This is a genomic window from Bradyrhizobium sp. SZCCHNRI3052, from assembly GCF_032484895.1.
GTDB lineage: Bacteria > Pseudomonadota > Alphaproteobacteria > Rhizobiales > Xanthobacteraceae > Bradyrhizobium.
Genome location: NZ_JAUETW010000012.1, coordinates 113,368 through 171,038, shown reverse-complemented (window position 1 = coordinate 171,038; position 57,671 = coordinate 113,368). Strand labels below are relative to the sequence as shown.

The following is a 57,671-nucleotide window of genomic DNA, read 5'->3' as shown; positions in this document are numbered from 1 at the left end:
GTCGGCGGTCGCCAGCGCCAGCTCGATCTCGGGCGTCATCTTGCCCTGCGCCTTGATGCTCTCGATGATCGCGGTGCGCCGTGCATCCATCTCGCGCAGATATCGCAGCCGTTCCTCCAGCGTACGCAACTGCGTGTCGTCCAGCATGCCGGTCGCCTCCTTGCGATAGCGCGCGATGAACGGCACGGTCGCGCCGCCGTCGAGCAGGTCGATCGCGGCCTGGACCTGGGCATCCTTGACTGAGAGCTCAGCAGCGATGATGGAGGCAAAATTCGACACGGTGTTCTTCCGAGATTCGTGACGGGGCTGATTGGATAGGAGTGCACGCGCGCCAGCGCAAGCGGCTGGCAGACGCTCTGTGGGCAACCGTGACAAAAAAGACCGGTTGCGAATCATGTAAAACGCTGCCGCGACCGGGCCATCGCGTTGCACATGCGGCGCAAATCACTGATTCTTGCAGGCTGAGGGACGATTCGTGCAGGCCACGGCTGCGACATATCTCGACGATCTCAATCCGGAGCAGCGCCGCGCCGTCGAGCATGGCGGTGCCTGCGCCGCGCCCGGCCCGCCGCTGCTGATCATTGCCGGCGCGGGCTCGGGCAAGACCAACACGCTCGCGCATCGCGTCGCACATCTGCTCGTCAATGGCGCCGATCCGCGCCGGATCCTGTTGATGACGTTCTCGCGCCGCGCGGCGAGCGAGATGAGCCGCAGGGTCGAGCGCATCGCCCGCAAGGTGCTGGGCGGCAAGGCCGAGCCGATCACGGCCGCGCTCACCTGGGCCGGCACGTTTCATGGCCTGGGCGCGCGGATGCTGCGCGACTACGCCGAGCGCGTCGGCCTCGACCCTGTGTTCACGATCCACGATCGCGAGGATTCCGCCGACCTGATGAATTTGGTGCGGCACGAACGCGGCCTGTCCAACACGCAGCGACGCTTTCCGACCAAGGGTACCTGCCTTGCGATCTATTCGCGCTGCGTCAACGCCGACATGCCGCTCGACGAGGCACTGGTGCGGCATTTTCCGTGGTGCGCGGAATGGGCCGGCGAGCTGAAGGGCCTGTTCGCCGCCTATGTCGAAGCCAAGCAGGCCAATGCCGTGCTCGACTACGACGACCTGCTGCTGTACTGGGCGCAGATGATGGCGGACGAAACCATCGCGCGCGAGATCGGCGATCGCTTCGACCACGTGCTGGTCGACGAATATCAGGACACGAACCGGCTGCAGTCGCAGATCCTGCTCGGCTTGAAGCCCGACGGCGCGGGACTGACGGTGGTCGGCGACGACGCGCAGTCGATCTACGCCTTCCGCGCCGCCACCGTGCGCAACATCCTGGAATTTCCCGATCAGTTCAGTCCGCGCGCCGACATCATCACGCTGGACCGCAACTACCGCTCGACGCAGCCGATCCTCACGGCGGCCAACGGCGTGATCGGGCTGGCGCGGGAGCGCTTCACCAAGAATCTGTGGACCGACCGCACGAGTTCGCGCAAGCCGCAGCTCGTGACCGTCAGCGACGAGACCGATCAGGCGCGCTACATCGTCGAGCAGGTGCTGGCGAAGCGCGAGGAAGGCATCGTGCTGAAGCAACAGGCCGTGCTGTTCCGCACGTCGTCGCACAGCGGTCCCTTGGAATTCGAGCTCACGCGCCGCAACATCCCGTTCGTGAAGTTCGGCGGGCTGAAGTTCCTCGATGCCGCCCACGTGAAGGACGTGCTGGCCTGCTTGCGCTTCGTGGCCAATCCGCGCGACCGCATCGCCGGCTTCCGCGTGCTGCATCTGATCCCGGGCATCGGCCCGGCGTCGGCGCAGCGTCTGCTCGATGCCATCAGCGCCAGTGCCGATCCGATCGCGCGCCTGTGCGAGCAGTCCGCACCGGCGCGCGCCGGCGATGACTGGACCGCGTTCGTGCGCACATTGGAGCAGCTGCGCGTCTCGGAATGGCCCGGAGATATCGAGCGTATCAGGCACTGGTATCAGCCGCATCTCGAGCGCGTTCATGAGGATGCGGAGGTGCGAACCGCCGACCTGCTGCAGCTCGAGCAGATCGCGAGCGGCTATCCGTCGCGCGAGCGTTTCCTCACCGAGCTGACGCTCGACCCGCCCGACGCCACCTCCGATCAGTCCGGCGTGCCTTTGCTCGACGAGGACTATCTGATCCTCTCCACCATCCATTCCGCCAAGGGCATGGAGTGGAATTCCGTGCACGTCCTCAACGTCGTCGACGGCTGCATGCCGTCCGATCTCGGCGCCGGCTCCAGCGCCGAATTGGAGGAAGAACGGCGGCTGCTCTATGTCGCAATGACCCGCGCCAAGGACGATCTGCATCTCCTGGTGCCGCAGCGGTTCTTCGTCCACGGCCAGCCGGTGCGCGGCGATCGTCACGTCTATGCCTCGCGCACGCGGTTCATTCCGGAGGCGCTGGTGCCGCTGTTCGAACGCACGAGCTGGCCGCGGGCGCAGCCGGGGTCGGCATATGCGCGCTCCGGGCCGCGCATCGATCTCGGCGCGCGGATGCGCGAGCGATGGCGGTGAGCCAGCGTCGCTGCGACCATATCAACACGACGCCAATCACTGCACTTCTCCCACAAGGGGCGTGCCGGGAGGACGCGCACCGGTCGGGCACGATGGCTTGCTGACATCCCTGGCGACGTGGTCGGTCTGCGCCTCCCCCGCTTGCGGGGGAGGTCGCATCGCATCGAGAGATGCGATGCGGGTGGGGGATGCTCTGGAAAGACTGCCGTTGTGGCGCCCCCACCCCAGCCCTCCCCCGCAAGCGGGAGAGGGAGCGCACCGGCCGAGCGGCGATAACTCGGATCCAAACTCATCATGGATGAGACTTCGTTTCCTTCCACTGCGCGCGAAACCACGCCCAGGTCTGCCGCGTCACGGCGACGTATCCCTGCCCGCGATATTTGATCTCGCCGTCGACGATCGCGTGCAGCTTCGGCAGCGCATGGAACGGCACCGCCGGATAGGCATGGTGCTCGACGTGATACGGCATGTTCCAGGCCAGCCAATGCACAAACCGCGTGGTGAGGGTGGTCCGCGTGTTCTGGAAGGCGCTCCTCGCATGATCGCAGCCGGTGTGCTCGGCGTAGAGATAGGGCCGCAGGATGAGTTGTCCGACGAGCAGCGGCAGCACCCAGACCCACAGCAGCAGCGCGCTGTGCAGCACCAGCGAGGCGATGAGCAGCAGTGCATAGCCCGCGACATAGGCGCGCGCCTCCCGCACGACGATCGCCCGGCGGCCCGCGGGGACCCACGGAACCGTCACCTCGCCGGTCACCGCATGCTTCAGCAGCAGCCTGAGACGGCCGGCCACCTGGACCAGGCCGGAATAGGCAATCGCGAGTTGCGTCTCGGAGCGCGGCTTGGGACCGACGATCAGCTCCGGATCGCGCAGGGGATCCTGGGTGTGGCGGTGATGCTCCCAATGGAACAGGCAGTAATATTCATAAGGCAGTCCGATCAGGAAGCCGGAGAGATAGCCGACCGCGAGGTTGAGCCTGCGGCTGTCGAAGGCGGTCTTGTGTGCGGTCTCGTGCACCGCCATGAACAGGAACGCGATGAGCACGCCCTGCACCGGCAGCAAGGACAGCGCCCAGAGCACACCATGCGTCGATGCGATCGCTCCGATCAGCGCACCCACGCCGATGATCGCGCCGTAATGGCTGAGCGTGCGTAGCACGCCCTGCATGTTGGAGCGCGTGCAGAGCTGCTGCAGCACCGGCGGTGTCAGCCGCTTCGGACGGGGCGCGAATTCGTCGGTGGGCACGTCGGTCATGTCGAGCTCGGGTGTCAGCTCTGGAGAAGGGCGGAGACGTTGGCGTTGATGAAGTCGCGATCGGCCGGGATGCGGACGGGATTGCCGGCCCGGTGGCCGTGGATCGACGGAATCGGCCGCAGCACGGCGGAGCGCGCGTTGACCAGCCCGGGCAGTTCGCGCTCATTGTCGCGCCAGTCGAAATAGCGGTCGGTCCGGCCCGGCATCAGCAGCATATGCGCGGCGATTGCCGACAGCGCCCGATCGAGATCGCCGCCGAACGCCGCGCAATTGCTGATGTCGCCGCCCTGCCAGATCGCGATCTGCGCCAGCAGATTATCGGCGTCGCGATGCGCGAAGGCGGTGTCCCAGGTCGCGGCGAGATAGTCCTCCTGCGAGCCAAAACCCTGCTCGCGCCAGACCTCGTCGCGGTAGAACTCATAGGACATCGCCCAGCCGGCATAGATGCGGCCCATGGCGCGCAGGCCGGCGACCGGCTTCTCGACGAAGCGGCCGTTGCGGAACGCGGGATCGGCCGTCAGCGCCGCCTTCACGGCATCCAGGAACAGATGGTTATACGGCGAGCAGCGCGCGCTGCCGCACACCACCGCCGCACGCTCCACCATGTCCGGATGGAGCGCGGCCCAGTGATAGGCCTGCATGCCGCCCATCGACCAGCCATAGACCAGCGCGATCCGGCTGATCCCGAACTGTTCCTCCACGAGCCGGCGCTGCACCGCGACCGCGTCGTGATAGCTGATCGACGGGAACGGCGCGTCGCCGAACAGTTCGCGCGTATTCGAGGGCGACGACGACAGGCCATTGCCGAACAGGTTCGGAATGATGATGAAGTAGCTGCTCGGATCGAGCGCGCCGCCGGGCGCGACCAGCCACTCGGTGTCGACGTGCTGGGCGCCGAACGAGGTCGGATAGAAGATGACGTTGTCCTTGGCCGCGTTCAGCGTGCCATAGGTCTTGTAGGCGAGCCGCAGTGACGGGAACGTCACGCCCGATTGCAGCACGACGTCGCCTGCCTCGAAGATCTGATAGTCGCTGCCGGTCGCCATGTGCGTGTGTCCGGGTGAGAGGTGCCTTGAGCCTACGTGATGCGTCACCGGCTCACACGCCCATTTTTTGGCATGGCATGACCGCGCAAGAGGCGCAGGCGGCAATCGCATCAGCCGAGGCCATGGGTTCGTACCCTCGCGGCCGCTCAAGCCCGAGCTTTGTCCGGATCGCGTGCCCTCTGAAACGTGAGGGCGCAGGGAAGACCGGGAGCTCGCCGCCCCCATGGCCCGCCTGCGAAAAAAATGCAGGCGGCAGGAACCACAGGTTCGGCTGGGACATCCCGGCCTTCCCTGCGCGATGGTCTTAACAGCTGCTTCGCGCTCTCCCTGGGGACCGGCTGTGTTGCCCCCATCGTCGGCGTGATGCGCTTCCGCACCATCATCCGGCTTGACCTCAGCATCGGGAGGCCAGGACCACGCGACTTGACTGTCCGCATCGGATCGTTCGTCGGCGCGACACCGCGCTGCGACCCGCTACGGCCACCGCATCCCTGCCTCGCGTCTCGTGACGACCGCGCGTACGCCCCTCATCGATGAGGCAGGATGGGCGCAGTAGAGCACACTTTCTGGAAAAACGAAAGAAAAATTTTTGCCGGTCGTCCGGACCGTCTGATCCGCCCGGTATCACGACCACCGTCATTCCGGGGCAAGGCCGAGAGGCCTTGAACCCGGAATCTCGATATTGTCTTGCGTCCATTCTGAACGACTTCGAGATTCCGGGTTCAATCGTCAACACGCAGCCGCTCCGCGCCTGCGCATCGACGATTGCCCCGGAATGACGGAGAATGGCGACGGCCCAACCTTCTCGTGATGCGCTCAAGCTCACGGAAACCTTGTGTTTCGCTTTCCTCCGCTTGCAATCCGGTGCGGCCCCTTCCAGCTGACGAGCAGAGGCCGTATGACGGCCCGACGCAACGGAATGAGACATGAGCACAGCGATCGAATTCGGCCTGGACACGTTCGGCGACGTCACCCGCAACGCGGAGGGCGCGATGGCCGCCCATGCCCAGGTGATCCGCGACGTTGTCGCGGAGGCGGTGCTCGCCGACCAGCTCGGGCTCGATTTCATCGGGCTCGGCGAGCACCATCGCGGCGATTTCGCGATCTCGGCGCCCGAGGTGGCGTTGGCGGCGATCGCCGCGCGCACCACGAAGATCAAGCTCGGCTCGGCGGTGACGGTGCTGAGCTCGGATGACCCGATCCGCGTGTTCCAGCGCTTCTCGACGCTCGACGCGGTGTCGAACAGCCGCGCCGAGGTCATCCTCGGCCGCGGCTCGTTCACCGAGTCCTTCCCGCTGTTCGGCTTCGATCTCAAGGACTACGAGGCGCTGTTCGAGGAGAAGCTCGATCTGTTCGTCAGCCTGCTGTCGCAGCAGCCACTGACCTGGCAGGGCCAGTTGCGCCCGCCGCTCAGGGATCAACTGGTCTATCCGCCGGTCGAGCATGGACGGCTGAGGGCCTGGATCGGCGTCGGCGGCAGTCCCGAGTCCGTGGTGCGCGCCGCGCATTACGAGCTGCCGCTGATGCTCGCGATCATCGGCGGCGACCCGAAACGGTTCGCGCCCTATGTCGAGCTGTACCATCGCGCGCTCAAGCAGTTCGGCCGCGAGACGAAGCCGATCGGCGTGCATTCGCCGGGCTATGTCGCCGACACCGACGAAGTGGCGCGCGAGGAGCTGTGGCCGGACTACAAGACCATGCGCGACCGCATCGGCCGCGAGCGAGGCTGGCCGCCGATGGGCCGCGACGAGTTCGTCCAGGAGGCCGATCACGGCTCGCTCTATGTCGGCTCGCCGGAGACCGTGGCGCAGAAGATCGCCGCGACGATCAAGGCGCTCGGCCTGTCGCGGTTTCAGCTGAAATACTCAGCCGGTCCGCTGCCGCATGCGAAACTGATGCGGAGCATCGAGCTGTATGGCAAAGTGGTGGCGCCGAGGGTGAGGGAGTTGCTGGCGGAGCAGTAGGTCGGCTACGCGGTCCTTCACCATGTCCGCAACCGCGCCTGGCCCTTGCATCACGGGACCTGGATCAAAGGCGCGAGCAAAACGGCTCGTTCAGGACAATCCAAGCGAGCCGATTAATAGAGCCTTCGTGACACGCATCGTAAGCTCGATGTCGCGCGTGCCTGCTCCGATCAACGGGGCGCAATCCGATCGGTTGCCCGGAGGCAGACGATAAGCTCGCGAGCCTGGGAACGAACTGATGTTGCTGAAGATCGTCGCGGTGGTCTACGGACTCTGGTTCGTCCAGGCCGCGTTGGAGCCCGGCTTCTACGACACGCCGTCTCACATGGCGAGCTCGACGCTCGCGCTCGGCGGATTGCTCGCGCTGTTCGATCACGCCTTCAGGATGGGCTGGCTGTCCGCCAACATCTGGCGGACTGTTGCGCTTGTCTACGTCGCCGACGGCCTGGTCCACGTGGTCCCGAGCGCCAAGGCCCTGATCGAGGCACAACGTTTCGAGGTGCTGGCGGGCGCTGCGGCGATCAGCTTCGTTTTCCAACTCCCGATGCTCTTCAGCTTGTGGCGATTGTCGTTTCCGTCCACGCGCTCGGATCAGACCGGTCTCGCACGCATGGCCATGCGATAAGCGTCAGGCCCTGTCAGCCTTCGACATCGCTCACCGCCTCATACCAGCCCGGGCAACAACGGCCCGCGCTCACCTGCCGCCAGCCGCGCAAGCTCCCCTGCCGTCCGCGCCAGCACACCGTCCCAAGCCATCGGCTTCTCCTGCCTGAACAGCCGCATGGTCGGATACCACGGGGTGTCGGCGCGATCGCGCAACCAGCGCCAGTCGAGCGCATAGGGCAAGAGCACCCAGACCGGACGGCCGAGCGCGCCGGCGAGATGCGCCACCGACGTGTCGACGGAGATGACGAGATCGAGCACGGCGACGGCGGCCGCGGTCTCGGCGAAGTCGCTCAGCAACGGCGCGAGATCGATGACGTCGGTGCCAAGCTCGGCGAGCCCTAGCGCATCGTCCGGCCGCGGCTCCTTCTGCAAGGAATAGAGCTGCACGCCCGGCATCACCAGCCGCGGCAGCACCGCCTGCGCGGTGAGCGAGCGCTGGCGGTCGCCCTTGTGCCTGGGATTGCCGGCCCAGACGACGCCGACCTTCAACGACGGCGCGCGCCCGAGCACGTTGCGCCACGCGGCCATCTTGATCGGATCGGCCGCGAGATAAGGCACCTCGGCCGGGATCGTCTCCAGCGTGGTGCCGAAGATGCGCGGCAGATCCATCAGCGGTGCCTGCAGATCGAATGGCGGCAGCGGCGCGCCGCGTGGCACCACGGTCACGCCCTCCAGACGGCGCAGCAGCGGCGCGATCGCCGGCTGCACCTGCAGCACGACCGGTCCCCCCATCATCCTGACGCGATCGATGTAGCGCACGAATTGCAGCGCATCGCCGATGCCATATTCGGCGAACAGCAGCAGCGTGCGTCCGTCGAGCGGCGCGCCCTGCCATTCCGGCGCGTCGAAGCGCGGCATGCCCGCGGAGAGGTCCGGACAGTCGCGGCCCCAGCGATGCTCCGCAAAGCCGTTCACGAGGTCGCCGCACATCAGCAGGAAATGCGCGTGATTGTAGCGGGCGAGCGCATTGTCGGGCGCCAGCGCGATCGCACGATGCGAGGCGGCCAGCGCCGCGTCGATGTCGCCGGCGTTGCGCAGCGCCACCGCGAGGTTGGCGTGACCCTTGGCGTAACCGGGATCGGAGGCGACGGCGCGGCGATGCGCCGCGACGGCCTCGATGGTCTCGCCGCGCATCTCGTGGATGATGCCCAGATTGGTATGCGCCGGGGCGTGATCGGGCTGCAGCGCCAGCGCGTGCTCGCAGGCGGCAATGGCCGCATCGAGCTGGCCCGTCCCGCACAGGCAGGCCGCGAGATTGCTGAGCACGACCACATCGGTGGGATCGAGCACGGCGGCGCGCCGATAGGCCTCGACGGCCTCGGCCGGGCGGTCGGCCTCATGCAGCGCGTGCCCGAGCAATCGCGCGGCATTGGCATCGCCGGGCGCGAGATCGCAGGCCTGACGATACTGTACCGCGGCCTCGGCAAAGGCGCGCTGCTTGTAGAGCACATCGCCCAGGCTGAGATGCAGGCCGGCATCGGCCGGCTGCGCCGCCAGCGCATGCAGATAGGCGGGCACGGCCTCGTCATATCTGGCCTGGTCGGCGAGCACATGCGCCAGCGCCCGCCATGCACCGGGATAGGAGGGCTCGCGCTCGAGCAACTCGCGATAAGCCGCTTCCGCCTCGGCAAGTCGCCCCTGCCGGTTGAAGGCGAGCGCGAGATTCCAGCGCGCGTGCCCGAGCGCGGGATCGAGCGTCAGCGCATGGCGATAGGCGGCCTCGGCCTCGGCGAAGCGCGACAGCTCGAGCAGCGCGCTGCCGAGCCTGCTGTGAATCGCCGCATCGAGCGGCCGCAAAGCCGCTGCGCGCGCGAACGCATCGGCGGCGCCCTTGCGCTCGCCTTTCACCGCGAGCGCATCGCCGAGCGTGACATAGGCCGGCGCATGGTGGGGATCGCGGGCGAAGACGCGCCCGAGCAGCTCCGCACCCTCCGCCATGCCGCCGTCGGCGAAGGCGAGGATCGCGGACAGATGCAGCGCCGGCAGATGATCCGGCACCGCTTGGAGGATGTCGCTGCAAAGCGCCTTGGCCGGACCGGCGCGCCCCGCATTGTAATGATCAGCCGCCTCGATCAGCAGCCGGTCGACAGCCACAGCCCCCATGATGTCCCCACCTCTCGCACTCGAATGCAAGCTTCAACGTGCGGCCGGGCGATTCCAGGCGAGACTCCAGGCCGAGCCGGCTCAGCCTGCCGCCACCTCCATTCGCATGGCCGCCTCGCGGGCGCGCTCGACGTCGGGCGTGCGATAGGCCGCCTCCGGAATGGTGCCCAGCCGCGACTCGTGAAGGCGCGCGCCCAGGCCATAGAACTGCTGGAAGCTCATGATCAGCGGCCGCCATTTGTCCGGGTCGATGCGGTCACGCGTACCGTCCATCAGGATGGCCTCATCGACATGGACCCGCTGCACCCGCACCTCGAAGCACTGGATGTGCCCCTTCAGGATCGCGTCGTCGTCGGCGATGCCATGCACCGACTCGATGCGGGCTTCGAGCTGCACCGCGCATTCCGCGACGCGCGGAGCCGCAACGGTTTCCGACGCCGTTGCGGTCAACCCGGCGGCGGCGAACTTGTCGGACACGTGGCGGTAGCCCTTGCGCTGCTTCATCGCCGGCACCGGGTCCGATCCCGTGGTCAGCGCCAGGCGATCGACGGCGGCGACGAGATCGACCGACGGCAGGTTCAGCACGCACTCGCCGGTGCGGCGCATGTTCTGCGGCGTCTTCGATCCGGCGGCGAGGCCCAGCATGCAGCGCCAGCCGAGCCAGAATGCCGACGACATCGGCGCGAGATTGAAGCCGCCGTCCTCGTTGACGGTGCTGATGAGGACGACCGGCGTCCCGAAATAGAGGATGCCCGGCTCGATGGTCGTATGCATGGAAAGCTCTCCAGGGTGATGCATCTCGGCGGCGATTGCGCGCGCCGCGCGGACGGGGCTCAGGCCGCCGTCTCACTCGGAGAAGTTCCTCGATGGCAGCGAAGCGCTCCACCCGATTCCCGAACGGGCCGGATCAGGCGCGCCCTGGGTTTGATCTGGAGATTGTCTGCGCGTGCAAGGCTGCGGCAGATGGCGATCCCGGCATGACTCGAACATGCGACCTACGGTTTAGGAAACCGCCGCTCTATCCAGCTGAGCTACGGGACCGGAGCCTGCACCGAAGTGCACCTGCTTCGCCGCCTCCATAGCAGACCCGGCCACCGACCGGAAGCCTCTCCGGTCGGAGCCTGGACCGGGCGGCCGACCGGGGCACAACGACGCTCGGATCCCCTGACGGGACGACGACGGGAACGCAGCCGCGCGATCCCGGTTAGAGCGGGGCCGCTCATGCCCGATCACACCCCCGTTTGGGAGGGGCGGTTTGACTATCCGGACGGCAGCCGATGGTCTAAGAGAACGGCGCCAATCCGGAACCCGGCCTCGGGATTGCCGTATTGGTCGTGCCTGAGCGCATCTCGTGGCCGGGCCAGGCGTCCGGCGCCACGAGATCCGCTCGATCCAGCGCGCCTGCCCATTTCAGCCGAGGGACACAGACAAGTCGATGCTCATCCGGTCGGTCATTTCAGGCGTGTTCGCAAGCTTCCTCTCCATCGCCGCCGCAAGCGCGCAGGACACCCGCCACCTGCTGGAGTCGAAGGAGTCGCTCTACAACAACATCTATGTCTATGAGCAGGCGCCCTACCGCAGCATGACGTTCGGTCACAACCGGCGCATCTATACCGAGAGCGTCTACAACACCCAGGACGAGCTCGATCTGCCGGTCGACTATACCCGCTTCATGACCGCGAGCGTCATGTACGCAAAGAATGTCAGCTCGGTCCTGGAGATCGGCTTCGGCGGCGGCCGCACCGCCTGGTACCTGCACCGCTTCCTGCCCAAGGTGCAGGTGACGTCGGTCGAGCTCGACCCGACCGTGCTGGAGCTCGCCAAGAAATATTTCGGCATCAAGGAGGAGCCGAACTTCCACGTCGCCAACCGCGACGGCCGGCTGTTCGTGCAGGAATCCAAGGAGCGCTACGACATCATCCTGATCGACGCCTATCGCGGACCGTTCGTGCCGTTCCACCTGCTGACCAAGGAATTCTACCAGCTCGTCAAGGAGCATCTCGCCGAGGGCGGCGTGGTGGCGCAGAACGTCGAGCCGTCGACCATGCTGTTCGACGCCGCGGTCAAGACCATCCACAGCGTGTTCCCGCAGGTCGACTTCTACGAGGCCGGCGGCAACATCGTGATGGTCGCCTATCCCGGCGACGAGCGGAAGCCCGAGGATCTCGCCGCCATCGCGCAGGAGCGCGACAAGGAATTCGGCTTCCGCTACAAGCTCGCCGACATGCTGGCGCAGCGCAAGCGCATCGACATCGATAACGGCCAGGTGATCGACGCCAAGGCCAAGGTGCTGACCGACGACTTCGCGCCGGTCGAGGCGCTGAAGAGCATCGAGCGCCACAACAAGAAGCTGCCATGAGCGCGCCGGTGTCCCGCGCCGGCATGCTGGCGATCTATCTCTGTTCGTTCCTGGTCGGCTGCGTGCTGATGGGCTTCGAGATGCTCGGCAGCCGCTACCTCAACCCGTATTTCGGCAGCGGCATCGGCGCCTGGGCCAGCCTGATCTCGACCGTGCTGTGCGCGCTCGCGATCGGCTATTTCGCCGGCAGCGCCATCGTCGACCGGCAGCCGACGACGCGCACCATCGGCACCATGATCCTGATCGCCGCCGCCTACATGGCGCTGGTTCCGGCGACCGCCGACACCGTCATGGCCGACATCCTCGACAGCATCGGCGACGGACCGATGGCGACGCTGATGGCCTCGACCGCGCTGCTGCTGGTGCCGCTGACCCTGCTCGGCACCTTCTCGCCGATCGCCGTCAGCCTGTTGACGCGCTCGGCCGGCGAGGCCGGCCGTGTCGCCGGATTGGTCTATGGCGTCTCGACCATCGGCAACGTCGTCGGCACGCTGGTCACGACGTTCGCGCTGATTCCGACGATCGGCTCGCGCGCGATCACCTATTATTTCGCCGTGGCGCTGGCTGGCTGCGCCGGCATCCTGTTCATTCCCTTCGGCAAGAAGACGTCCTGATTTTCATCATTGAAGAGCTTTGCGGATGACTGAGTTCTGGCCTCGCCTCGCCGCCACCGCGACAGCGGCCGTATTGCTGCTGATATCGCCGACCGCCTACGCCGCGGACGCGCAGATCGAATTGTGGGACGGTCAGCGCGCAATGGCTGTCATCGCCGATCTGCTGCGGTTCACGCCGCGATCGATGGGCGAGCCGGGACATCAGAAAACGATCGACTACATCAAGGCAGCGATGGCCAAGAGCGCGGCGGACGCCGTGCTCACGCAGAGCTTCACCGCCAAGGGCGATGACGGCAAGGCGATCCCGCTGACCAACATCATCGCCCGCTTCCAGGTGCAGAACCCGCGGCGCGTCATCGTCGCCACCCATTACGACAGCATCATCAAGGCCTATCGCGATCCCAAATCGCCGGACGCACCGATGCCGGGCGCCAACAACTCCGCCTCGGCGGTGGCGCTGCTGCTCGAGACCGCACGCGTGCTGTCGCTGTCGCCGAAGCCCGACGTCGGCATCGACATGATCTTCTTCGACGGCGAGGAGGGGCCGAAATCGCTCGGCGCCGGCGATCCGACCTGGCGCCCGCTGGGCTCGCCGCATTTCGCGGCCAACCTGAAGACCTATTATCCGACGCACAAGCCGGAGAAGGCAGTCGATTTCGACATGGTCTGCGACAAGGATCTCAAGCTGCAGCCGGAGCCGTCGTCGCTGGCCTCGGCGTTGCCCGAGGTCAAGAGGTTCTGGAGCATCGGCAGCCGTATCGCGCCATCGGCGTTCTCGCCGGAGCCCACGGCGTATCCGATCAGCGACGACCACACGGCGCTGCAGCAGGCCGGCATTCCGAGCTTCCTCGTCATCGACTTCGACTACGAGCCCTATTTCAACACCACGCAGGATACGATCGAGCAGTGCTCGGCGCAGAGCCTGGAGACCGTCGGCCGCACCCTGCTGCGCTACCTCTATACGCCTTGATACGCCCGAGCTGCGGCAGGCGCCGCGCTCAGGCCGCCCGCGGCCGCGCCGTCACCGCGTCCGACGCGACTGCCGATGCGCGCGCCAGCAGACCCGGCACCAGCGCCTCGGCCGCCTCCGCGCCCGAGATCACCACGGCCTCGACGCCCGCTCCGGCATTGCCGCCGCCGGCGATGACGAGATTGCGCACCGGCGCCTTGGCGCCCTTCAGCCGTCCCGACTGCGCCACGCCATAGATCGCGCCGGCGCTGGCGAGATCATAGCGTGCATAGGTCACCGGGCTGGCGTCGGTCCGATAGACGATATGCCTGGACAAGTCGGGAATGACGGTCGCGGCAGCGGCAACCATGGCATCGCCGAGCTGCTGCTTGCGGGCCTCGTAGTCCGGCGAGCGCCGCCACGCCTTCCAGTCGTCGCCGCCCTCGCCCGGAAACCAGCGCGTGGCCTGATCGTGCGGCACGAGGGTGATGATCGTCATCGTGGCATGGCCTTCGGGCGCCGCCGACGGGTCGAGCTTGGACATCACGGCAAGGCCGATTCCCATCGGCGTATCGAGATGCGTGGCGGGCGCGATGTCGGGCACGATGTCGAGGCCGAGATGCACCGAGAAGCACGACGTCGCCGGCGCGAGGGTGCGGGCACGCTCGCGAAAACCGGCGGGCAGATCGTCGGGACTCAGAAGCTCGGTGAAGGTACGGCCGAGATCGGCATTCGAGACCACCGCCTGCGCGCGGACCGTGCGGCCGTTGCCGAGCACGACGCCGACGGCGCGGCCCTCCTCGACCAGGATGCGGGTGACCCTGGATTTCAGATGCACCTCGCCATCCCTGGCGGTGACCGCCTCGGCGAGCACGTCCGCGAGGCGGCCGGAGCCGCCGACCGGATAGAAGCCACCCTTGAAATAGTAGCCGAAGATCGGGACCATCTGGGCGCAGCTCAGCGTCTCGCTGCCGTCGCCGAGATAGCCCGACAGCGCATTGAGATAGGCGATGAGTTCGGGATCGGAGACATGGGCGGCGACGAGCTCATCGAACGGGCGGTTCATCCACCTGAACGCCTGCGGATGCTTGCGCGGGAAGGCCAGCATCTCCTCCAATGTGGCGGGCATGCCGGGAATGCCGCTGCGACCCTGCCCCGTCGCGTACATGCTTTCGAAAATGGCATGGATGGTGTCGAACAGCCGGGTGAGCCCGTCCGCGCTGGCGGGAAACATCTCGCAGAGCAGTCGGACATAAGCACGCCAGTCCGCTGGCACGTCGACGCGGCGGCCGGCGAGACGGTAGGAGTGGGTGACCCGCCGCCACTGGATGCGGTCGGCGACGCCGAGCCGGCGCAGCACGCTGTCGACAGGCCCGCCCGGCCAGACGCCGGAGAAATCGTGCGGCCCTGCATCGAAGCGATACAGCACCGGCTTGTTGTCGTGGTGAGCCTTGCGAAGATAAGTGTGGCAGAAGCCGCCCGGCACCACGTGGTGATCGAACACCTTCACCTTCAACCCGGACTCCGCGAGCAGGGCGGCGGCCGTCAGCCCGCCGATTCCGGCGCCGATCACCGCGACGTCGCAGTCGACGCCGGCCGCGGGGGTGAAGCCCGGTGCCGGCCAATGGCACTCCTCGCGCGCGGCCCGCATGCGCAGCAAGGCCTGGCGAATTGCGAAGCGCGGGCCGAAGATCGAGATCAGCGCGCCGCCGACGACGATCATCGTCGCGATCCAGGAGGCGACGCCGGCCCAGCGGCACAGGCCGAGGACCAGGAACAGGACGCCCCAGAGCCCGGTCATCATCATGTTGATCAGGTGGAATTGGGGCGTCGAGGCGCTGTCGGCATAGGCCGAGCGGGAATAGTCCGCGGTCCAGGGACGGCCGACGACGAGCGAAGCGAAGCTGATGAGGCCGAGCCCTGCGAAGGACAGCCACAGCGCGTTGCCGGCCGTCCAATTCGGCGCGACGTCGTTGGCGATCGCCAGCACGACGAAAAGGGCGAGGCTTCCGAGCTCCAGCAGCGCGAGCTCGCTCCGGGAGGCTCGCCAGACGTTGGCGGCGAGCGCCAGGGCCAGCGCGGACCACACCGCCCATGCCGGCTGATGCCAGGCCAGCAGGGTCCAGAACGCGACGAACGGCAACAGCGCCAGCTTGACCGTGAGGAACACTTTCATCGCAGCCTCTCCTCCGCACCGGGCGGCGCAGATCATCTTTCCATTGTCAAGATATTCATAGAAGCGCTTGCCCGGTCTCGTCAACACCAATCTTTCCAACGTCAAGATTAGTTTCGTCAACTACGGCGGGATGAAAATGGTGGAAAAATGCTGCGTATCGTTCCGGCGCCACAGCAAGGCGCGATTCACGAACGGCGCTGCCGTCATTGCCGGCCCGACTGTGGCAACGAGATCACGGAACCACGGCAGATAAAGAAGAAAGTCTCAATTTACGCAGCATTGGAGTCACACCCCGCCGCAAAATGGCGACAATCTCCCGTCATCTGAGGCGGGGAGCCGCTGAGGATTACCGTTCGTGTACCCACCCCGCCTGCCAGTACTGGTCTTTGCAGCGATCACCTGCCTGCCTGCCGTGCAACCTCAACGCGCGCACGCGGAATGGTGGAGCCGCTCCCCGACGGATTTCGAGGAGTGTGCCGACGCTGCCGAGAAGTCCGCCTCCAAGGAGGAGAAGACGGCGGCGCTGGCGCAATGCAACGCGAAATTTGCCGGGAGACGGAAGCCGGGCGGCGGCTACGTCTATTACGACTTCATGCAGGATCGCAGCTTCGACATCGCCGGCCCCAATCCCACGGCCGAAGAGCAGAAGTTCATCGACCAGCAGTATACGCAATACCTCGAGCGCCAGCGCCACGCCAACATGAGCTCGGCGATGATGTCGCGGCCGCAAACGCAGGACCTCCAGCCCTCGCTCCGGGACATGACGGCGCGGGCCGCGATCGAGCCGCCGAAGCCGGCCATGCCGGCCCCGCCGCCGCAACGGCCGAACAAGCCCCCGGCCGCGACCGCGCAGGGCGGATTGCCGCCGCCGACGTCGAACGTGGAGGCACGCGCCCGCATCAAGGCAGCGCAATGCGCCAAGGACGGCTGGCGCCGCGATTCGTTCTCCTGCAACTTTCCGGTCCTGTCGGAGAAGCTCGACGAGCTGAAGCGGATGTTCACCGGCCCGAGCCAGGCCGCAGCCGCACCGCCCGGAGCCAAGGCGCCGAAACGGGCCGAAGCCCGGAACTGAGCCGCGCGCGACACGTTCCCCTGTGCGACGAATCTGACCGCGGCTTGTAACGCCGCGTGCAAGCCCATAGGTTTGTCGGCGCGGGGCGCAGGAGCAGGTCATGGGTCTACTCGATATCCTCAACGGCATGCAGAACGGCCCGAGCGGGCCGAGTCATCCGACCACGCAGAAGAACGGCGGCATGTCGCCGATGACGATGGCGATCCTCGCTTTGCTGGCGTGGAAAGCGGTGAAGCATTTCTCGCAGAATGGACAGCAGCCGAACGCGGCGCCTGCGCCAGTCCCGCCGCCCCAGCCGACCGGGAATCAAGGCGGACCGCTCGGCGGTGCGCTTGGTGGCGGCCTCGGCAACATCATCGCCGGCGGCCTGGGCGGCCTGCTTGCGGGCGGCGCGGCCGGCAGCGTGTTGTCGGGCGGGCTCGGCGATCTCCTGCGCCAGTTCCAGGACAAAGGCCATGGCGACACCGCGAACTCCTGGGTCTCCCCCGGCGAGAACAAGCCGATCTCGCCCGGCGATCTCGCCAATGCGCTCGGCGCCGATCAGATCGATCAGCTCACCGCGCAGAGCGGGCTGTCGCGCGACGAGCTGTTGAACGGGCTGAGCCAGTACCTGCCGAAAGTGATCGATCAGCTCACGCCGGACGGTCGGCTGCCGACCGAGCATGAGTTGGCGGGCCGGATCTGACGCTCCGCGATCGTTGACGGGAAGGACGAGACTCATGCTGCACATTCTGATCGTCGGGCTGGTCGCCGGCTTCCTGGCGCGGCTTCTATCGCCGGGTCCCAACAATCCCTCCGGCTTCATCCTGACCATCGTGCTCGGAATCGTCGGCGCGTTCATCGCCACCGCCATCGGGCAGGCCATCGGCCATTACAGCCCCGACCAGGGCGCGGGCTACGTGACCGCAACCCTCGGCGCGATCGTGGTGCTGTTCATCTGGAACAGGCTGGTCGCGAGCGGCACGATCCGCGATTTCAATCGGTAACGGCCTCGCGCCACTCATCGCGAGCGACCACAGCGGCCGCTCGCCATGACGATTTCACCCCAACAGATGCATCCCCGCATCCATGCGCACGACCTCGCCGGTCATGTGGCCTGACGCCGGGCTCGCCAGGAACGCCACGAGCTGCGCGATGTCCTCAGCGGATGAAGCCGCGCGCAACGGCACCCGCGCGACCACCGCATCGCGCACCTGCTTGGCACCGGCCTCGCCGCGGCCCTTGGTGAACCAGGGCGTATCGATGTAGCCGGGGCAGACGGTGTTGACGCGGATCGCAGGCGCCAGGGCGCGCGCCAGCGATAGCGTCATCGTGTTCAGCGCGCCCTTGCTGGCGGCGTAGGCGACCGACGAGCCGATGCCGCTGATGCCGGCTACCGACGAGACGTTGACGACCGCGGACGCACGCGCCGTCGCCTTGGCCGCCGCTTCCAGCAGCGGCCGCGCGGCGCGCACCATCTGGAAGGGGCCGATGGTGTTGACTGCGAAGATGCGCTGGAAATCCTCCGCCGAAAGGCCATCGAGCTGATCGTGCGGCACGTGCTTGGTGGTGCCGGCATTGTTGACGAGGGCATCCAGCCGGCCCCAAGCCGCAGCGGCGGCGACGATCTTGCGGCAATCCTCATCGCGCGACACGTCGCCTTGAATGACGACGACCTCGACTCCTTCCTTGCGGCAGAGATCAGCGGTCTGCTCGGCTTCACTCTTGCTGTTCGAATAGTTCACGACGATGCGCATGCCGGCCTTCGCCAGCAGCAACGCGGTCGCGGCTCCGAGGCCGGACGCCGACCCCGTCACGACCGCGCACAGACCTTCAGCCATTCCGCACCTCCCTGTTTGCCTTGCTTCTTCTTAGCCAACATCGCTGCATCTGCAAAATCGGCACAATCTCCGCAGCGCGGAAATCGCTCGCCTCCATGCGGCGAGCGGACGGGGCCCTGCAGCGGGCTACGCTTGTCAGGGCCGTCGCTTGCGCTCATCATGCCGGCAAAACATCGCCGGCGCGCGCAGGACATGGCGCGCCGAGACCGACGACAACGAGGGCGAGGAGCGCTGTGGCGGAAGCTGAGAACATCGTCGTTGCGACCGCGGAAAGGATCTTCGCCGATCTCGCCGACCCGCAGACGATCAACCACGACAAGGACGGCCGCTGGACGGCACCGCTGTGGCGGGCGCTGAGCGAGGCCGGCCTGACGCTCGCCTGGGTGGGCGAGGAGTTCGGCGGCGCCGGCACTGACCTCGCCGATGGCTTTGAGATCATCAATGCCGCCGGCCGTTTTGCGATTGCGGTGCCGCTGGCCGAGACGCTGCTCGCGGGCTGGCTGCTGCAACAAGGCGGCATTGCCTCCCCCGACGGCGCCATGACGATCGCGCCGGCTCATCCGAGAGACCGGATCACGCTCGACACTGACGGCACCTTGTCCGGCCGTGCCCGCGGCGTGCCGTTCGCAAGGACGGCGCAGCACGTTGCCGTGCTCGCCGAGGGCGGAGACGGCGTGTCGATCGCGCTGGTCGAGACCGCGCGGCTGCGCATCGACGCGGGCCTCAACCTCGCCAACGATCCCAGCGACACGGTGACGTTCGACAAGATCATGCCGCTGGCATGCCGGCCGGCACCGGCCGGCTTCGACGCCACCACCTTGATGCTGATGGGCGGCGTCGCCCGCGGACTGCAGATCGCCGGCGCGCTGGATCGGCTGCTCGCGATCAGCGTCAACTATGCGGGTGAGCGCGTCGCCTTCGAGAAGCCGATCGGCAAATTCCAGGCGGTGCAGCACAACCTGGCACGGCTGGCCGGTGAGAGCGCCGCCGCGAGCGCGGCCGCGACATCCGCCGCGGATGCGATCGCGCGGGCCGCCGCATTCGACGAGGCGGTGTTTCTCGAAGCCGCCGCGGCCAAGATCCGCTGCGCCGAGGCCGCCGAGAAGGGCGCGGCGATCGCGCATCAGGTCCACGGAGCCATCGGCTTCACCACCGAGCACATCCTGCACCGCTTCTCGCTGCGCGCGCTCGCCTGGCGCGACGATTTCGGCTCCGAGAGTCATTGGGCCGTCGAGCTCGGCAAGCGCGTCGCTGCGCGCGGCGCCGATGAGCTGTGGCCGCTGGTCGCCTCGCGCTGACCACGAAGAGGATTGTTGCATGAGCGCACTTCGTTTCGATCCGATCCGGCTGCCGAGGGAATGCGAGGAGCTGCGCAAGGAGGTGCGCGCCTTCCTCGCTGATGAGATCGCGGCCGGCACCTTCAACCCGTACCAGCCCAAGCGCGAGGACGCCGACGCGCGCGAGTTTGCAGCCCGCGTCGGCGCGCGCGGCTGGATCGGCATGACCTGGCCGAAGCAATATGGCGGCCACGAGCGCTCGTTCCTGGAGCGCTACGTCGTGACCGAGGAAATGCGCGTCGCCAACGCGCCGGTCAGGCGCTTCTTCGTCGCCGACCGGCAGAGCGGGCCGATCCTGCTGCGCTACGCGCCCGAGCATATCAAGATGGACATCCTGCCGCGCATCTGCCGCGGCGAGCTGTGCTTCGCGATCGGCATGAGCGAGCCGAACTCGGGCTCCGACCTGTTCGCCGCCAAGACACGCGCGACGAAGACCGAGGGCGGCTGGCTGATCAACGGCTCGAAGATCTGGACCACGTCGGCGCACATGGCCGACTACATGATCGCGATCTTCCGCACCTCGCCGTCGACCAAGGAGAACAGGCGTCATGGCTTGACGCAGTTCCTGGTGAACATGAAAACGTCCGGCATCAAAGTGAACCCGATTGGGCAGATCACCGGGCAGAAGGAGTTCAACGAGGTCGTCTTCACCGACGCCTTCGTGCCGGACGATCATCAGCTCGGCGAGATCGACGGCGCCTGGAAGCAAGCGACCTCCGAGCTCGCCTATGAGCGCTCGGGACCGGAGCGCTTCCTCGAAACCTATTACGTGCTGACCGAGCTGGTGCGCGCGGTCGGTCCCAACCCCGACACGCGCAGCGCGGAGGGCATCGGCCGGCTGGTGGCTCAGCTGCACACGATGCGGCGGATGTCGGTGTCGGTCGCCGGCATGCTGCAGGCCGGCAAGGAGCCGGTGGTCGAGGCCTCGATCGTCAAGGACGTCGGCACGATCTGGGAGCAGCAGCTGCCGCACCGCGTCCGCGACCTCGCCGCGTTCGTCGAGGAGAACGCAGGAAATCGCGAAACCTTGGAGAACCAGCTGACCTTTGCGATGCAGACCGCGCCGAAGCTGACGATCCAGGGCGGCACCACCGAGGTGCTGCGCGGCATCATCGCGCGCGGGCTGGGATTAAGGTGAGGGTCGACGACACGCCGCGATCGTCGCAGCCGCGCCCACGGGCAAGTAGCTCCGTCATCGCGAGCGCAGCGAAGCGATCCAGGACCGCACCAACAGTCTGGATTGCTTCGCTACGCTCGCAATGACGCTGGAGAAGCAGAATCGGAGACCCACCATGACCCACTTCCCTGACATCGGCGTCGAGATCCACGGCCATGTCGGCCTGATCGAGATTCGCCGGCCGCCGCTCAATTTCTTCGACATTGCGCTGATCAACCAGATCGCCGACGCGCTCGAAGGCTTCGACCGCGACATCGAGATCCGCGCCTCGGTGCTGGCGGCGCAGGGCAAGGCGTTCTGCGCCGGCGCCAATTTCACCGATCCGGCGCGCCAGGCGCAGGAAGCGGCCGGCGCCAAAGGCGATCCGGCCGACAGCCTCGGGGCGATCAACCATCTCTACATGCAGGCGGTGCGGATCTTCCGCTGCAAGAAACCGGTGGTCGCCGCCGTGCACGGCGCCGCAATCGGCGGCGGGCTCGGCCTCGCCGTCTCGGCCGACTTCCGCGTCACCTGTCCGGAAGCGCGCTTCTCCGCCAATTTCACCAAGCTCGGCTTCCATCCCGGCTTCGGGCTGACGGTGACGCTGCCGGAACTGGTCGGCAAGAACAACGCCGAGCTGATGTTCTACACCAGCCGCCGCGTCACCGGCGAGGAAGCGCTGAGGATGGGCCTCGCCAATGAATGCGTGCCGCAGGACCAGGTGCGGACGGCTGCGATGAAGCTCGCCGCGGAAATCGCCGAATGCTCGCCGCTCGGCCTGCTGTCGACCCGCGCCACGATGCGCGCCAATCTCGCCGACCGTGTGATGGCAGCAACCGAGCACGAGCTCGCCGAACAGACCCGGCTGCGCGCGACCGAGGATTTCAAGGAAGGCGTCAAGGCGACCGAAGAGCGCCGCTTCGCGAACTTCAAGGGCCGGTGAGCGATCGCCGTTGGAAATGCCAACTAACACCGCGATCTACGCTGCGCTCCCTCTCCCCGTTCTTACGGGGAGAGGGTTGGGGTGAGGGGCAGACGCACGGGTGGTGCCAGAGGTTGGACCTGTACCCCCTCACCCGGATTGCATCTGACGATGCAATCCGACCTCTCCCCGCAAGCGGGGCGAGGTACACCGAGCCCGCCGCCAGACTGCCTCCAGGCACGAATCTCACGCCGTGAGCGCAAACGTCACGCCACCGATCTCGAAGTCGCCGTCTGACACCGCATATCCGCGCGCACGCGCGACGTCGCTGACGGACGTCATATCGGCGACACGGAAGGTCAGCGCGCTCATCAGTTCGCGCTCGCCGGGTTCGACACGGATACGGGCGTTCGGCAAGTACAACTGCTCAACACCATCGCTGCCGGCCGTCGGCACCACATCGAGAATGCGCCCCCAATGCGCGGCAAGTGAAGCCGGCGCGGGGCTCTGCAGCACCACCTCGGTCAGCGCCGACGTCACGTCGCTGCGGATCGCTCGCGTCCAATCCGGCCCGGCGGGCGGATACGGGCCGAGCACATCGTCGCTGCCCTCGGTGTGATTGAGCTCGATGAAGGCGGCGCGGCAGTCGCGGGGATGCAGTTGCACCCCGTGATAGGGCGGATGATCGATGACGTTGGCGGTCCGCACACCCATCTCGTTGGCACGGGCGGCACGGCCATCGGGATCATCGCAGGCGAAGATCGCCATGTAGCCGCCGCGGCCGCCGGTCTTGTCCAGGAAGCGTCCCGCCGCGGTGTCCTCGCGGGTCGGCGCGATCACCTCGAGCAGGATCGGCCCGACCGGCAGCAGCGCATTCTCCAGCCCGTATTTGCCGACATGCGGATCGCGGTAGCAGACCTCCAGCCCCATGATCGCGGCGATGTCCGAGGCCACCGGCTCGAGCCGGGGCGCGACAAGGCAGATCTGACGGAGGTGGAGGTAAGCCATCGCAGCCCTCTTTGCGGAATCCCCTGTTCACACAAGCCCGCGGCGTCATTGCGAGCGACGCGAAGCAATCCAGAGCTCAGGCCATAACCCTGGATTGCTGCGCTCGCAATGACGGAGAACGCGGAGCTATCGGCCCTGAAACACCGCCGCGCGCTTCTCGACGAAGGCTTTCGCCGCCTCCTTGTGATCCTCGGTGTCGCTGCAGCGCGAGTGATGCATCGCCTCGGCGTCGAAGCAGGCCTCCAGAGTCATCGTCTCGGCATTGTTGATGTTGCGCTTGATGTAGCCGAGCGTCACGCTCGGCCCCTGCGCCAGCGACATCGCCAGCGCGCGCGTGGCCGCTTCGACCTCGGCGTCGGGCACGACCTTGGTGACCATGCCCAGGGTGAGCGCCTCCTGCGCCGTCAGGACTGGCGAGGTCAGATACAGCTCCCGTGCCTTGGCGCTGCCGAGCAGTTGGGTGAGGAAATAGGTGCCGCCGAAATCGCCCGACAGCCCGACCTTGGCGAAGGCCGTCGTGATCTTGGCCGACTCGCCGGCCACCCGCAGATCGCAGGCCAGCGCGATCGACAGGCCGGCGCCGGCGGCCGCGCCGTCGATCTGCGCCACCACCGGCTTCTGCATCCGGTGCAGCAGCCGCGACACCTCCATACGCTCGCGCAAGGTCGTCACCTTGGTCTCGAACGAGGGCGCGGTCTTGGCTTCGGCCATCGCCTTGACGTCGCCGCCGACGCAGAACGTGCCGCCGGCGCCCTTGAGCAGCACCGCGCGCACCTCCGGATCATTGGCCGCACGATGCGCCGCCTCGACCAGGCCCTTGGTCAGGTCGCTGTTGAGCGCGTTGCGCCGCTCCGGCCGGTTCATCGTGATCGTGAGCAGGCCGGACTCGAGGTGCTGCAGAACTGTGGTGTTGGTGGTCATGGCCGGTGCTCCTTGTTGTTTCCGGTGTTATGTCTCCGTCATTCCAGGGCGACGCGTCAGCGTCGAACCCGGAATCCCGAGCTGATGGACTCACATCGAGGTTCCGGGTTCAACGCTGCGCGTTGCCCCGGAACGACGGATGTCGCGGCAGAGTTTGCGCCTTGCTCAGGCGCGCCCCGGAATGCCATCGCCCCGGCCGTCACTTCTTCACCAGCGGGCAGCGCGACGCTTCCAGCGGCTGGAACGCCTCGTTGCCAGACACGGTCGCGAGCAGCTTGTAGTCGTCGGACCTGCTCTTCGATTCCGATGGCTGCTTGACCTCGAACAGATACATGTCGTGCACCATGCGGCCGTCCTCGCGGATGCGGCCGCCCTTGGCGAACATGTCGTTGATCGGGGTCGCCCGCATCAGCTTCATGACGGCGTCCGCATCCGTGGTGCCCGCGGCCTTCACGGCTTTCAGATAGTGCGTGACGGAGGAATAGACGCCGGCCTGGGCCGAGGTCGGCACGCGCTTGGTGCGCTCCATGAAGCGCTTGGTGAAGGCGCGGGTGTCGTCGTTGAGATCCCAGTAGAACGCTTCCGCGACCAGCAGCCCCTGCGCCGTCTCGAGCCCGACGCTGTCGATGTCGGAGACGAAGGCGAGCAGCGGCGACAGCTTCTGGCCGCCCTTGGTGAGGCCGAATTCGGCGGCCTGCTTGATCGCGTTGATGGTGTCGCCGCCGGCATTGGCGAGCCCGATCACCTTGGCCTTGGAGGCCTGCGCCTGCAGCAGAAAGGAGGAGAAGTCCGAGGTGTTGAGCGGATGACGCACGCTGCCGAGCACCTTGCCGCCCGACTTCACCACCACGGCGGTGGTGTCCTTTTCCAGATCCTGGCCGAACGCGTAGTCCGCGGTCAGGAAGAACCAGCTGTCGAGGCCAGACTTCACCGCCGCCAGGCCCGTGACGTTGGCCTGCGCAAAAGTGTCGAACACGTAGTGCACGGTGTACGGGCCGCAGGCCTCGTTGGAGAGCCTGACAGAGCCGGGACCATTGAAGATGATGATCTTGTTGCGCGCCTTGGCGATCTCGCCGGCGGCCAGCGCGGTGGCGGAGGCTGCGACATCCCAGATCATCTCGACGCCCTGGTTGTCGAGCATGTCGCGCGCGATGTTGGCGGCGAGATCAGCCTTGTTGAGATGGTCGGCCGCGATCACCTCGATCTTGCGGCCCAGCACCTCGCCGCCGAAATCCTCCACCGCCATCTTCGCCGCGGTCTCGCTGCCGGGACCGGTGATGTCGGCGTAGAGGCTCGACATGTCGAGAATGCCGCCGATCTTCAGCGGCGGCTTGCTCTGCGCATGCGCCACGCCTGCGGACAACGTCAGCGCCGACGCCAGCATGAACAACGACGCCGCCGCGCCGCGGATGGTTCTGCTCATCGATATCCTCCCTGCCGGGCGCGTCGCTACATGGCGACGGCCTCTTTGATAGTTCGCATCATGGCGCACGCTTTCGCATGCGGCAAGCGCTCAGCACGCTCAGCAAAAGCGTCGCCGGTCGCCGCTTTCCGCTCAGTGGAATGGAAATTTCGTGCGATGATGCAGCATGACGAGAGAGCGCAGGATGCGGAGCAGACGGAGGCTGATTGCGCTCGGCGCGAGCGTCGCGACCATCGCGATGATGTCGGCGAGTCACGCCACACCGTGCATGTTCGCGGAGCTCGGCGAAGGCCACGTCAGCGAGATCATCGATGCACGCAGCTTCCGTCTCGACGACGGTCGCGAGGTCAGGCTCGCCGGCATCGAGGTGCCGCCGGAGGAGCAGCGCGCGACGTCGATGGAAGCGCTGGGCGTGCTGCTGCGCGGCCGCGACGTCGTGCTGCGCGGAGAGGACGACACCCCTGACCGCTATGGCCGGCAGCGGGCCTTCGCCTTCGTGGCCGGTGCAGACCAGCCGGTGCAGAGCGAGCTGCTCCGGCAGGGCGCCGTGCTGCGCGGGGTCGACCTGCCCGACCGGGATTGCGCCCTCAGCCTGGGCGCGGCGGAAGCCGAGGCACGCAGCGCCGGGCGCGGCCTCTGGAAGATTGGGACCGTCATAAAAAACACGGAAAGTCCAGACGATATTTTGTCTCGCGTAGGGCTATTTACGGTTGTCGAAGGGAAGGTGTTGTCCGTACGACAGACGGGGACAACAACTTATCTGAACTTCGCTCGTAGCTGGACACGGGGCTTCGCGGTGATTATTCCAAAGCGTATGATGGCGGTATTGGAAGGTGCCGGTATCGACGTCAAATCACTTGCGAATCGGCAGGTTCGCGTGCGCGGTTGGGTTGAGGCGCATGCCGGTCCGAGACTGGAACTGACACAGACCGCCCAGATCGAGATTTTGAGCGGGAATTGACCGCTGAGGTACGTGAGTAGCGACGTGAACCTGTCTGTTCGAAAGCGCATGACGGTGATGAACTGCGGTTCGCGGATCGCACCGGCGCTGCTGTGCCTGGGACTGGCGTTGGCCGGTTGCAGTGACATGGGCAAGTTGCAGCAGGCGACGGCGCCGATGCCGACGCCGCGGCCGAAGCCGGCGATGGTGCAGACGACGCCGGCGAGTGATCGCGAGCACGAGCGTATTCTTGCAACCTATGGCGGCGCCTATGAGGATCCCCAGCTCGAGGGCCTGATCGGCAAGATCGTCGACCGGCTGGTGGCCGTGTCCGATCGCCCCGACCAGGGCTACAAGGTCACGATCCTGAATTCGGGTGCGGTCAACGCCTTCGCGCTGCCGACCGGCCAGCTCTACGTGACACGCGGCCTGATTGCGCTCGCCAACGACACCTCCGAATTGTCGTCGGTGCTGAGCCACGAGATGGCGCACGTGCTGGCGCGCCATGCCGCGATCCGCGAGGACCAGGCGCGGCAGGCCGCCGTGGTGACCCGCGTCGTCTCAGACATGGGTAACGATCCGGACCTGACGGCGCTGGCGCTCGCCAAGACCAAGCTGACGATGGCGAGCTTCTCGCGCACCCAGGAGTTCGAGGCCGACGGCATCGGCGTCGGCATCTCCGCCAAGGCGAAGTTCGATCCCTACGGCGCGGCGCGCTTCCTGACCTCGATGGAGCGCAATGCCGACTTGAAGGCGGGCAAGGTCGCAATCGACCCGCGCGCGCAGGACTTCCTGTCGTCGCACCCGGCGACGCCGGAGCGGGTGCAGAACGCCGCCGCCATCGCCAAGCAATACGTCTCCCCCGAGGCCAGGGAGCATGACCGCGAGACCTACTTGGCTGCAGTCGACAACATCGTCTACGGCGAGGACCCGAGCGAGGGCTTCGTGCGCGGCCGGCGCTTCCTGCATCCGAAGCTCGGCTTCACCTTCCAGGCGCCGGAGAACTTCACGCTCGACAACACCGCGCAGGCGGTGATCGGCGTGCGCGAAGGCGGCGCGCAGGCGATGCGCTTCGACGTGGTGCGCGTGCCGGCCCAGCAGACGCTCGGCGACTATCTGAATTCCGGCTGGATGGAGAACGTCGACAAGTCGGCGACCGAGGAGCTGACGATCAACGGCTTCCCGGCGGCCTCGACCACGGCGAGCGGCGATCCCTGGCAGTTCAAGGTCTACGCGTTGCGCGTCGGCAGCGACGTCTACCGCTTCATCTTCGCCTCGCGGCAGAAATCCACCGAGAGCGAGCGGAATGCGCGGGAGACGGTGAACTCGTTCCGGCGGCTCAGCCTGGAGGAGATCCAGTCGGCCCGGCCGCTGCGCATCAAGGTGATCACCGTGCAGCCGGGCGATACCGTCGAATCGCTTGCGCACCGCATGACCGGCGTCGACCGCCCGGTCGAGCGCTTCCGCGTTCTCAACGGCCTCGACGCCCGCGCCCAGGTCAAGGTCCGCGACCGGGTCAAGATCGTGGTGGAGTGAGCGGACGCGAACGGGCCTTCAGCAGCCGGCCCACGACTTCGGAAATGATCTGCTCAGAACGGCCAGCCTGACGGCGGTCGTCGCGCAGGTTGCGCTTCGCCGAACACTGGCGCGCGCCGCTCGATTTTGGCGGTCATCTGCTTGAGCTGCGCCAGCGCGCCGGTATCGCCGCTCCGGTCGGGCTGCGCGGGGCGCGAGCGGGCTACGGTTGCGGCCTTCTATGTGATGGAGCGGCCTTTGGCCGACAATCCGCTATCATCTGCCCAACCACGCGAGAGTCGCGGCGAAACGCGCAAAGCAAAAAGCCCGACCTCGCGGCCGGGCTTCGCTAAGCAACTAATTGGAAAACGTGCAAACGGTCGATCAGGCGGCCTCGTCGGCCACGGCGGTATCGTCGCCGTCGATATCATCGCCCTCGGCGTCGGCATCACCTTCGGCGACCGCATCGGCTTCGGTCTTGGCACCGCGGCGCGGGCTCTTGGCGAGCTGCGTCTCGATCTCCTTGACGGCCTCGGTCTCGGTCGAGTGCTGCACGACGGCGATCTCGCGCGACAGACGGTCGAGCGCCGCTTCGTAGAGTTGGCGTTCGCTGTAGGACTGCTCGGGCTGCGACTCCGAACGGTAGAGATCGCGCACGACCTCCGCGATCGCGACGATGTCGCCCGAATTGATCTTCGCTTCGTATTCCTGGGCGCGACGCGACCACATGGTGCGCTTGACGCGGGCGCGGCCCTTCAGGGTCTCCAGCGCCTTCTTCACCAGCGCCGGGTCGGACAGCTTGCGCATGCCGACATTGGCGACCTTGGCGGTCGGCACCCGCAGCGTCATCTTGTCCTTGATGAAGTTGATGACGAACAGCTCGAGCTTGGCGCCCGCGATCTCCTGCTCCTCGATGGCCAGGATCTGGCCGACGCCGTGAGCCGGATAGACGACGAATTCGTTGGTCTTGAAGCCCTGGCGCTGGGTCGGCAGCTTCTTTTCCTCGACGCGCGGCGCGGCCGCGGCGGGAGCAGCCGGCTTGGCGGCGACGGCGGGCTTGGCAACAGGGGCAGCGGCCGCGGGAACGGCGGTCTTGGTGGCAGCCTTGGGCGCAGCGGCGGCCTTGGCAGGCGCAGCCTTGGCAACAGAGTCCTTTGCAAGAGTGGTCTTCGCGGCGGATGCTTTCGCGGCAGTCTTGGCAGTCTTTTCAGGCATTGCGCTTCTTTTGTTCTTGGTGGACTTGGCAGCCGAGGCCTTCGCGGCAGCCCGAATCTCCTTTACAGGAGCCCGGGCACGGCCCTTGGAAACGCTGCGGCTGGCCGCGGCGGCTTTTTTTGTACTCTTGGAAGCACTCTTTTTACGCGTTTTCTGTGACACAGCCTGCGCGCGGAACTGCCACGCCCCTGTTTGATGTTGCGGGAACCTAAAAGGGCGGCCAAAAAAGGTTACGCATGGCCGGGTTCGGCTCTGAGAATGTGCTATATATAGCACATTTGCCGCAAAAATCAATGATTTAGAGGCCGCAGGGGCGGTATTGTGACGGATCCACGAAGTTAGGGTTAAGTGCAACGTGCCGGAATAGAACAACTCATGCAGCGGTTCCCGCTCACCGCATGAGGTGTTCTAGGCCATTGTTTCCGCGCAACGATTTCGATCGGCGCGATGGCGCCCCGCAGGCCGGGGCGCGCTGGTGACGCGCAGGTGGCGAGACGACCGTCAGTCTCCGGCGCCGGGCTTCGACGAAAAATATTTCTGGAACTTTCCATCCTCGCCGTCGTGCTCCTTGGCGTCGGCCGGCGGGTCCTTCTTCTGGGTGATGTTGGGCCAGGACTTGGCATATTCGGCGTTCACGCCCAGCCACTTCTCCAGCCCCGGCTCGGTATCCGGCTTGATCGCGTCGGCCGGGCATTCCGGCTCGCACACGCCGCAATCGATGCATTCGTCCGGATGAATGACCAGCATGTTGTCGCCCTCGTAGAAGCAGTCTACCGGGCAGACCTCAACGCAGTCGGTGTATTTGCACTTGATACAGTTTTCGGTGACGACGTAAGTCATCCAAGGCTCCGGAACGGATCGACAATTCGGCTGGCTTGGACTAGCGCAGGACGTGATGTGCCGCAAGTGAAGCGGGGCGAAGAACTGAACCGGACATTGCTCCGGCGCAATCGATCAGGATCGTCCGCCATCCAGATCATCGTACAGTCCGCGCACCGAGGCAGCGTCGCCGCGACGCTCGGCAAAGCCGGTCACCTTGAGCACGCGCACGCTGCGATCGAGCGCGATGGTCAGCACATCACCGGTCTTCACCCCATGGCCCGGCGAGGTCTCGCGCACACCATTGACCCGGACATGCCCCGACGACACCAGCGCCGTGGCGCTGGTGCGCGCCTTCACCAGCCGCGCATGCCACAGCCATCTGTCGAGGCGCTGGCGCTCTGACGGGGTGTCGGACGTCGGCGTTGTCCTTCCAACCAATCTTGCCAACCGATCTTGCCGCTCAGTCCTTGCGGTTGTTCCCCGCGAGTTGCTCCTTGAGCGCGGCGAGCTTGGCGAACGGCGAATTGGGATCGACCGGACGGTCGCGATCCCGGCCGCCGCCGCTGCTCGATGCGTAGGGCCGCAGCGCCGGGCCGCTGTCGCGCTTGTCGCGGCCACCCTTGCCGAAGTCGCGGCCGCCGCGCCCCTCGCGGTCACCGCCGAACTTGCCACCCTTGTTGCGATCCCGGTTCTGGTCGCGCCCCTTGGCATCATGATCGCGGCGCGGCCCGCGATCCTCGCGCGCCGGTGCCGATGCGCCCTCGGCTGGTGGAGCCGCACCAGCCTCCGGCGGGCCCTTGCGGAAGTCCTTGCCGAACTCCTTCATCCGGTCGCGCCGGCCATGGCCGCGGTGATGGCGCTCGCGTGCCTCGCCGCCCTCGGCCGGAGCGGTCCCGGCCGGTGCCTGGCCGCCGCCGGCAGCCTGCCCGCGCTCATGCTGCGGACGGTTGGGCCGGCCGCGATGATGATGGTCATGGCGCGGCCGGCGCTCCTCCGAGCGCCCGCCCGGCCGCCAGACCTCGACCAGGACGGGCTCGGCAGCAGGCGCGGCCTCGGCGGGAGAAGCCTCGGTAGCGGTCGATCCAGCAGCAGTTTCCGGCGCGGCAGCTTCAGCCGACGCGTCGCCGATGCTCGTTGCCTCGTTCGCGACGGCCTGGGCGGCTTCGGCCTGCGGCGCATCCGCAGCGACGGCGGTTTCCGCCTCGGCGACGACGCTTTCGGCAGCCGACTCGGCCACGGACGCCTCGTCCGCCACATCCGGCGTGACGAAATCGACGGTCGGCAGCGATGCCAGGGCCGACACCGACGCGGTTTCCGCCTGCTCCTCACCGACCACCGCGGGCACGGCGACGGTCTGCTCGGTCACCGGAGCGACGGCGGCCTCCGCGACGGTGGGAACCTGCTCGTCGGCCGGCTCGCCGGCGACAACTGCGAGGTCCTCGCCCGGCACGGCCTGCGCATCTGCCGGCTCAGCCGGAGCGGCTTCCGCAGCGGCTCCCGCGGCGGCAGCAGCCTCGACGGGCTTCTCAATCGGCTTGGGCGGCAGCGGCGGGCGCTTCTCCATGCGATAGCCGAGCGCGCGCAGGATCGAGGCGAAGTCCTCGCCGGCCGAGCCGGTGAGCGAGGTCATCGCCTGCGTCACCACGAAGCCGCGGCCGTCGAAGGCGCCGGCCGGCTTTTCGCCCGGTGCATTGTCGCGCCAGGCCAGGGCGGGACGAATCAGGTCGGCCAGCCGCTCCAGGATGTCGACGCGCACGGCGCGCTCGCCCGCCTGCTTGTAGCCGAGCACGCGATAGGCATCGCGCGGCAGCGCCTTGTCGACCGGGAACGAGGTCCGGCCCGAGCTCGCCAGATGCTGCGCGCCGGTCAGCGCGGACATGTCGACATTGCCCTGCTTCTCGGCCCACAGCAGCGCAGCGAGCGCGCGCGCGGCGGGCTTGAGCAGCGCCGGGACGTAGATGTGGTAGGCACCGAAGCGGACGCCATACTTGCGCAAGGTGGCGCGCGACGGCTGGTCCAGATCCTTCATCTCGGCGGCGATCTTGGCGCGCTCGATGACGCCGAGAGCCTCCACCAGCTGGAACGCGATGCCGCGGCCGATGCCGGTGATGTCCTCGGCCTTGGACAACTCGAACAGCGGGCCGAGCAGCTTCTCGATATGCGTCTTCAGCCACAGATCGAGCCGCGCCTGGACCTTGTCGCGCGCAGCACCGGTCAGCCGCTCGTCGGCGATGATGCGCAGGCGCGGATGCAGCGCGTCGTCGGCCGCGACCAGCTTGGCGACCGCGTCGCCGGTCCAGCGCACCGTGCCGTCGGCGGTGAGCACGATGTGCTCGTCGGGCGCGCTGGACAGCTTCTCGGCGCGCGCCTCGATCTCGCCGGCCAGCGCCTTCTGGGCAGCAGCCTGCAAGGCCTTGGCCTCCGAGCCGGCTTCGGCGGCGTCGGGCGCGAAGGTGAATCCATCCAGGCGGCCGATCGCGTGCCCTTCAACGATCACTTCGCCGGTCTTGCCGATTTCCGTATTCAAAACACTGTTCTCCCGCAGGCGCCGCATCAATACACTGGTACGACGATCAACGAAACGCTCCGTGAGCCGTTCATGAAGGGCGTCTGACAATTTATTTTCGAGTTCGCGGGTAATCCCCTGCCAATAATCAGGGTCGCGCAGCCAGTCGGGCCGGTTGGCCACGAAGGTCCAGGTACGGATCTGTGCAATCCGCCCCGACAGCGTATCGATGTCGCCATCGACGCGGTCGGCCTGATCGACCTGGGCCGCGTACCAGGCGTCCGGAATACGCCCCTTCTGCATCAGGAAGCCGAACACTGTGGTCACCAGCTCCGCATGGGCGGCCGGCGACAGCCTGCGATAGTCGGGAATCTGGCAGGTTTCCCACAGACGCTCGACCGCGGCCGCGCCGTGAGCCATGTCGCGCACCTCGGCATCGCGCGCGGCGTGATCGAGCACGCGCAGATCCTCCGCAATCGGCGCGCGCGTCAGCGCCTCATGCGCCGGCGCGACCGCCAGGGAGACCTGAAGCGCGCTCAAGGACGCGAAATCAAGCCGGGAGTTGCGCCATTGCAGCACCTTCACGGTATCGAAGGCATGGTTCTGGAGCGCATTGACCAGCTCGGGCTCGAATGGCGCACAACGTCCGGTGGTACCGAACGTGCCATTGCGCGTCGCGCGTCCGGCACGGCCGGCGATCTGGGCAAATTCCGACGGCGTGAGCCGGCGGAACTGATAGCCGTCATATTTGCGGTCGGACGCGAAGGCGACGTGATCGACGTCGAGATTGAGCCCCATGCCGACCGCATCGGTGGCGACGAGATAGTCGACGTCGCCGTTCTGGAACATCGCCACCTGCGCGTTGCGGGTTCGCGGCGACAGCGATCCCAGCACGACAGCGGCGCCGCCATGCTGGCGGCGGATCAGCTCGGCGATGGCGTAGACCTCGTCGGCCGAGAACGCCACGATGGCGGTCCGGCGCGGCTGTCGCGTGATCTTGCGATCACCGGCGAATTCGAGTTGCGACAATCGTGGCCGTGTCACCATCGACGCGCCCGGCAGCAGGCGCTCGATGATGGGGCGCATCGTCGCAGCACCCAGCAGCAGCGTCTCGTCGCGACCGCGGCGATTGAGGATGCGGTCGGTGAAGACGTGGCCGCGCTCCAGATCGGACGCGATCTGGATCTCGTCGACGGCCAGGAACGACACGTCGAGATCCCTGGGCATCGCTTCGACGGTCGACACCCAGTAGCGCGGATTTTTCGGCTTGATCTTCTCCTCGCCAGTGATCAGCGCGACGGCCTCGCTGCCGACGCGATCGGCGATCTTGTTGTAGACCTCACGCGCGAGCAGCCGCAGCGGCAGTCCGATGATGCCGGAGGAATGCGCGAGCATGCGCTCGATCGCCAGATGCGTCTTGCCGGTGTTGGTGGGGCCGAGCACGGCGGTGACGCCGCTTCCGGGAGCGCGGTCGGACGTGCGCTCGAAAGGCGAGGCAGCCGAAGAGGACGAAAAAGCCATTCGTTAAATGTGGGTCTCGAAGCCGGCGTTGGAAGCGCGCCGTTCACGCGCGACGGATGCGGAATAATCGTGTGTCTGGAGAGGCTGCGATGCTGACCCCTGTCTCACATTGTGACGCATATAGTGACGCAGCTTAAGCTTCGGAACGCCTTGAGAACGAATCGCGAAGGAATCGCTGACTCCGTCGGCTTTCCGGCTTCGTTCACCGCAACATCTCGCGCTCTGCCATCAAGCCAGCACTAGATCAAGTTTTCGCGGGCTCCACAAGCAACGCTTTCGCGATGGAACTGGCGCGCGTTCAGCGCGTCCCGAGTCGAATCAGAATCAGGGAAGAGTCAAACGGATTCACGCGCAGCAGACAGCATCCATAGGGGGTCCCGACAAATCGGAGCTCATGAGCCCGTCAGTCCGGAGATCATGCAGCGCGAACCCCGAATCTCCATCGGATTCAAGCGATAGCGGACGGCATGCCGTCAGGCCTTCACGCCACGGCCGCTGACGGGGCTGTGCCGCAACGACGAGATTCCGATGTGGAGGAGCAGCGAAACGACGCACTACTGGGTCTTGGCGACGTGCGGCGCCGCCTGGGTGATGAACGACGTCGCTTCCAGCATCGCGGTCCCCAGCGGGGTCGGGATCACCATCTTGAACGGCACCAGCACACGGGTGCCGGCGATCGGCACGAAGAAGATCTCCATGTTGCGGGCCTGAGCCAGATATTTGATGACCGGCCGGTCCGGGATGTAGCCCGCGACTGGCGTGAAGTAGATCGCGCAGACCAGCGCCGGGCCACGATAACCCTTGTCCGCCTTGACGTTCTCCATGCGCTTGTAGTCGAGCTTGAGCTCGTAGCGCATGCGGCCGTCGAACACGGGCGCAGCGCCGCGGCACGAGTCCGGCGACAGCAGCTCGCCGTTGCCCGGCACGCGCACCAGAGAGGCCGTCATCGGATCGAGCACGCCACGCTTGTGGGCATCCGTCACCGGAATGCGGTCGGGATCGACCGGGGGCGCCGGCTCGATGGCGAAGTCCTTCACAGTACCGTTCTGCAGATTGATGCGGATCTGCTCGGATTTCTTTCCCGTCGTGGTCGAGGCCTGGTAGCTCTGGCCGACCAGGGCGCCGTTGACGACGCGTCCCTGCACCGAGCCGGTGCCTGATCCTTGCGAGAAGCTCTTGAGCAGGCCGGCGGTGCCGCCCTGAGCCGCGGCGCCATACTGATCATCCCCGATCTCGACCGCCCAGGTGCCCTTGCCGACGGGGATGCCAGCCAGGGAAGCCTCGTATTGAGCGTCCAACCGAGCCTGCGCCTGGGCGTTTTGCGCCAGCAACAACAGGCAGAGCGCTGCCCCGGCCGCGGCCAGGCGGCAGGAGAGAAATGAGGGAACCGAGATGATGGTCACGTGACGAATGATCCTACCGATCCGCCTGCCTGAGCGCCGGACCGATCCGGCGCGCCGTCCTTGCTACTTAAGCCAAAAACGCCTTCAAACAACGCGAACCGTCCGACAATGGCGGTTTGTCCAGCGCTTTGCGGCTGAACAGCACTCAGACCGTCGTCCGCAGCTCTGCCGGAACCGAGCCGCGAACCTCCGACCGCGCCAGCATGCCGCCATTCCGGCATTTCGGACTGTTCGCGGGATATCCATCCATCACGTCCGAATGCGCCCTTTATATGGTCTAAACTATCGGCTATACTATTGATTATACGCCTGCTTTTCTGGTGGTTGGCGACTTCGGCCCGACCAGGAGGATGCACGGGTCGCGCCCTTCGGGTTCGCCGGCCCGGCTCCCTCTATTTGCTGCGGCCTTCAAAACCTTGACGAAAAGCCGCATCCCCCCTATAGGACCGCATCTCCCAGAGACGAGCTGGACGAGTTTTGGACCCCCGCGGCCCGCCGACATAGGCGGACGAAGGGTGCGGGGATGAGAGAGGATTTATTGCCATGTCGCGGCGCTGTGAACTGACGGCCAAGGGTCCCCAGGTTGGCCACAAGGTCAGCCACTCCAACATCAAGACCAAGCGGCGCTTCCTGCCGAACCTGTGCAACGTGACCTTCATCTCGGATGCACTCGGCCGCAACGTGCGCCTGCGCGTCTCCACCAACGCGCTCAAGAGCGTCGACCACAATGGCGGCCTCGATGCCTATCTGCTCAAGGCCAACGCCGCGACCCTGTCGCCGCGCGCACTGGAGCTGAAGCGCGCCATCGAGAAGAAGGCGGCGGACGCTGCCCCGGTCGCCAAGGCGAGCTGAGAAAGCGAGCCGAAATTCAGGATTGATGCAGAAGCCGGACGCGTCACGGGCGGGGCTTCAAGCTGAACGAGATGTCGAAACGGCCGGGTCGAGAGATCCGGCCGTTTTGCTTGCGGATGCCCTGACCAACTGACAACTCTGGACACGGACAGCCGGCGCGGGGCGGCAGGACAGGTCGGGTGACCATCCGTTCGTACAACGGCGCCCCGCAGTCACTTCGCGATGTCCGCCGCGCCGCGCGCAACAGCGACCCAGACGAAGTGCCATAGGGAACCGACCTCCCCAACACCAGCCGGATGCTCTACACTCGTTGCGGTAGCATTATTGCGGACATTCCTTTGCCATGAAGAATATTGTCATCTGCTGCGACGGCACCGGCAACGAGATCAGCGAGAACATCTCGAACGTGCTCAAGCTCTATCGGTGCCTGCGCAAGACCGACAAGACGACACCGCATCAGGTCGTGTTCTACGATCCCGGCGTCGGCACGTTGACGCAGCCCGACAGCTGGCATCGCTTCAAGGCCAATTTCAACATGGTGCTGGGGCTCGCGACGGGCTACGGCCTCGACGACAACGTCATCAACGCCTACTCTTTCCTGACCACGCAGTACCAGGACGGCGACCGCATCTTCCTGTTCGGCTTCTCGCGGGGCGCCTACACCGTGCGCGTGCTCGCCGGGCTGATCCACAAGATCGGGCTGATCTCGCCGGGTCAGATCAATCTCGTCGGCCCGGGCGTGATCGCCTACAAGAAGTACTCCTCCGACAATCCGAAGGCCGGGCGCGGCATCACCAAGGAGCTCGAGAGCACCGAGGAGGACGGGCCGATCCCGGAGAGCCGCGACGACCAGGCCGCGCAGTTCGCGCGGATCACCTCGACGCGCTGGCCGACGATCCATTTCGTCGGCGTGTGGGACACGGTGGCGAGCGTGATCGTGCCGCGCACCGACCGGCTGTTTGCGCTGCCGAGCCTCGAGGAGCTCGCCTTCACGATCGAGAACCCGAGCGTGAAGATCTTCCGTCAGGCTGCGGCGATCGACGAGCGCCGCTGCATGTTCCGGCTGAAGCCGTGGGGGATGCCGCAGACCTTCACGCCGAACCGCTTCAACAAGGCGCAGGCGCGACCGCAGGACGCCAAACAGGTGTGGTTCGCCGGCGTGCATTCCGACGTCGGCGGCGGCTATCCCGAGGTGCGGTCGGCGGCTTCGAAATATCCGCTGCTGTGGATGATCGACGAGGCGGTCGAGGCCGGGCTGACGGTCAATCCGCGCACGGTGAATCAGCTCGCCTGGGGCGTGCAGCGCAAGAACAGCCCGTTCTCCTATGTGGCGCCGAGCGTCCAGGGGCCCCTGCACGATTCGATGACGCCGGCCTGGCGGCTGCTGGAATGGCTGCCGAAGAGCGCGACGTACAAGGAGTGGCCGGAGCGCAAGGCGCATTTCGGATTGTACGTTCCGAATTGCGAGCCGCGCTTCATTCCCGAGGGCGCGTTCATCCACGAGAGCGTGCTGATGCGGATCGCGGAATCGCAGGACTACCGGCCCGTCAATCTGCCCGCGTCCTATGAGCGCGTACCGCTTCCGGTCAAACAGAAGGCGGAGTAGCAGCAACGGCGCGTTGCGCGTCGGGCAGCGTCTTCAGAAGCCCGCGTGTGGCGGATCGCCTCAGATCATGCGCAGATGGATGACGCCGTCGGTTACCTCGCCACGGGCGAACTGCTCGCGTGCCATCTGCTCGAACGCCGTGCGGTTTCGCTGCAGATAGGCGAATGCCTGGTTGCGTGTGCAGAAGCAGGTCTCGAGATGACAGACCTGCCGCGTGGCGCCGATTGCGAGCGCGAATGCGATCGTCTGGCCTCCACGCTGCGTCTCGTCCTTGGCGATGCGAACGTCTGTAGCTGTCGACTTGGCCACGTCAGCCTCCTCGGTACGAAGGTCGGGTCTGTACGCGGGACGCGGTTGAGACGTAATGATCAGGCATGGATCGCCCGTCTGTTCGAGCACCGGCAACGGATCTGAAGTTCCGATAGTTCCACCGGGCAGTCGACGTCGGAAGGCGAGACGAGACAGCCCTAGCGAGCGACCTTCTTCCGCCGCTTCGGCGCAGGCGCCGCATCAGAACCGGCTTGCGCAGCTTCCGCTTCCTTGGCGAGCCGCAACACGCGCAGCCGCTCCATGTTCTTGCGGACCGCCGTCGCGCGTTGATCCCATTCGGCGCGCGCCTTCGCCCCGTCCTCGGCGGCGACGCGCTGGCGCTCTGACCGCGCAATGCTTTCGGGGGAGCGTTCTGACATCTTCTTGGTGGCCATCGACTGATCCTTCCGGAGACTCGGGTTACCGTCGAGACGCAGAAAGCCCGCTCAATACAGGATCGAGCGGGCAAACCAGCCATTTCAGTACATCCGTGAAATGGCCCAAGACGTCAGAGACGTCAGATCAGTGCGATCAGACCAGCGCGAGATTTTCTGCGCTGGTTTTGCCGCGCATCTTGTCCGTCTTGACCTCAAAACTGACTTTCTGGCCTTCAGCCAGACCGGCGAGACCAGCGCGTTCAACCGCGCTGATGTGAACGAACACGTCGTTCCCGCCATCCTGCGGCTGAATGAAACCAAAGCCCTTCTGGCCATTGAACCACTTGACCGTACCCTGCATGTCTATCTCCAAATCATTCATCGCGCGACCATCACGCGATCTCATTCAACTGAGCGATGACTTTTGGAAATAGCCCACAGGCACATTCAGAAAGGCACAGCGGCTAATCGAACTACCTCAAGGTAGAGATTTTCTGGGGGATTACAAGGCCGCGCAGCAAATATAGTTTGCCGAGGGCCGGAACCGTTGAGTCGGCTCGCGCTGGCAATATCAGCAGATTGCCCTTATCTTCATAGCACCATCGGTAACGGCATGGCCATCGATGGCTGAGAGACACTCGTGCTCCCGCCTTCCGACGAAGGGGATCACCGTGTCTCGCACGTATCGTGACTCATCACATTGTGAGCAACACGTTTCATTGACGCCGCTCTGCTGAGCGCGCCGCTCTCCCCGCCGCAGCGCCGATCGGCTTTGCCAACCGAATTTCATCGATAGAGATGAAGACAAGGAGGACACTTTTGCAGGTTCTTGTTCGTGACAACGACGTCGAGAAGGCGTTGCGCATCCTGAAGCGGAAGATGCAGCGCGAAGGCGTATTCCGCGAGATGAAGCGCCGCAGATCCTATGAGAAGCCATCGGAACGCAAGACACGCGAGAAATCCGATGCGATCAGGCGCCACCGCAAAGTCGCGCGCAAGCAGGCCATCCGCGAAGGGTTGCTGCCGGCGCCGGTCAAGAAGGTACCTGCAGCGCGGCCGGGCGCGCTCCCCTCAACGACCTCGACGCACACCGATCGTGAACGGCCGCGGGACCAGCTTACCGCTACGCCCCCGCGCAGCTGAGCGAGCGACGGCATGCCCGCCGAAATCGACGGGAAGAGGCTGGCGGTTCACGCCAGCTTCTTCGGCTGTTTGCCGGCGCCGTCAGCCGCTTCACGCGCCAATCGCTCGGCCTTCAGTCGCTCGCGGTTCTGATCGAAGGCGCTCTGCGCCTTTTCATAATCGCTTCTCGTCGGCTCGGCCGGCTTGAAGGCTTTTTGAGCCTCGCGCACGGCGGCCGTTGGCTTGCGCTCCGACATGATGAGAGTCCTCGTTGGGATGGTGAACGCCGCTGCGACATCCTGTCGAGACTGGCGCAGCACGGCACGGTTCAATGACGGCCGCGGGTAGAGGGAGCACGAGCCCGCTGTCTTGGCGCGTACCAGCTCGGGCGACCACCCTGCGGCCCCATCGGGGTCCAGTCTTATTATAATCCAAATACGCCGAAGATGTTGCAAGCATTTGAACCCGACCCAGCACGATGCTCCCTGGTTCCGGCCGGCGGCCGGCTTTCGCAAATCACGCCGTACCGTGCTTGCGGCCGGGAACGGCAGCGAGCAGCTCGCGCGTATAGGCGTGTTCGGGATTGGCGAACAGCGCCGCGGTCGGCTTCAGCTCGACGATCTCGCCCTTTTGCATGACGGCGATCCGATCGCAGATCTGCGCGGCCACCCGCAGGTCATGCGTGATGAACAGCATCGACAGACCAAGGCGCGCCTTCAAATCTTCCAGCAGCCGCAACACCTGCGCCTGGACTGACACATCGAGCGCCGACACTGCTTCGTCCGCGACGATGATCTCCGGATCCAGCGCGAGCGCGCGCGCAATGCCGATGCGTTGACGCTGGCCGCCGGAGAATTCGTGCGGATAGCGGCCGATGGCGCCGGCGTCGAGCCCGACCATGCCGAGCAGCTCCTGGGCGCGCTTCAGCGCCGCGTCGAGCGGCGTGCCGCGCGCGACCATGCCGTCGGCGATGATGCGGCCGACCTTGCGGCGCGGGTTGAGCGAGGCGAACGGATCCTGGAAAATCATCTGGATGCGATGACGCTGCGCGCGCAAGGCGCGACCCTCCAGCGCCGTGAGATCGACATCGCCGATCCGCACCGTGCCGCGATCGGCCTCGATCAGCCGCATCACCAGACGCGCAACGGATGACTTCCCCGAGCCGGACTCGCCGACGAGTCCGAGCGTCTCGCCCTGGTGGATCGCGAAATTGACCGCATTCGCGGCGCGCGTCTCGCGCTTCGGGCGGAACCAGCCGGTCGGCGTCACATAGGTCTTGTCGAGGCCGATCACCTCCACCGCCCGAGGAGCAGCCTCGCGTGATTGACGCGGTGGCGGGTCGAACGACGGCACGGCCGCGAGCAGCGCCTTGGTGTAGTCGTGCTGCGGCTGGCCGAGCACGGCGGCGGCCGTGCCCTCCTCCACCACCTTGCCATGGCGCAGAACAACGACCTGGTCGGCGATGTCGGCGACGACGCCGAAATCATGGGTGATGAACATCACCGCCATGTTGTGGCTGGCCTGCAGGTTGCGGATCAGCTTAAGGATCTGCGCCTGCGTCGTCACGTCGAGCGCGGTGGTCGGCTCGTCCGCGACGAGTACGGCAGGCTCGAGCGCCAGCGCCATCGCGATCATCGCACGCTGGCGCTGGCCGCCGGAGAGCTGATGAGGATAGGCGCGGATGCTCCGTTCGGGATCGGGCAGGCCGACCTCGCGCACCAGCGCCAGCGCCTTGGCGCGGCGCTCGCGGGGGCTCAGCAGACCATGCGCCTCGAACACCTCCATCAGTTGCTCGCCGATCCGCATCAACGGATTGAGCGCGGTCATCGGCTCCTGGAACACCATCGCGATGCGGCGGCCGCGCAGATCGCGCCAGCTGTCCTCATCGATGGCAAGCAGGTCGCGCCCCTCGAAGCGAACCTCACCGCTCTCGACCTTCACTGTATCGGGCAGCAGCCCGAGCAGCGCATGCGCGCACATCGATTTGCCGGAGCCGGATTCGCCGACCACGCAGACGATCTTGCCCGCCGTGAGATCAAACGAGACACCGTCGACCGCATGGGCGCGCTCCGCGCCTGTCGGAAGCGCAATGCGCAGATTCCTGATGCTAACGACGGGATCAGCCACGGCTCACCTGCCCTCGCGTGACAGGCGCGGGTTGAGCGCATCGTTCAGTCCCTCGCCGATCAGATTGAGGCCGAGCACCGACAGCAGGATCGCAACGCCTGGAAACACCGTGATCCACCACGCCTGGCGTATCACGGTGCGGCCGGCGCCGACCATGTAGCCCCAGGAGATCAGGTTGGGATCGCCAAGGCCGAGGAACGACAGCGAGGATTCCAGCAGGATCGCGGTCGCGACCATCAGCGAGGCGAGCACGATCACCGGCGACAGCGCATTGGGCAGGATCTCGCGCCAGATGATCCAGGCATTGCGCTGGCCGGTGACGATCGCGGCCTGGACATATTCGCGGGTCCGCAGGCTCAGCACCTCGCCGCGGACGAGGCGCGCCACCGGCGGCCAGCTGACGAGGCCGATGGCGGCCACGATCGAGTAGATCGAGGGCTGCAGGATCGCGACCAGTACGATCGCGAGCGCAAAACTCGGGATGGTCTGGAAGAACTCGGTAAAGCGCATCAGCGCGTCATCGACCCGACCGCCGAAATAGCCGGCGATGGCGCCGAGCGGCACGCCGACGATCAACGCCACCAATGTTGAGACGAGGCCGACCAGCAGCGAGACGCGCGCGCCGAAGATCAGGCCGGCGAGCACGTCGCGGCCGAGCGCATCGGTGCCGAGCGGGACCTTCGACAGCGTGAACGGCGGAACGAACGGCCGCTGCACCATGCGCCACGGCGAGTTGGGAAAGTAGAACGGGCCGGCCACCGCGACGACGATCGCCAGAGCGAGGATGATCAGCCCGATGATGCCGCTCGGGCTGCGCAGCATGGTGCGCCAGAACTGCCTCATGACGCGTACTCGATGCGCGGATCGACCAGGCGATAGACGAGGTCGGTGACGAGGTTGAAGATCAGCACCATGGCCGAGGAGACCACGAAGACGCCGAGCAGCAGATTGTAGTCGCGCTGGATCAGCGCGTCGTACATCAGCCGGCCGATGCCGGGCCAGGCGAACACGGTCTCGGTCAATACCGCGCCGCCGACCAGCGTTCCGGCGTGGACGCCGGCGAGCGTCACCACCGGCAGCAGCGCGTTGCGCAGCACGTGGCGGCGCAGGATGACGCCATCACGCAGGCCCTTGGCGCGCGCGGTCTTGACGAAGTCGAGCCGCTTGACCTCGAGCATCGAAGCGCGGGTCATGCGGGTGTAGGTCGCCATGAAGAACAGGCCGAGCGTCGCAGCCGGCATCGCGAGATGTGCGGCGACGTCGAGCGCGTGGCGGACTCCCGTATAGCCGGCACCGACCGTTTCATAGCCGAAGCTCGGCAGCCAATCGACCCAGACCGAGAACAGCAGGATCGCGATCAGCGCGATCCAGAACAGCGGCGTCGCGTAGAAGATCAACGCGAGCACGGTAATTGCAGTATCGAGGAACGTGCCGGCGAAGCGCGCGGCGAGCGCGCCGAACAGGATGCCGAGACCGAGCGAGATCGCGAACGCCGTGAGCGTCAGCAGCAGGGTCGCCGGCAATCGCTCGGCGATCAGCCTGGCGACCGGCGCCTGCTGGCGGAACGAGAAGCCGAGATCCAGGCTGGCGATACCCTTGACGTAGATGAGGAGCTGCTCCGGCAGCGGACGGTCGAGGCCGAATTTTTCGCGCAACTGCGCCACGAAGATCTGGTCCGAGGCACCGGCCTCGCCGGCCATGACCACGGCCGGATCGCCCGGCGCCAGCCGGATCAGGAAGAAATTCAGCACGATGATGGCGAGAAGGACGATGACGCCTTTCACGACGCGCTGGGCGATGAAGGAGAGCATGAAAGGTCCGTGAAGGTCAGCTCGGCAGGACAGCGAAACACCGGAGCGCGGGGATCATGGCCGCGCCCCGGAGTGCACCGCTATTTGTCGAGCCAAGCGTCTCGGAAGCCGTCGTTGACGCCGATGCCGGTGGTGATCAGGTTCTTCACCTTGCACTTGGTGATGGTCGGGAACTGGAGCTCGAGCAGCCAGGCCACGGGCACGTCCTCAGCCAATACCTTCTGCACCTTGTCATAGGCCTCCTTGCGTTTGGCGTCGGTCGGCGCCGTGGCGCCCTCCGCGAACAGCTTGTCGACCTCCGGATTGGAATAGCCCTCGACATTGTTGAACAGCTGGCCCTTGGCAATCGCAGAAGTGATGTAGTTGCGGGACACGCCGAGCGCCGGATCGCCGTACTGATACAGATAGGTGAAGGCGATGTCGTAGTCCCACTCCATGATCTTCTGGTTGCCGCCGGGCACGTCGGTCGCAATCGTCTCGATGTTCATGCCGACGTCCTGAAGGTTCTGCTTCACCGCCTCGCCCCAGCGCTGCCAGGTCTCGCCATAGGCGAGCGGCAGCATGCGAATCTTCTCGCCCTTGTAGCCGGCCTCCTTGAGCAGCGCCTTGGCCTTGGCCGGGTCGTACGGATATTTCGGCACGTCGTCGGAATAGAACTTGATGGTCGATGCCGAAGGACCGGTTGCGACCTTGCCGAGGCCGTTCCAGATCACGTCCTTGGCGAAGTCGCGATCGATGGCATACATGATCGCCTGGCGCACCTTCTTGTTGGCCAGGATCGGGTTGCGGTTGTTGAGCCACATCCACGACAGCGGCGAGAAGAACTCCCAGCCGGCCCCGGTGACGCAGGCGCCCGGCAGCTTGGAGACGCGCGGCACGTCGAAATTCTCGATCGAGCCGCCCGGCAGCACGTCGACCTTGCCGGTCTCGAAGGCAACCGCGCGCGCGGCGGCGTCGGGAATGATCTGCCAGTAGACCTCGTCGAGATAGGGCTTGCCCTTCTCATGGTAGTTCGGATTTTTCACCATCCGGATGAAGGATCCCTTCTGCCATTCCTTGAACATGAAGGGGCCGGTGCCAACAGGCGCATTGTTGTACGGATTGGTCTTGTAGTCGGTGCCTTCATACAGGTGCTTCGGCACCATCGGCATCGAGCCAACCTCGAAGATGCCAATGAAGGGACCGAACGGCTCCTTCAGCGTGAACACCACCGTGAGATCATCCGGCGCCTCGACCTTCTCGACAATTGCGAGGTTGTTGCGAGCGCGCGCATGCGTCTGCTTCAGCATGTCGATCGAGAACAGCACGTCGGCCGACGTGAACGGCTTGCCGTCGTGCCAGGTCACGCCCTTCTTGAGCTTGAAGGTGTAGACCTTGGCATCCGGGCTGATGGTCCAGCTTTCGGCGAGGCCGGGCAGCGGCTCCAGCTTCGGGCTGTAGCGCAGCAGGCCCTCGAAGATGTTGCCGGACACCATCTGCGTCGGGCCGTTCTGGACCATCGCCAGCATCAGGCCGGGCGGCTCGGGCTGGATCACCGCGTTGACCACGCCGCCGACCTTCGGCTCCTCCGCTTGCGCCGCGGACAGTCCGCAGCCAATGACCACACCCAGCAGCACCCGTTTCAACATGATGAACTTCCCAAATGTCATTGCCGGCCGCGATGCATCAAGCGCGCCAAGGTGCGCGATATCGCCATGCGGCTTCTGATGTGATGCCTGCTCTGGGCGCATGGACTGTTGGATCGTCCGCGCGCAGCGCTGTAGAACGGCTCCAATACGACCGCGGGCAACGCTTTGGAAACGCCGCCAGGACCTGTGTCAGTCGCGCAATGCGCCCACGAGCGACGCGGCATCACAGGTCGAGCCCCTGATGCAAAGGCTCACACGATCGCAATCGCCGCCGCAAGATGAAACTCGCGACAGCGTTAGCCCAAAAATTGAACAGGGAAAATCAGCGCCGCAGACGGGCGATCGCGCCGGAAACGATCTGCATGATCACGCCGATGATCCAGCCGACCATGATCAGCGACGTCCAGACGATGTGCGGATCTTCGCGCAGGATGATGATGGCAACGGCGAAGAACGCCGTGAGGGTTGCGAGGAAGGTCCCGACGGCGCTCAGAAATTCGGCCGTATCGATCTTCGCCTCCGCCGGTGAGTTCTCCTCATGAGGATGAAAAGGCAGTTGCGGCGTGTCGATGCCGAGATAGAAGCCCAGTGCCCCAGACAGCATCATCACGATCAGGAAGCCCTGCGTGGTCAGCAACGGAACGCTGGAGCCGACATGGGCCCCGACGAAGACGCCGCAGGCGGCGCCCGCCAGAGCCAGACCCGAGCGTTCGAGGATATGGGCAAACTTCCTGACGCGAAACCGCATGACCTGCCCCCAATGTCAGACCGCCACACGCATGCGGCGGATTCGACGCCTGGATCCGTCCTAACGGCAAGACCGTCACCCAAACGTCAAATCTGAAGCTGCACTCGCGCGAAAATTTTAGCTACATTTCTTTTGACGCCAGCATTGCCCGAAAGGGAGGGTGAATGCTGGCGCCAAGAGAGACTAGGCGGCCTTGGTGAGGCCGGCATTGAGGTGGCTCAATCTCGGCATCACCTCCTGCTTCAACAGGCGCAGCGAGTTGTGCCAGGCTTCCGGCTTGTGCTTGTAGTCGAAGCCGAACACGCACAGGGTGCCGAAGCCGCCGACCTCATGCCAGATCTTCTCGATCTTCTCGGTCACCGTCGCCGGCGAGCCGACGATCCAGTTGCGCCTGGCGCAATAGTCCACCGTCACGTCGGAATCGGGCACGTCGGGTGAGTGCTTCAGATAGTCCTTGAAGCCGAAATGACCGAGCAGGGGCAGGAAGTACTCGCCCATCATCCGTCCCATCATGTCGCCGGAGGACAAACGCCAGGCTTCCTCGTCCGTATCGGCGACGAACACCTCGCGCACCAGCCGCCAATCGCTGCGGCTGGGCTTGCGACCGGACTTGGCGGCGCCGGCCTCGACCGAGTCCCAGTGCGACGACACATAGGCGGGGTTGAGGTTGAGGCTCATCGGGATGAAGCCACGTTCACCGGCGAGCTTCAGCGTATCGGAGTTCTTCGACAGGCCGGCGACGCCGATCGGCGGATGCGGCGCCTGCACCGGCTTGATGTGCGGCTTGAGGAAGTCGAACATCACGTCGGGCTTGGTCACCGTCCAGTACTTGCCCTTGTACGTCCATGGCGCGTCCTCGGACCACATCTTCAGGATGATCTCCAGCGCCTCGCGCGTCATCTCGCGGTTCTGGCCGCTCATGCCGTCGACGTTGAACATCGCCCAGTCGCTCGGCAGGCCGGATGCGGCAATGCCGAAATTGAGCCGGCCGTCGGAGAGGTGATCGAGCATCGCGACGCGATTGGCGAGCTCGGCCGGGTGATGATAGGGCAGCAGGAAACCGCCGGGCCCGAGCCGGATGTTCTTGGTTTCACGGAAGGCCTGCGCCAGAATGAGATCGGGTGCCGGGTGGGGCTCCCAGGGCGCGGTGTGATGCTCGCCGATCCAGGCTTCCTGATAGCCGAGCTCGTCGAGCCACCGCAGGACCTGCAGATCCCATTCCTGCCCTTCCTTCAATCCGCACTCCGGCGGATGCGAGGGCATCGTGAAATATCCGATTTCCATAGCGCTTTCCTCTCGCGTTTGTATTGCGGCGCATCTTCGTGATGCGCTCATCGTCACGCGAGACGAAACACGACCAGACGAGTCGGCATCGCCGCACGTGGTCTGCGAAGTCTAGCACGTCATGAGACGCCGACAATCACCGACTGTTTGAGGGGCGAGCACACGTCAGCGCAGCTCGCGGCTATTTGAGGCCCGTCATGGGTGATGGAAAGCGACCGGGAGGTTTCTCCGACTGGAGTCGCTGCACGAGGTCCGGCGGCAGGTAAACCGTGGGCCGCGGCGGGGCAGGTGCGGCCGACTGCTCGCTGTTCGGGGCGGCGCCATCCACCGCGATGGTTCGAACCTTCGTTGCCGACGCAGCCGCGGCAGTTGCGGTCGCAGGCACGAGGCGGGTCGCGACATGCTCCCTGAGCAGTTCGGCATGGTCAGGAAACCACATCGAGCTCGGCTCCGCCATATTGGCGCGTTCGGCAAAGGCGCGGGACAGCCCCAGGTTCTGCAGCCGCTCCTCCTCGATCGCTATGGTCCGGCTGCGCTCGGCAGCGGTGATTCCGCGATAGGAGGGCTGATGGAAACCGAGCCGTGCATCTGACACGACGATGCGGTCCTTGCCGCCCAAGAAGACAATGGTGCAGGCCGACAGGCATTGCTTCTCGACCAGGGTCGACAATCCGCGCGCCTTGATCAGGTCGGACATCCGTTGCGCCTCGCGGATGCGGCCGCCGGCCGAATCGAGCCGCACCGTCTTGACCTCCGACATCGCGTTCAGGAAACCTTCGAGCTCCTTGGCCGTGCCGTACTTGATGCCACCGGTGAATTCCAGCATTTCGCCAGAGGCGAGGACCTTGAATTGGTGCGGTCCCAGAGAGCTGTCGCCGGCGACGATTTCGGCAATGCCTGCGATCCGCGGCAGGCCTTGCGTGAAGAAATGCCAAACCGAGATTCCGACGCCGAGCGCGACCATGATCTTCGCCAGGCCGCCCCACGCGCCGTTGTCGCCACCGCTATAGCGCGTCGACGAGCGCCAGATGCCAACGGTCTGCCAAAGCGTGAACAACAAGATGCAGAGCCATATCACGCACATCAGGACGAGCGCCGGCAGCGGCTGCGCATCGAATCCCTGCTGCGCGACCAGCGCGGTCACGACTTCGATCGCGAGCGTCGCAATCACCCCGAGCAGTGCTCCGTTGACCCAGTACGACACGGGCAAGGACAGCTCACCGCGCCAGTGCCGGGCAAGGTAGCTCCGCTGCGGGCTCAACGGCGCGGGCGAGAGCGGAGTTGACGGCTCGGCACTTGCCCACCCGCGATCAACGCAATAGACGGCAGTGGTTGCGAACTGGTCGTACCAGCTGTCCCTTCGCATGTAGACTTGCCGCCATGCAGCGAGGCCGACGATCAGCAGCGGACAATACGATGCGAGCGTCACGCCAATGAGCAAGGATGCCGGCAACGCGGCGATGTCCAGGAATGATACCACGACCGACCAGATCAGCGCTGGACTCACGACCAAGAGCAGCAGGCCGTAACGCCGCCCGGCCGCGGCATTCGTCACTGCACTGCAATCGGCGCTCGCCAGACGAATACGACAAATCCTTCGGCCGGGCGTGCCGGCGGCCGTGTCGAATATGGCGCGCAGAACCAGCAACAGCGGCAGCAGGAAAATCCCGAGCGAGAGTCCCTTGACCGGAGTGCCCTCCGCATCGAGCATGCTGTCGACGTGGACTTCCTTGGTGAACGGACCGTCCCGCGTGACCTGCGCGACCCGCACCATGCGGGCAGAGGGCAGGCCGAACACGCTGTTTGTGCAATCGACGATCCGGTTGGGCTTGAGATCGGCGGGCACGGCGACCCCGGACGGGATCGCGTCAAGCTTCCTGCAGCTGATGGCATAGATGCCGTCGGCAAACTGAACGCGGCCGTGGCTCAGCGGAAAAAGGACCAACGCGCAGACCTGCAGAATGGCCGCGATGGCCACCATGTCGATCAGCAACGCGCCAAGCCGGCGCCAGACTCCGGCGCGCTTGGAGGTGCTACTGAGATCCTGGTCTGTCGCTAACCGCTCGGCGAACATCGCTTGCCATGACCCGCCACACGCGGCACCACCTTCGCACGCTACCTGGAATTGACTGCCGGGGCAAGCGATCACACCCGGAAGCGAGCGGTCAGCGTGCGCCGAACGTCGTCTTGCCGAACAGCTCCTTCTGCGTCGACGGCTGCGAGCGCCAATATTGCGGAGGTGCGGCGACTTGTCCGCCGAGCTCTGCTGCCGCGTGCCAGCCCCAGCGCGGGTCATAGAGCATGCCGCGGGCCAGCGCGACCATGTCGGCCTTGCCCGAGGCCACGATCTCCTCGGCCTGCTGCGCCTGCGTGATGAGACCGACCGCAATGGTGGGAAGCCCCGTCGCCTGTTTCACGGCCGCGGCGAACGGCACCTGATAGCCGGGTCCGAGCGTGATCTTCTGCAACGGCGACACGCCGCCCGAGGAGACGTCGATCCAATCGGCGCCGCGGTGCTTCAGCGCTTGCGCAAATATGATGGTCTGCTCGAGATCCCAGCCGCCGTCGACCCAGTCGGTGGCCGAGACACGCATGCCGACCGGCTTGTCCGCAGGGAAGACGGCGCGCACCGCATCGTAGACTTCGAGCGGAAAGCGCATGCGATTCTCCAGAGACCCGCCGTAGCTGTCGGTGCGCTGGTTGGCGATCGGCGACAGAAACTGATGCAACAGATAGCCATGCGCGCCGTGGAGCTCGATCGCGTCGATGCCGAGGCGCGCCGCCCGTTGCGATGCGGAAACGAACGCATCGCGGATGCGGGCCAGGCCCGCGAGATCGAGCGCCTCCGGCGCGAGCTCGCCCTCCTTGTGCGGCAGGGCCGACGGCGCGACCGTCTGCCATCCGCCGTCCGCGAGCGGAATCTGCTGTCCGCCATCCCACGGCTTGTGGCTGGAGCCCTTGCGGCCGGCATGGGCGAGCTGCATCGCAACCGCAGCCTTCGCATGTTTGCGAACCGAGGCCAGGATCGGCTTCAGCGCAGCTTCCGTCACGTCGTCCCACAACCCGAGACAGCCGGGAGTGATGCGCCCGATCGGCTCGACATGCGTCGCCTCGATGCAGAACATCGCCGCGCCCGACAGCGCCAGCGTGTTGATGTGGGTGAAGTGCCAGTCATTGGCCGCGCCATTCTCGGCCGAGTACTGGCACATCGGCGACACCATGATGCGGTTGGCGAGTTCGAGACTGCGCAGCTTGATCGGAGTGAACAGGGCGCTCATGCTGAGTTCCAGGTTGTGACGGTTGACGCGATGATCTGATGGCCGCGAGTGTCGATCATGGACGAGCCGCGGTCAACGCGAGCCGCCGCAGCGGCGTCGCAGCTCACTCCATCAGCGTGAACTGCAGCAGGAGCGTGCGCTGGATCATCGAGAAGTTGTCGTCGGACACCAGCGTCAGCACGGTCTCGCCCTCCGGCGTCACATGCGCATCGATGCCCTCGAGATTGTCGATCTCCTGGCCGAGATCGGCGGAGAAGATCGCCGGACCATCGACCAGCGCGCCCGGCGCAATCTGCGCCAGCGTCAGCCGGCGGATTCGAATGCCGACCCCGTTGAACAGCGAGAACTTGCGTTCGAGTACCAGAAGATCGCCCGACGGCAGCAGCACGGCATCGCTGACGTCGAAGTCGTTGCTGCGAACGATGCTGAACTGTCCCGCGGCCGGTCCGCCGATCAGGAAGGCCAGCAGATTGCCGTTCGGGTCCAGACCGCGCTCGGAGAGCGCGATCAGGGTGCCGGCGAGCGGCAGGCCCTTCGGCACGACCACCAACGCCTCCAGTCCCTTGTTGTGGGGCAGCCGCTTGGCGGCTGGCGGCAGCGGCACGATCTCGCCGCGCGCGCCGGTTCCACCCTTGGCGAAGTCGTAGCGCAAGAGCTGGTTGACGCGTTCGAGGCCGACATAGACGATGTCTCCATCGCGCGCGAGCGACTCGGAATCATACCAACCGCGATCGGTGATGGGACGTCCGTCCAGACCAAGCAGCGGCGCCGCTTCGACATCGGCGAGCCCCGCGATCTCGCGGCCGGAATAGGCAATGCGGCCAGTGAACCAGCCGCCCTTGTCGCTGACCGCGAGGAAGCGTTCACCCTTGGCATCGAGCCGGATGCCGGACAGGCCGCCGAAGCCGGGAAAGGACGAGGTCAGCGCCACGCCGCTGCGATATTGCAGCATCCCGAAGCGCAGATGCGTCCGATCGCGGAGGTCGAACGAGGGCAGCGGTCGCGCGTTGACCTCGATCTTGACCGCCGATGTGACGGAGTGCTCGTCGATGGTGACGCGTCTGCGAACCGGCGCCGGCGCAAGCTGCGCAAAAGCCGTCTTGGACCATGCGAATGCCGACACTCCGCCGATGGTCAGCGCGAGAAAGCGCCTGCGGTCGGCAATCGCCTGCAGCGACATCGTTAGCGGAGCCCCCTCCCCCACCTCCTCCGAGCCGGAGGAGGCACGCAGCCGGCCGACGGCCGCTTACGAATGCAGCCTGCGCTTTTGCCCCGGCGCAGGCTGCGGCGCCGCGTGGGTCTCGGTGAACAATTCGGCGAGCTTCTCGGTGATGGCGCCACCGAGCTCCTCGGCATCGACGATGGTCACCGCGCGACGGTAGTAACGCGTGACGTCGTGGCCGATGCCGATCGCGATCAGCTCGACCGGCGAGCGGGTCTCGATCTCCTCGATGATGTGGCGCAGATGCCGCTCGAGATAGTTACCGGGATTGACCGACAGCGTGGAGTCATCGACCGGCGCACCGTCCGAGATCATCATCAGGATCTTGCGCTGCTCGGCACGCCCGAGCAGGCGCTTGTGCGCCCAGTCGAGCGCCTCGCCGTCGATGTTCTCTTTCAGCAACCCCTCGCGCATCATCAGACCGAGATTCTTGCGCGCCCGCCGCCACGGCGCATCGGCCGATTTGTAGATGATGTGGCGGAGGTCGTTGAGGCGGCCGGGATTGGCCGGCTTGCCGGCGGCAAGCCACGCCTCGCGCGACTGTCCGCCCTTCCATGCCCGCGTCGTGAATCCGAGGATCTCGACCTTGACGCCGCAGCGCTCCAGCGTGCGCGCGAGAATGTCGGCGCAGGTCGCGGCCACCGTGATCGGCCGCCCACGCATCGAGCCGGAATTGTCGAGCAGCAGCGTCACCACGGTGTCGCGGAAGGTCGCTTCCTTCTCGCGCATGAATGACAACGGCTGATAGGGGTCGATGACGACGCGCGACAGCCGCGCCGGATCGAGGATGCCCTCCTCGAGATCGAACTCCCAGGCGCGGTTCTGCTGCGCCATCAGCCGGCGCTGCAGCCGGTTGGCGAGCCGCGCCACGATGCCCTGCAGATGCGCGAGCTGCTTGTCGAGATAGGAGCGCAACCGCTCCAGCTCGTCATGGTCGCACAGGTCTTCCGCGGCAATGACCTCGTCGAATTTCGGCGCGAAGGCGTGATATTCGGGGCCGCGCGGCTCGTTGGCGCCGCCGCGGTTCGGACGCGTCGCCTCGCCCGGCGTCTCGTCGTCGCCGAGTTCGCCGTCGTCGAGCGTGTCAGACGCCGAGGCCTGGGCCGCCTCCATCGCGCTCTCCGACATCTCGTCCGACGTCGTCTGCGCCTGGTCGGCGCTCATCTCCTGGGCAGCGTCGGAATCCGGCGAGCCCTCGGCGCCGGACTGCTCATTGTCGCCATCGCGATTGTCGTCGTTGTCCTCGTCCTCTTCCGAATCCGCGTTGCGCTCGTCGCCGAGATCCAGCGCCGAGAGCAGATCGTGAACCAGGTCGCCGAACTTGGCCTGGTCCTCGGTGAAACGGCCGAGTTCATCGAGGCGCTGGCCGATCCTGTCCTCCAGGAACGGACGCCAGAGATCGACCACCTTGCGCGCCGCGTTCGGCGGCGCCATGCCGGTCAGCCGCTCGCGCACCAGCATCGCCAGCGCATCCGACAGCGGTGCGTCGGCGCGGTCGGTGATCTCGTCATACTTGCCGCGATGGAAATGGTCGTCGAGCATCGCCGTGAGATTCTTGGCGACGCCGGCCATGCGTTTTGCACCGATCGCCTCGACACGCGCCTGCTCGACCGCCTCGAACACGCCACGCGCCTGCGGATTGCCCGGGATCAGCTTGCGATGGATCTTCGGATCATGGCAGGCGAGCTTCAGTGCGATCGAGTCGGCATGGCCGCGCACGACGGCGGCGTCGCGCTTGGTCATCTTGCGCGCCGGCTCCGGCAGCCGGGCCTTGCCCGGCGCGAGGCCGGGACGCTCGGCCGCGAAGGAGACTTCGAGCTCAGGCGCCCTGGCGATCGCGCGCAGGCACCCCGTGACCGACCTCTTGAAAGGTTCGGTCGGTGCTTCCTTGACGCCAGGACGGGGCTTGTTGCTCGGTGTGGTCATCTGATTCCTGCGGCTATCGTCCCGGCGAACGCCAGGCCCGATAACCACCGGCGTTCGTTTGTTCGCACTCGCTCTCCCGCATCACCCGACGAGAGAGGCCGCGGCGTATGGGTCCCGGCCCGAGGCCAGAACGACGCCGGTGTGTCAGCTCAGCGCCACGTTGATGGAGGATTCCGGCAGCTCCGCATTGAAGCAGCGCTGATAGAATTCCGCGACCAGCGGACGCTCGAGCTCGTCGCACTTGTTGAGGAACGTCACACGGAAGGCGAAGCCGATGTCACTGAAGATCTCGGCGTTCTCGGCCCAGGTGATCACCGTGCGCGGGCTCATCACCGTCGACAGATCGCCATTGGCGAAGGCGTTGCGCGTGAGGTCGGCGAGCCGCACCATCTTGTTGACGGTGTCGCGACCCTGCGGGTTCTGATAGTGCTTGGCCTTGGCCAGCACGATCTCGACCTCCTCGTCATGGGCGAGGTAGTTGAGCGTGGTGACGATCGACCAGCGATCCATCTGGCCCTGGTTGATCTGCTGGGTGCCGTGATAGAGGCCCGAAGTGTCGCCGAGCCCGATGGTGTTGGCGGTCGCGAACAGACGGAACGCCGGGTGCGGCTTGATGACCTTGTTCTGGTCGAGCAGGGTCAGGCGGCCCGACACTTCGAGCACGCGCTGGATCACGAACATCACGTCGGGGCGGCCGGCATCATATTCGTCGAACACCAGCGCGACGTTGTGCTGCAGCGCCCAGGGCAGGATGCCGTCGCGAAATTCGGTGACCTGCTTGCCGTCCTTCACCACGATCGCGTCCTTGCCGACGAGGTCGATGCGGCTGATATGGCTGTCGAGGTTGACGCGCACGCAGGGCCAATTGAGTCGCGCCGCGACCTGCTCGATATGAGTCGACTTGCCCGTCCCGTGGTAACCAGTCACCATCACGCGGCGGTTCTTGGCGAAGCCAGCCAGGATCGCAAGGGTGGTGGCGCGGTCGAAGCGGTAGTCGGCGTCGACTTCGGGAACATGCGGGTCGCTTGCGGAAAAGGCCGGCACCTCAAGGTCGCTGTCGATCCCGAACACCTGCCGCACCGACACCTTCATGTCGGGCACACCGGTCATCTCCTGCGCATTGGTCGTAGCGGCGGTCGTCATTCATCCTCCGAGGTCCCGGGCATTCCCGAAACCAGATTTCATGTTTGGCTGCGGTTGAAGGGCTTCGACGCCAGCCTAGCAGAGAGCACGCGCGGGCAGAAGCCTAAGCCTTGATCAAAGTTCCGTCGTTATATCATCGAGATAGGTATGAGTGGCCGTTTTCGAAAGGCTGCCCTGCGAATCGTGCCACCTTTCCGCCCACCGGCTCTTCCCAGGATCTCGACGTGGCACCCGGAGCCGGGGTTCCTACTTATCGAGGAGCTCCCCGCCCACCCTCTGCACCAACAGGAACCGCGTGGCCCATCTGCTTGATCCCCTCATTGCCTTCGTCTCAGCGCATGCGGGACTGGCTTATCTCACCCTGTTTCTGGCCGCCCTGCTGGAGGCGATCCCGATCGTGGGCTCGGTGGTTCCAGGCACGACCATCATCCTGGCGCTGAGCGCATTGATTCCGGGCGGCGAGCTGACCCTGCAGTGGGTGCTGGCGGCGGCGATCCTGGGCGCGGTGCTGGGGGACGGCGGGGCGTTCTGGGTCGGCCATCGCAGGCAGCGCGAGATCTTGACGAGCTGGCCGTTCTCGAACTATCCGCGCCTGGTGGCGCAGAGCGAGGCCCTGTTCCACCGTTTCGGCACCCTGGCGATCTTCTTCGCCCGCTTTATCGCGCCGATCCGCGCCGTCGTACCGATCACGGCCGGCGCGCTCGACATCCCTCCGCCCCGCTTCTACGCCGTGAACATCCCTGCCATCGTGCTGTGGGCCGGCGCCCATGTCCTGCCCGGAGTGTTCGCCGTGCAGCTGTTGCACCGTTATGGCGGCATTCCGCATCATAGCCATATCGCCAAGTCCACCTGGATCATCGCGACTGTCGCGGGCACGATCGTGGTCTGGCTCGTGCTGTGGCTCGTGCGGAAGCGACGCGAAACTCAGCTGGCGGCCGGCACGGCGGAATAGGCGGACGGCGGTCGCTAGAGCGTCTCCAGGGTAGCGCCGCGCCCCGGGATGGGTCCGGTGTAGCGGGCGCGCGGCCGGATCAGGCGGCCGAACTGCAGCTGCTCGCAGGCATGGGCGATCCAGCCGACGCAGCGCGCCATCGCGAACAGCGCCAGCTCGCTTCCCGCGGGCAGCCGCAGGCTGTGAACCAGCACGGCCAGCGCGTAATCGATGTTCACGAATTCGCCGGTCGCTTCCGCGATCCGCTCGGGCACCTCGCGGGTGAATTTGCGCGGCGCACCGGCGCGCGTCAGCGCCTCCAGCAGCGAGATGGCGCGAGGGTCGCCGTGCTTGTAAACGCCGTGGCCGAAACCGGCGAAACGCTCGCCGAGCGCCACCCGCTCGCGGATCAGCGGCGCGACATCGCGATCGATGAGTGCCTTCACCAGTTGCGACGCCAGGACGCCGGCGCCGCCGTGCTGCGGTCCCTTGAGCGCCGCAAGACCCGCGATGACGGCATCGTAGAGGCTGAGGCCCGTCGACGCCGCACAACGGACGGTGAAGGTCGACGCGTTCAGCTCATGATCGGCCAGCAGCACCAGGGTGCGGCGGATCAGGTCCGGCGCATGTTCATGTCCGGGCGCCCAGCTCCGCGCGACCTGAACATGGAGCGGGTCGGCTGACGCTGGCTGGTTCAACATGGTTGCGACCACAAGCCGAACGATGCGCGCGCCGACCAGCGCCCGACCGTCGGGAGCGCGGTTGAAAGCCGCGGGATCAGCATGTGTCGCCAGCGCCAGCACCGCGATGGCGCGGTCGATCGGCGCCGCGCGCCGCGCAGCATCGGCGATGAAACCCATCTCCTCCGACACGGCCGGAAGGTTGCCTGGCGCAAACGGATCGAGCGCGGTCACGTCCCACAGCAGCGTCGCAGCATGTTCCAGCGTGCCGCGCACGGCCAAGTCGACGCAATTGACGCCGCGATAGATCGGACCGGCTTCGGTGATCGTCGACACGGCGGAATCGAACACGGGGAGGTCCGCATCGAAGCTGCGGAAGGCGCGCGGCTCGGGGGCCGGTGCGCGCCTTTCCTTCAGGGCTCGGATGTCCTCGGCGCGATAGCGGTTGCTGCGCGAATTCGGAGACGGCTCGGAGCGGACCAGTCCGCGGCTGACATAGGCGTAGAGGGTGGCCGGCGAGATCGCGAGCTCTGCCGAAGCTTCACGGGCAGATAGGTAAAGCCCACTGTCTTTTTTCATATTGATCAGCTTAATCAAGATTGATCAAGTTGTCGACTGGGCGGATCTTGTCAGCGTGATCATTCTCGAAGGAGACCCTCGCCATGACCATCCAGCTCGGCAAGACCCCGATCGGCCTCGACGGCATCGCCGCCGCCGAGACCGTGCTCAGCCACGTCGACGGCCAGCAGGGGGAGCTCATCATCGCCGGAGCGCACGTGGCCGATCTCGCCGCCGCCAGCGGCTTCGAGGGCGTGACCGCCCGGCTATGGAGCGCGGCGACGAAGCGCACCGTCGGCGAGGCCGAGGTCCGCGCCAGCCTTGGCCGTGCCCGCGAGCGTGCCTTTGCCCGGCTGCCCGAGCTGCTCGCCGCGACCTCCGGCCTGTCGATCATCGACGGCTTCCGCGCCGCCGTCGCGGCACTGCGGTCCGAACCCGGGCTCGACGACGAAGCCACGATCGTCGGCGCCTGCCCGGTGATTGCCGGCGCCCTGGTCCAGCGCGCGCAGGGAGCGAGGCCGATCGCGCCCGATCCAGACGCCGGTCACGCCGCAGACACGTTGCGGATGGTCCGCGGCGACACGCCCGAGAGCGGCGAGGTGGCGGCGCTGGACACGTATCTCGTCACCGTCAGCGATCACGGCATGAACGCCTCGACCTTCGCCGCGCGCGTCGTCGCCTCGACCCAGGCCGACCTGTTCGCGTCAGTCACCGCCGGCTATTGCGCGCTCACCGGCCCGCTGCATGGCGGCGCGCCGGAGCCGGTGCTGGAAATGCTCAACGCGATCGGCACGCGCGACAACATCAGGCCGTGGGTCGACGC

50 protein-coding genes and 1 tRNA gene (2 of these 51 only partly in view) are annotated in these 57,671 nt (G+C 66.0%); 19 read left to right on the top strand and 32 right to left on the bottom strand.

All coding sequences use genetic code 11. The features are described from left to right. Window positions 1–279, bottom strand: the 5' portion of a protein-coding gene (locus tag QW887_RS27500; RefSeq protein WP_315715272.1) for a Tex family protein. Its footprint begins 2,034 nt before the window's first position; 279 of the gene's 2,313 nt are visible here — the first part of the coding sequence; it begins with the start codon at window positions 277–279; its stop codon lies off the left edge, out of view. Window positions 280–475: 196 nt separating this feature from the next. On the opposite strand from QW887_RS27500, the gene QW887_RS27495 reads away from it, so the two are divergent. Beyond that, complete coding sequence (locus QW887_RS27495; RefSeq protein WP_315715271.1) at window positions 476–2,536, top strand: ATP-dependent helicase; 2,061 nt, start codon at window positions 476–478, stop codon at window positions 2,534–2,536. Between the two features lie 292 nt (window positions 2,537–2,828). On the opposite strand, the gene QW887_RS27490 is transcribed toward QW887_RS27495, so the two are convergent. Next, on the bottom strand, window positions 2,829–3,788 hold the full coding sequence (locus QW887_RS27490) for a fatty acid desaturase family protein (protein WP_315715270.1): 960 nt from the start codon (window positions 3,786–3,788) through the stop codon (window positions 2,829–2,831). 14 nt (window positions 3,789–3,802) lie between these two features. Beyond that, window positions 3,803–4,834 carry an alpha/beta fold hydrolase gene (locus QW887_RS27485; protein ID WP_315715269.1) on the bottom strand — a complete coding sequence of 344 codons (1,032 nt, stop codon included), beginning with the start codon at window positions 4,832–4,834 and terminating at the stop codon, window positions 3,803–3,805. 926 nt (window positions 4,835–5,760) lie between these two features. Between QW887_RS27485 and QW887_RS27480 the strand changes: the two genes are divergently transcribed. Together QW887_RS27480 and QW887_RS27475 are read left to right on the top strand one after the other, a co-directional pair. Next, window positions 5,761–6,798: an LLM class flavin-dependent oxidoreductase gene (locus QW887_RS27480; protein WP_316195468.1), complete on the top strand. Its 1,038-nt coding sequence runs from the start codon at window positions 5,761–5,763 to the stop codon at window positions 6,796–6,798. A gap of 238 nt (window positions 6,799–7,036) precedes the next feature. Beyond that, entirely contained in the window at window positions 7,037–7,423 is a 387-nt protein-coding gene (locus QW887_RS27475) for a hypothetical protein (RefSeq protein WP_315752282.1), read from the top strand. 38 nt (window positions 7,424–7,461) lie between these two features. Here the strand turns inward: QW887_RS27475 and QW887_RS27470 are convergent, their stop codons facing one another. The 3 genes from QW887_RS27470 to QW887_RS27460 all read right to left on the bottom strand — a co-directional run bounded on the left by QW887_RS27470 (window position 7,462) and on the right by QW887_RS27460 (window position 10,608). Further along, entirely contained in the window at window positions 7,462–9,567 is a 2,106-nt protein-coding gene (locus QW887_RS27470; RefSeq protein ID WP_316195466.1) for a tetratricopeptide repeat protein, read from the bottom strand. 81 nt (window positions 9,568–9,648) lie between these two features. Next, window positions 9,649–10,341 (bottom strand): flavin reductase family protein, encoded by a 693-nt coding sequence (locus tag QW887_RS27465; protein ID WP_315715264.1) that lies wholly within the window; start codon window positions 10,339–10,341, stop codon window positions 9,649–9,651. Window positions 10,342–10,531: 190 nt separating this feature from the next. Continuing rightward, window positions 10,532–10,608: transfer RNA gene (locus QW887_RS27460), tRNA-Arg, on the bottom strand. Window positions 10,609–11,002: 394 nt separating this feature from the next. Here QW887_RS27460 and QW887_RS27455 point away from each other — a divergent pair. From QW887_RS27455 to QW887_RS27445, 3 genes are read left to right on the top strand one after another with little or no spacing between them, the layout of a single operon-like run. Further along, entirely contained in the window at window positions 11,003–11,926 is a 924-nt protein-coding gene (locus tag QW887_RS27455) for a fused MFS/spermidine synthase (RefSeq protein ID WP_315752284.1), read from the top strand. Continuing rightward, window positions 11,923–12,540 carry a fused MFS/spermidine synthase gene (locus QW887_RS27450; protein ID WP_315715262.1) on the top strand — a complete coding sequence of 206 codons (618 nt, stop codon included), beginning with the start codon at window positions 11,923–11,925 and terminating at the stop codon, window positions 12,538–12,540. The genes QW887_RS27455 and QW887_RS27450 overlap by 4 nt, the downstream gene beginning before the upstream one ends. 25 nt (window positions 12,541–12,565) lie before the next feature. Continuing rightward, window positions 12,566–13,510 carry a M28 family peptidase gene (locus tag QW887_RS27445; RefSeq protein ID WP_315752285.1) on the top strand — a complete coding sequence of 315 codons (945 nt, stop codon included), beginning with the start codon at window positions 12,566–12,568 and terminating at the stop codon, window positions 13,508–13,510. 28 nt (window positions 13,511–13,538) lie between these two features. Here QW887_RS27445 and QW887_RS27440 read toward each other — a convergent pair whose 3' ends face one another. Further along, window positions 13,539–15,665, bottom strand: a complete 2,127-nt coding sequence (locus QW887_RS27440) for an NAD(P)/FAD-dependent oxidoreductase (RefSeq protein WP_316170971.1) — start codon at window positions 15,663–15,665, stop codon at window positions 13,539–13,541. Between the two features lie 370 nt (window positions 15,666–16,035). On the opposite strand from QW887_RS27440, the gene QW887_RS27435 reads away from it, so the two are divergent. The 3 genes from QW887_RS27435 to QW887_RS27425 all read left to right on the top strand — a co-directional run bounded on the left by QW887_RS27435 (window position 16,036) and on the right by QW887_RS27425 (window position 17,723). Next, window positions 16,036–16,737, top strand: coding sequence for a hypothetical protein (locus QW887_RS27435; protein ID WP_409977942.1), 702 nt, complete (start codon window positions 16,036–16,038; stop codon window positions 16,735–16,737). Between the two features lie 100 nt (window positions 16,738–16,837). Beyond that, complete coding sequence (locus tag QW887_RS27430; protein WP_315752288.1) at window positions 16,838–17,422, top strand: YidB family protein; 585 nt, start codon at window positions 16,838–16,840, stop codon at window positions 17,420–17,422. A gap of 34 nt (window positions 17,423–17,456) precedes the next feature. Further along, window positions 17,457–17,723, top strand: coding sequence for a GlsB/YeaQ/YmgE family stress response membrane protein (locus QW887_RS27425; protein ID WP_315715257.1), 267 nt, complete (start codon window positions 17,457–17,459; stop codon window positions 17,721–17,723). A 54-nt stretch (window positions 17,724–17,777) separates the two neighbouring features. Here the strand turns inward: QW887_RS27425 and QW887_RS27420 are convergent, their stop codons facing one another. Further along, entirely contained in the window at window positions 17,778–18,557 is a 780-nt protein-coding gene (locus QW887_RS27420; protein WP_315715256.1) for an SDR family oxidoreductase, read from the bottom strand. A 233-nt stretch (window positions 18,558–18,790) separates the two neighbouring features. Here QW887_RS27420 and QW887_RS27415 point away from each other — a divergent pair, with 233 nt between their 5' ends. The 3 genes from QW887_RS27415 to QW887_RS27405 all read left to right on the top strand — a co-directional run bounded on the left by QW887_RS27415 (window position 18,791) and on the right by QW887_RS27405 (window position 21,993). Next, a complete protein-coding gene (locus QW887_RS27415; RefSeq protein ID WP_315715255.1) occupies window positions 18,791–19,855 on the top strand; it encodes an acyl-CoA dehydrogenase family protein in 1,065 nt (354 codons plus the stop codon). Window positions 19,856–19,874: 19 nt separating this feature from the next. Beyond that, window positions 19,875–21,032 carry an acyl-CoA dehydrogenase family protein gene (locus QW887_RS27410; RefSeq protein WP_316195464.1) on the top strand — a complete coding sequence of 386 codons (1,158 nt, stop codon included), beginning with the start codon at window positions 19,875–19,877 and terminating at the stop codon, window positions 21,030–21,032. Window positions 21,033–21,186: 154 nt separating this feature from the next. After that, window positions 21,187–21,993, top strand: coding sequence for an enoyl-CoA hydratase/isomerase family protein (locus QW887_RS27405; protein WP_315715253.1), 807 nt, complete (start codon window positions 21,187–21,189; stop codon window positions 21,991–21,993). Between the two features lie 225 nt (window positions 21,994–22,218). Here the strand turns inward: QW887_RS27405 and QW887_RS27400 are convergent, their stop codons facing one another. The 3 genes from QW887_RS27400 to QW887_RS27390 all read right to left on the bottom strand — a co-directional run bounded on the left by QW887_RS27400 (window position 22,219) and on the right by QW887_RS27390 (window position 25,285). Beyond that, on the bottom strand, window positions 22,219–22,980 hold the full coding sequence (locus tag QW887_RS27400; protein ID WP_315715252.1) for a hypothetical protein: 762 nt from the start codon (window positions 22,978–22,980) through the stop codon (window positions 22,219–22,221). A gap of 126 nt (window positions 22,981–23,106) precedes the next feature. After that, window positions 23,107–23,901, bottom strand: coding sequence for an enoyl-CoA hydratase (locus tag QW887_RS27395; RefSeq protein ID WP_316195462.1), 795 nt, complete (start codon window positions 23,899–23,901; stop codon window positions 23,107–23,109). Between the two features lie 199 nt (window positions 23,902–24,100). After that, window positions 24,101–25,285 (bottom strand): ABC transporter substrate-binding protein, encoded by a 1,185-nt coding sequence (locus tag QW887_RS27390; RefSeq protein ID WP_316195493.1) that lies wholly within the window; start codon window positions 25,283–25,285, stop codon window positions 24,101–24,103. 223 nt (window positions 25,286–25,508) lie between these two features. On the opposite strand from QW887_RS27390, the gene QW887_RS27385 reads away from it, so the two are divergent. Both QW887_RS27385 and QW887_RS27380 read left to right on the top strand, forming a co-directional pair. Beyond that, window positions 25,509–26,285: a thermonuclease family protein gene (locus QW887_RS27385; RefSeq protein WP_316166231.1), complete on the top strand. Its 777-nt coding sequence runs from the start codon at window positions 25,509–25,511 to the stop codon at window positions 26,283–26,285. 48 nt (window positions 26,286–26,333) lie between these two features. Beyond that, on the top strand, window positions 26,334–27,800 hold the full coding sequence (locus QW887_RS27380) for a M48 family metalloprotease (protein ID WP_316195491.1): 1,467 nt from the start codon (window positions 26,334–26,336) through the stop codon (window positions 27,798–27,800). Window positions 27,801–28,163: 363 nt separating this feature from the next. On the opposite strand, the gene QW887_RS27375 is transcribed toward QW887_RS27380, so the two are convergent. From QW887_RS27375 to QW887_RS27355, 5 genes are all read right to left on the bottom strand, one after another. Beyond that, window positions 28,164–28,994 carry a CarD family transcriptional regulator gene (locus QW887_RS27375; protein WP_315715249.1) on the bottom strand — a complete coding sequence of 277 codons (831 nt, stop codon included), beginning with the start codon at window positions 28,992–28,994 and terminating at the stop codon, window positions 28,164–28,166. A gap of 501 nt (window positions 28,995–29,495) precedes the next feature. Next, on the bottom strand, window positions 29,496–29,834 hold the full coding sequence (gene fdxA / locus QW887_RS27370) for a ferredoxin FdxA (RefSeq protein WP_315715248.1): 339 nt from the start codon (window positions 29,832–29,834) through the stop codon (window positions 29,496–29,498). Between the two features lie 114 nt (window positions 29,835–29,948). Beyond that, window positions 29,949–30,254: an RNA-binding S4 domain-containing protein gene (locus QW887_RS27365; RefSeq protein ID WP_316195460.1), complete on the bottom strand. Its 306-nt coding sequence runs from the start codon at window positions 30,252–30,254 to the stop codon at window positions 29,949–29,951. 22 nt (window positions 30,255–30,276) lie between these two features. Beyond that, on the bottom strand, window positions 30,277–33,843 hold the full coding sequence (locus QW887_RS27360) for a helicase-related protein (protein ID WP_315715246.1): 3,567 nt from the start codon (window positions 33,841–33,843) through the stop codon (window positions 30,277–30,279). Between the two features lie 554 nt (window positions 33,844–34,397). After that, window positions 34,398–35,174 carry a DUF3108 domain-containing protein gene (locus QW887_RS27355; RefSeq protein WP_316166456.1) on the bottom strand — a complete coding sequence of 259 codons (777 nt, stop codon included), beginning with the start codon at window positions 35,172–35,174 and terminating at the stop codon, window positions 34,398–34,400. 615 nt (window positions 35,175–35,789) lie between these two features. Between QW887_RS27355 and rpmB the strand changes: the two genes are divergently transcribed. Both rpmB and QW887_RS27345 read left to right on the top strand, forming a co-directional pair. Then, a complete protein-coding gene (gene rpmB, locus QW887_RS27350; RefSeq protein WP_172114511.1) occupies window positions 35,790–36,098 on the top strand; it encodes a 50S ribosomal protein L28 in 309 nt (102 codons plus the stop codon). Window positions 36,099–36,441: 343 nt separating this feature from the next. Continuing rightward, complete coding sequence (locus tag QW887_RS27345) at window positions 36,442–37,704, top strand: DUF2235 domain-containing protein (RefSeq protein WP_316195458.1); 1,263 nt, start codon at window positions 36,442–36,444, stop codon at window positions 37,702–37,704. Between the two features lie 60 nt (window positions 37,705–37,764). Here QW887_RS27345 and QW887_RS27340 read toward each other — a convergent pair whose 3' ends face one another. From QW887_RS27340 to QW887_RS27330, 3 genes are all read right to left on the bottom strand, one after another. After that, on the bottom strand, window positions 37,765–38,013 hold the full coding sequence (locus QW887_RS27340; protein WP_315715244.1) for a hypothetical protein: 249 nt from the start codon (window positions 38,011–38,013) through the stop codon (window positions 37,765–37,767). A gap of 158 nt (window positions 38,014–38,171) precedes the next feature. Continuing rightward, window positions 38,172–38,408, bottom strand: coding sequence for a transcriptional regulator (locus tag QW887_RS27335; protein WP_315715243.1), 237 nt, complete (start codon window positions 38,406–38,408; stop codon window positions 38,172–38,174). Between the two features lie 136 nt (window positions 38,409–38,544). Beyond that, entirely contained in the window at window positions 38,545–38,751 is a 207-nt protein-coding gene (locus QW887_RS27330) for a cold-shock protein (protein ID WP_315715242.1), read from the bottom strand. A 458-nt stretch (window positions 38,752–39,209) separates the two neighbouring features. Between QW887_RS27330 and rpsU the strand changes: the two genes are divergently transcribed. Then, on the top strand, window positions 39,210–39,533 hold the full coding sequence (gene rpsU / locus QW887_RS27325; RefSeq protein WP_315715241.1) for a 30S ribosomal protein S21: 324 nt from the start codon (window positions 39,210–39,212) through the stop codon (window positions 39,531–39,533). Window positions 39,534–39,580: 47 nt separating this feature from the next. On the opposite strand, the gene QW887_RS27320 is transcribed toward rpsU, so the two are convergent. From QW887_RS27320 to cobS, 12 genes are all read right to left on the bottom strand, one after another. Then, window positions 39,581–39,769, bottom strand: a complete 189-nt coding sequence (locus QW887_RS27320; protein ID WP_315715240.1) for a hypothetical protein — start codon at window positions 39,767–39,769, stop codon at window positions 39,581–39,583. A 259-nt stretch (window positions 39,770–40,028) separates the two neighbouring features. Further along, window positions 40,029–41,639 carry an ABC transporter ATP-binding protein gene (locus QW887_RS27315; protein WP_316195456.1) on the bottom strand — a complete coding sequence of 537 codons (1,611 nt, stop codon included), beginning with the start codon at window positions 41,637–41,639 and terminating at the stop codon, window positions 40,029–40,031. A 3-nt stretch (window positions 41,640–41,642) separates the two neighbouring features. Then, complete coding sequence (locus tag QW887_RS27310) at window positions 41,643–42,482, bottom strand: ABC transporter permease (protein ID WP_316195454.1); 840 nt, start codon at window positions 42,480–42,482, stop codon at window positions 41,643–41,645. Then, window positions 42,479–43,450, bottom strand: a complete 972-nt coding sequence (locus QW887_RS27305; protein WP_316195452.1) for an ABC transporter permease — start codon at window positions 43,448–43,450, stop codon at window positions 42,479–42,481. Before QW887_RS27305 ends, QW887_RS27310 begins: the two co-directional genes overlap by 4 nt. Window positions 43,451–43,530: 80 nt before the next feature. After that, window positions 43,531–45,078: an ABC transporter substrate-binding protein gene (locus tag QW887_RS27300; protein WP_316195450.1), complete on the bottom strand. Its 1,548-nt coding sequence runs from the start codon at window positions 45,076–45,078 to the stop codon at window positions 43,531–43,533. A gap of 322 nt (window positions 45,079–45,400) precedes the next feature. After that, the gene (locus QW887_RS27295) at window positions 45,401–45,826 is read right to left on the bottom strand and encodes a hypothetical protein (protein ID WP_316195448.1); all 426 of its coding nucleotides are present in this window, start codon (window positions 45,824–45,826) and stop codon (window positions 45,401–45,403) included. Window positions 45,827–46,009: 183 nt separating this feature from the next. After that, entirely contained in the window at window positions 46,010–47,110 is a 1,101-nt protein-coding gene (locus QW887_RS27290) for an LLM class flavin-dependent oxidoreductase (RefSeq protein ID WP_315825518.1), read from the bottom strand. Window positions 47,111–47,291: 181 nt separating this feature from the next. Further along, window positions 47,292–49,184, bottom strand: a complete 1,893-nt coding sequence (locus QW887_RS27285; RefSeq protein WP_316170978.1) for an RDD family protein — start codon at window positions 49,182–49,184, stop codon at window positions 47,292–47,294. 91 nt (window positions 49,185–49,275) lie between these two features. Then, window positions 49,276–50,388: an NADH:flavin oxidoreductase/NADH oxidase gene (locus QW887_RS27280; RefSeq protein ID WP_316170979.1), complete on the bottom strand. Its 1,113-nt coding sequence runs from the start codon at window positions 50,386–50,388 to the stop codon at window positions 49,276–49,278. A gap of 103 nt (window positions 50,389–50,491) precedes the next feature. Continuing rightward, the gene (locus QW887_RS27275; RefSeq protein WP_316170980.1) at window positions 50,492–51,568 is read right to left on the bottom strand and encodes an esterase-like activity of phytase family protein; all 1,077 of its coding nucleotides are present in this window, start codon (window positions 51,566–51,568) and stop codon (window positions 50,492–50,494) included. Between the two features lie 66 nt (window positions 51,569–51,634). Next, on the bottom strand, window positions 51,635–53,536 hold the full coding sequence (gene cobT, locus QW887_RS27270) for a cobaltochelatase subunit CobT (RefSeq protein ID WP_315715232.1): 1,902 nt from the start codon (window positions 53,534–53,536) through the stop codon (window positions 51,635–51,637). A 144-nt stretch (window positions 53,537–53,680) separates the two neighbouring features. Then, window positions 53,681–54,679 carry a cobaltochelatase subunit CobS gene (cobS, locus tag QW887_RS27265; protein ID WP_315715231.1) on the bottom strand — a complete coding sequence of 333 codons (999 nt, stop codon included), beginning with the start codon at window positions 54,677–54,679 and terminating at the stop codon, window positions 53,681–53,683. Between the two features lie 295 nt (window positions 54,680–54,974). Here cobS and QW887_RS27260 point away from each other — a divergent pair, with 295 nt between their 5' ends. Beyond that, window positions 54,975–55,631 (top strand): DedA family protein, encoded by a 657-nt coding sequence (locus tag QW887_RS27260; RefSeq protein WP_315715230.1) that lies wholly within the window; start codon window positions 54,975–54,977, stop codon window positions 55,629–55,631. A gap of 14 nt (window positions 55,632–55,645) precedes the next feature. Here the strand turns inward: QW887_RS27260 and QW887_RS27255 are convergent, their stop codons facing one another. Beyond that, window positions 55,646–56,869, bottom strand: coding sequence for a citrate synthase family protein (locus tag QW887_RS27255; RefSeq protein ID WP_315715229.1), 1,224 nt, complete (start codon window positions 56,867–56,869; stop codon window positions 55,646–55,648). 83 nt (window positions 56,870–56,952) lie between these two features. Here QW887_RS27255 and QW887_RS27250 point away from each other — a divergent pair, with 83 nt between their 5' ends. Next, a protein-coding gene (locus tag QW887_RS27250) for a citrate synthase/methylcitrate synthase (protein ID WP_316195445.1) crosses the window boundary here: on the top strand, window positions 56,953–57,671 show its 5' portion. It continues 370 nt past the right edge of the window; 719 of the gene's 1,089 nt are visible here — the first part of the coding sequence; its start codon is at window positions 56,953–56,955; its stop codon lies beyond the right edge, outside the window.

Bases quoted from the DNA above. Each gene is read 5' to 3' on its own strand.
- QW887_RS27490 (WP_315715270.1), bottom strand. From the start codon at position 3,788: ATGACCGACGTGCCCACCGACGAATTCGCGCCCCGTCCGAAGCGGCTG.
- QW887_RS27485 (WP_315715269.1), bottom strand. From the start codon at position 4,834: ATGGCGACCGGCAGCGACTATCAGATCTTCGAGGCAGGCGACGTCGTG.
- QW887_RS27480 (WP_316195468.1), top strand. From the start codon at position 5,761: ATGAGCACAGCGATCGAATTCGGCCTGGACACGTTCGGCGACGTCACC.
- QW887_RS27475 (WP_315752282.1), top strand. From the start codon at position 7,037: ATGTTGCTGAAGATCGTCGCGGTGGTCTACGGACTCTGGTTCGTCCAG.
- QW887_RS27470 (WP_316195466.1), bottom strand. From the start codon at position 9,567: ATGGGGGCTGTGGCTGTCGACCGGCTGCTGATCGAGGCGGCTGATCAT.
- QW887_RS27465 (WP_315715264.1), bottom strand. From the start codon at position 10,341: ATGCATACGACCATCGAGCCGGGCATCCTCTATTTCGGGACGCCGGTC.
- QW887_RS27455 (WP_315752284.1), top strand. From the start codon at position 11,003: ATGCTCATCCGGTCGGTCATTTCAGGCGTGTTCGCAAGCTTCCTCTCC.
- QW887_RS27450 (WP_315715262.1), top strand. From the start codon at position 11,923: ATGAGCGCGCCGGTGTCCCGCGCCGGCATGCTGGCGATCTATCTCTGT.
- QW887_RS27445 (WP_315752285.1), top strand. From the start codon at position 12,566: ATGACTGAGTTCTGGCCTCGCCTCGCCGCCACCGCGACAGCGGCCGTA.
- QW887_RS27440 (WP_316170971.1), bottom strand. From the start codon at position 15,665: ATGAAAGTGTTCCTCACGGTCAAGCTGGCGCTGTTGCCGTTCGTCGCG.
- QW887_RS27430 (WP_315752288.1), top strand. From the start codon at position 16,838: ATGGGTCTACTCGATATCCTCAACGGCATGCAGAACGGCCCGAGCGGG.
- QW887_RS27425 (WP_315715257.1), top strand. From the start codon at position 17,457: ATGCTGCACATTCTGATCGTCGGGCTGGTCGCCGGCTTCCTGGCGCGG.
- QW887_RS27420 (WP_315715256.1), bottom strand. From the start codon at position 18,557: ATGGCTGAAGGTCTGTGCGCGGTCGTGACGGGGTCGGCGTCCGGCCTC.
- QW887_RS27410 (WP_316195464.1), top strand. From the start codon at position 19,875: ATGAGCGCACTTCGTTTCGATCCGATCCGGCTGCCGAGGGAATGCGAG.
- QW887_RS27405 (WP_315715253.1), top strand. From the start codon at position 21,187: ATGACCCACTTCCCTGACATCGGCGTCGAGATCCACGGCCATGTCGGC.
- QW887_RS27400 (WP_315715252.1), bottom strand. From the start codon at position 22,980: ATGGCTTACCTCCACCTCCGTCAGATCTGCCTTGTCGCGCCCCGGCTC.
- QW887_RS27395 (WP_316195462.1), bottom strand. From the start codon at position 23,901: ATGACCACCAACACCACAGTTCTGCAGCACCTCGAGTCCGGCCTGCTC.
- QW887_RS27390 (WP_316195493.1), bottom strand. From the start codon at position 25,285: ATGCTGGCGTCGGCGCTGACGTTGTCCGCAGGCGTGGCGCATGCGCAG.
- QW887_RS27385 (WP_316166231.1), top strand. From the start codon at position 25,509: ATGCGGAGCAGACGGAGGCTGATTGCGCTCGGCGCGAGCGTCGCGACC.
- QW887_RS27380 (WP_316195491.1), top strand. From the start codon at position 26,334: ATGACGGTGATGAACTGCGGTTCGCGGATCGCACCGGCGCTGCTGTGC.
- QW887_RS27375 (WP_315715249.1), bottom strand. From the start codon at position 28,994: ATGCCTGAAAAGACTGCCAAGACTGCCGCGAAAGCATCCGCCGCGAAG.
- fdxA (WP_315715248.1), bottom strand. From the start codon at position 29,834: ATGACTTACGTCGTCACCGAAAACTGTATCAAGTGCAAATACACCGAC.
- QW887_RS27360 (WP_315715246.1), bottom strand. From the start codon at position 33,843: ATGGCTTTTTCGTCCTCTTCGGCTGCCTCGCCTTTCGAGCGCACGTCC.
- rpmB (WP_172114511.1), top strand. From the start codon at position 35,790: ATGTCGCGGCGCTGTGAACTGACGGCCAAGGGTCCCCAGGTTGGCCAC.
- QW887_RS27345 (WP_316195458.1), top strand. From the start codon at position 36,442: ATGAAGAATATTGTCATCTGCTGCGACGGCACCGGCAACGAGATCAGC.
- QW887_RS27335 (WP_315715243.1), bottom strand. From the start codon at position 38,408: ATGGCCACCAAGAAGATGTCAGAACGCTCCCCCGAAAGCATTGCGCGG.
- QW887_RS27330 (WP_315715242.1), bottom strand. From the start codon at position 38,751: ATGCAGGGTACGGTCAAGTGGTTCAATGGCCAGAAGGGCTTTGGTTTC.
- QW887_RS27320 (WP_315715240.1), bottom strand. From the start codon at position 39,769: ATGTCGGAGCGCAAGCCAACGGCCGCCGTGCGCGAGGCTCAAAAAGCC.
- QW887_RS27310 (WP_316195454.1), bottom strand. From the start codon at position 42,482: ATGAGGCAGTTCTGGCGCACCATGCTGCGCAGCCCGAGCGGCATCATC.
- QW887_RS27305 (WP_316195452.1), bottom strand. From the start codon at position 43,450: ATGCTCTCCTTCATCGCCCAGCGCGTCGTGAAAGGCGTCATCGTCCTT.
- QW887_RS27300 (WP_316195450.1), bottom strand. From the start codon at position 45,078: ATGTTGAAACGGGTGCTGCTGGGTGTGGTCATTGGCTGCGGACTGTCC.
- QW887_RS27295 (WP_316195448.1), bottom strand. From the start codon at position 45,826: ATGCGGTTTCGCGTCAGGAAGTTTGCCCATATCCTCGAACGCTCGGGT.
- QW887_RS27290 (WP_315825518.1), bottom strand. From the start codon at position 47,110: ATGGAAATCGGATATTTCACGATGCCCTCGCATCCGCCGGAGTGCGGA.
- QW887_RS27285 (WP_316170978.1), bottom strand. From the start codon at position 49,184: ATGTTCGCCGAGCGGTTAGCGACAGACCAGGATCTCAGTAGCACCTCC.
- QW887_RS27280 (WP_316170979.1), bottom strand. From the start codon at position 50,388: ATGAGCGCCCTGTTCACTCCGATCAAGCTGCGCAGTCTCGAACTCGCC.
- QW887_RS27275 (WP_316170980.1), bottom strand. From the start codon at position 51,568: ATGTCGCTGCAGGCGATTGCCGACCGCAGGCGCTTTCTCGCGCTGACC.
- cobT (WP_315715232.1), bottom strand. From the start codon at position 53,536: ATGACCACACCGAGCAACAAGCCCCGTCCTGGCGTCAAGGAAGCACCG.
- cobS (WP_315715231.1), bottom strand. From the start codon at position 54,679: ATGACGACCGCCGCTACGACCAATGCGCAGGAGATGACCGGTGTGCCC.
- QW887_RS27255 (WP_315715229.1), bottom strand. From the start codon at position 56,869: ATGAAAAAAGACAGTGGGCTTTACCTATCTGCCCGTGAAGCTTCGGCA.